General features: G+C 60.6%; 62 protein-coding genes (2 of these 62 only partly in view). 22 read left to right on the top strand and 40 right to left on the bottom strand.

Going from position 1 to position 54,175, the window contains the following annotated elements; all coding sequences use genetic code 11:
• Positions 1-449 carry the 5' portion of an RNA pyrophosphohydrolase gene (locus tag ACR0KJ_RS10025; protein ID WP_170453614.1) on the bottom strand. The gene continues 37 nt to the left of window position 1, outside the view, so the window shows 449 of its 486 coding nt (coding positions 1-449); its start codon is at positions 447-449; its stop codon lies beyond the left edge, outside the window.
• Positions 450-586: 137 nt separating this feature from the next.
• On the opposite strand from ACR0KJ_RS10025, the gene ACR0KJ_RS10020 reads away from it, so the two are divergent.
• On the top strand, positions 587-2,614 hold the full coding sequence (locus ACR0KJ_RS10020; protein WP_480626575.1) for an FAD-dependent oxidoreductase: 2,028 nt from the start codon (positions 587-589) through the stop codon (positions 2,612-2,614).
• A 6-nt stretch (positions 2,615-2,620) separates the two neighbouring features.
• On the opposite strand, the gene ACR0KJ_RS10015 is transcribed toward ACR0KJ_RS10020, so the two are convergent.
• Both ACR0KJ_RS10015 and ACR0KJ_RS10010 read right to left on the bottom strand, forming a co-directional pair.
• Positions 2,621-3,229, bottom strand: coding sequence for a LysE family translocator (locus tag ACR0KJ_RS10015; protein ID WP_480626574.1), 609 nt, complete (start codon positions 3,227-3,229; stop codon positions 2,621-2,623).
• A gap of 69 nt (positions 3,230-3,298) precedes the next feature.
• Positions 3,299-3,739, bottom strand: coding sequence for a DUF4399 domain-containing protein (locus tag ACR0KJ_RS10010; protein WP_480626573.1), 441 nt, complete (start codon positions 3,737-3,739; stop codon positions 3,299-3,301).
• Positions 3,740-3,965: 226 nt separating this feature from the next.
• Between ACR0KJ_RS10010 and ACR0KJ_RS10005 the strand changes: the two genes are divergently transcribed.
• Positions 3,966-4,871: a LysR family transcriptional regulator gene (locus tag ACR0KJ_RS10005; RefSeq protein WP_170453610.1), complete on the top strand. Its 906-nt coding sequence runs from the start codon at positions 3,966-3,968 to the stop codon at positions 4,869-4,871.
• A 57-nt stretch (positions 4,872-4,928) separates the two neighbouring features.
• Here ACR0KJ_RS10005 and ACR0KJ_RS10000 read toward each other — a convergent pair whose 3' ends face one another.
• From ACR0KJ_RS10000 to ACR0KJ_RS09985, 4 genes are read right to left on the bottom strand one after another with little or no spacing between them, the layout of a single operon-like run.
• Positions 4,929-5,831 carry an OmpA family protein gene (locus tag ACR0KJ_RS10000; RefSeq protein ID WP_480626572.1) on the bottom strand — a complete coding sequence of 301 codons (903 nt, stop codon included), beginning with the start codon at positions 5,829-5,831 and terminating at the stop codon, positions 4,929-4,931.
• Positions 5,828-6,385, bottom strand: coding sequence for a peroxidase-related enzyme (locus ACR0KJ_RS09995; protein ID WP_480626608.1), 558 nt, complete (start codon positions 6,383-6,385; stop codon positions 5,828-5,830). The genes ACR0KJ_RS10000 and ACR0KJ_RS09995 overlap by 4 nt, the downstream gene beginning before the upstream one ends.
• Positions 6,386-6,413: 28 nt before the next feature.
• A complete protein-coding gene (locus ACR0KJ_RS09990; RefSeq protein WP_480626571.1) occupies positions 6,414-7,124 on the bottom strand; it encodes a GNAT family N-acetyltransferase in 711 nt (236 codons plus the stop codon).
• Entirely contained in the window at positions 7,121-7,843 is a 723-nt protein-coding gene (locus ACR0KJ_RS09985; protein ID WP_170453606.1) for a molybdopterin-binding protein, read from the bottom strand. Before ACR0KJ_RS09985 ends, ACR0KJ_RS09990 begins: the two co-directional genes overlap by 4 nt.
• A gap of 49 nt (positions 7,844-7,892) precedes the next feature.
• On the opposite strand from ACR0KJ_RS09985, the gene sfsA reads away from it, so the two are divergent.
• On the top strand, positions 7,893-8,594 hold the full coding sequence (gene sfsA, locus ACR0KJ_RS09980; RefSeq protein WP_170453605.1) for a DNA/RNA nuclease SfsA: 702 nt from the start codon (positions 7,893-7,895) through the stop codon (positions 8,592-8,594).
• A 122-nt stretch (positions 8,595-8,716) separates the two neighbouring features.
• The gene (gene map, locus ACR0KJ_RS09975; protein WP_480626570.1) at positions 8,717-9,529 is read left to right on the top strand and encodes a type I methionyl aminopeptidase; all 813 of its coding nucleotides are present in this window, start codon (positions 8,717-8,719) and stop codon (positions 9,527-9,529) included.
• Here the strand turns inward: map and ACR0KJ_RS09970 are convergent.
• From ACR0KJ_RS09970 to ACR0KJ_RS09950, 5 genes are all read right to left on the bottom strand, one after another.
• Complete coding sequence (locus ACR0KJ_RS09970) at positions 9,517-9,696, bottom strand: hypothetical protein (protein WP_170453603.1); 180 nt, start codon at positions 9,694-9,696, stop codon at positions 9,517-9,519. The genes map and ACR0KJ_RS09970 overlap by 13 nt on opposite strands.
• Positions 9,697-9,720: 24 nt before the next feature.
• Entirely contained in the window at positions 9,721-10,356 is a 636-nt protein-coding gene (locus tag ACR0KJ_RS09965; RefSeq protein ID WP_480626569.1) for an HAD family hydrolase, read from the bottom strand.
• A 151-nt stretch (positions 10,357-10,507) separates the two neighbouring features.
• A complete protein-coding gene (locus ACR0KJ_RS09960) occupies positions 10,508-10,855 on the bottom strand; it encodes a hypothetical protein (protein ID WP_170521254.1) in 348 nt (115 codons plus the stop codon).
• 150 nt (positions 10,856-11,005) lie between these two features.
• Entirely contained in the window at positions 11,006-11,566 is a 561-nt protein-coding gene (gene rsmD, locus ACR0KJ_RS09955) for a 16S rRNA (guanine(966)-N(2))-methyltransferase RsmD (protein WP_170453600.1), read from the bottom strand.
• On the bottom strand, positions 11,563-12,774 hold the full coding sequence (locus ACR0KJ_RS09950; protein ID WP_480626568.1) for an NAD(P)/FAD-dependent oxidoreductase: 1,212 nt from the start codon (positions 12,772-12,774) through the stop codon (positions 11,563-11,565). The genes rsmD and ACR0KJ_RS09950 overlap by 4 nt, the downstream gene beginning before the upstream one ends.
• Before the next feature lie 100 nt (positions 12,775-12,874).
• Here ACR0KJ_RS09950 and ACR0KJ_RS09945 point away from each other — a divergent pair, with 100 nt between their 5' ends.
• From ACR0KJ_RS09945 to ACR0KJ_RS09930, 4 genes are all read left to right on the top strand, one after another.
• Positions 12,875-13,360, top strand: a complete 486-nt coding sequence (locus tag ACR0KJ_RS09945) for a peroxiredoxin family protein (protein WP_170453598.1) — start codon at positions 12,875-12,877, stop codon at positions 13,358-13,360.
• A gap of 103 nt (positions 13,361-13,463) precedes the next feature.
• Positions 13,464-13,709 (top strand): glycine zipper 2TM domain-containing protein, encoded by a 246-nt coding sequence (locus tag ACR0KJ_RS09940; RefSeq protein WP_170521249.1) that lies wholly within the window; start codon positions 13,464-13,466, stop codon positions 13,707-13,709.
• Positions 13,710-13,720: 11 nt separating this feature from the next.
• Positions 13,721-14,065: an EF-hand domain-containing protein gene (locus ACR0KJ_RS09935; protein ID WP_480626567.1), complete on the top strand. Its 345-nt coding sequence runs from the start codon at positions 13,721-13,723 to the stop codon at positions 14,063-14,065.
• A gap of 24 nt (positions 14,066-14,089) precedes the next feature.
• Positions 14,090-14,401, top strand: coding sequence for a hypothetical protein (locus ACR0KJ_RS09930; RefSeq protein ID WP_170453595.1), 312 nt, complete (start codon positions 14,090-14,092; stop codon positions 14,399-14,401).
• Here the strand turns inward: ACR0KJ_RS09930 and ACR0KJ_RS09925 are convergent.
• Genes ACR0KJ_RS09925 through ACR0KJ_RS09910 form a run of 4 tightly spaced genes read right to left on the bottom strand, consistent with a single transcriptional unit; the run spans position 14,398 to position 17,140 of the window.
• Positions 14,398-14,691, bottom strand: a complete 294-nt coding sequence (locus ACR0KJ_RS09925) for a 4a-hydroxytetrahydrobiopterin dehydratase (protein ID WP_170453594.1) — start codon at positions 14,689-14,691, stop codon at positions 14,398-14,400. The two genes, ACR0KJ_RS09930 and ACR0KJ_RS09925, sit on opposite strands and share 4 nt — an antisense overlap.
• On the bottom strand, positions 14,688-15,875 hold the full coding sequence (locus ACR0KJ_RS09920) for a GNAT family N-acetyltransferase (protein WP_480626566.1): 1,188 nt from the start codon (positions 15,873-15,875) through the stop codon (positions 14,688-14,690). Before ACR0KJ_RS09920 ends, ACR0KJ_RS09925 begins: the two co-directional genes overlap by 4 nt.
• Positions 15,876-15,920: 45 nt before the next feature.
• Positions 15,921-16,688 (bottom strand): glycerophosphodiester phosphodiesterase family protein, encoded by a 768-nt coding sequence (locus tag ACR0KJ_RS09915; RefSeq protein ID WP_480626565.1) that lies wholly within the window; start codon positions 16,686-16,688, stop codon positions 15,921-15,923.
• A complete protein-coding gene (locus ACR0KJ_RS09910) occupies positions 16,685-17,140 on the bottom strand; it encodes a RidA family protein (RefSeq protein ID WP_170453591.1) in 456 nt (151 codons plus the stop codon). The genes ACR0KJ_RS09915 and ACR0KJ_RS09910 overlap by 4 nt, the downstream gene beginning before the upstream one ends.
• 291 nt (positions 17,141-17,431) lie before the next feature.
• On the opposite strand from ACR0KJ_RS09910, the gene ACR0KJ_RS09905 reads away from it, so the two are divergent.
• Positions 17,432-18,247, top strand: a complete 816-nt coding sequence (locus tag ACR0KJ_RS09905) for an MlaA family lipoprotein (protein ID WP_170521239.1) — start codon at positions 17,432-17,434, stop codon at positions 18,245-18,247.
• Positions 18,237-18,845 carry an ABC transporter substrate-binding protein gene (locus tag ACR0KJ_RS09900; RefSeq protein ID WP_170453589.1) on the top strand — a complete coding sequence of 203 codons (609 nt, stop codon included), beginning with the start codon at positions 18,237-18,239 and terminating at the stop codon, positions 18,843-18,845. Before ACR0KJ_RS09905 ends, ACR0KJ_RS09900 begins: the two co-directional genes overlap by 11 nt.
• A gap of 106 nt (positions 18,846-18,951) precedes the next feature.
• Here ACR0KJ_RS09900 and fliP read toward each other — a convergent pair whose 3' ends face one another.
• Genes fliP through fliF form a run of 4 tightly spaced genes read right to left on the bottom strand, consistent with a single transcriptional unit; the run spans position 18,952 to position 22,142 of the window.
• Positions 18,952-19,680 carry a flagellar type III secretion system pore protein FliP gene (gene fliP, locus ACR0KJ_RS09895; RefSeq protein WP_480626564.1) on the bottom strand — a complete coding sequence of 243 codons (729 nt, stop codon included), beginning with the start codon at positions 19,678-19,680 and terminating at the stop codon, positions 18,952-18,954.
• Entirely contained in the window at positions 19,680-19,967 is a 288-nt protein-coding gene (locus ACR0KJ_RS09890; protein WP_170521233.1) for a FliM/FliN family flagellar motor C-terminal domain-containing protein, read from the bottom strand. Before ACR0KJ_RS09890 ends, fliP begins: the two co-directional genes overlap by 1 nt.
• A complete protein-coding gene (locus ACR0KJ_RS09885) occupies positions 19,960-20,556 on the bottom strand; it encodes an ABC transporter ATP-binding protein (RefSeq protein ID WP_480626563.1) in 597 nt (198 codons plus the stop codon). Before ACR0KJ_RS09885 ends, ACR0KJ_RS09890 begins: the two co-directional genes overlap by 8 nt.
• Positions 20,556-22,142 (bottom strand): flagellar basal-body MS-ring/collar protein FliF, encoded by a 1,587-nt coding sequence (gene fliF / locus ACR0KJ_RS09880; protein ID WP_480626562.1) that lies wholly within the window; start codon positions 22,140-22,142, stop codon positions 20,556-20,558. Before fliF ends, ACR0KJ_RS09885 begins: the two co-directional genes overlap by 1 nt.
• An 86-nt stretch (positions 22,143-22,228) precedes the next feature.
• On the opposite strand from fliF, the gene ACR0KJ_RS09875 reads away from it, so the two are divergent.
• The 5 genes from ACR0KJ_RS09875 to ACR0KJ_RS09855 are packed head-to-tail and all read left to right on the top strand — an operon-like array spanning position 22,229 to position 26,884.
• Positions 22,229-22,759 (top strand): flagellar basal body-associated FliL family protein, encoded by a 531-nt coding sequence (locus tag ACR0KJ_RS09875; RefSeq protein ID WP_480626561.1) that lies wholly within the window; start codon positions 22,229-22,231, stop codon positions 22,757-22,759.
• 9 nt (positions 22,760-22,768) lie between these two features.
• Complete coding sequence (locus ACR0KJ_RS09870) at positions 22,769-23,254, top strand: DUF6468 domain-containing protein (RefSeq protein ID WP_170623278.1); 486 nt, start codon at positions 22,769-22,771, stop codon at positions 23,252-23,254.
• Entirely contained in the window at positions 23,254-23,838 is a 585-nt protein-coding gene (locus ACR0KJ_RS09865; RefSeq protein WP_480626560.1) for a MotE family protein, read from the top strand. The genes ACR0KJ_RS09870 and ACR0KJ_RS09865 overlap by 1 nt, the downstream gene beginning before the upstream one ends.
• Before the next feature lie 47 nt (positions 23,839-23,885).
• Complete coding sequence (motA, locus tag ACR0KJ_RS09860; RefSeq protein ID WP_170453583.1) at positions 23,886-24,755, top strand: flagellar motor stator protein MotA; 870 nt, start codon at positions 23,886-23,888, stop codon at positions 24,753-24,755.
• Positions 24,752-26,884, top strand: coding sequence for a hypothetical protein (locus ACR0KJ_RS09855; protein ID WP_480626559.1), 2,133 nt, complete (start codon positions 24,752-24,754; stop codon positions 26,882-26,884). Before motA ends, ACR0KJ_RS09855 begins: the two co-directional genes overlap by 4 nt.
• Positions 26,885-27,028: 144 nt before the next feature.
• Here the strand turns inward: ACR0KJ_RS09855 and ACR0KJ_RS09850 are convergent, their stop codons facing one another.
• From ACR0KJ_RS09850 to betB, 3 genes are all read right to left on the bottom strand, one after another.
• Positions 27,029-28,384, bottom strand: coding sequence for an MmgE/PrpD family protein (locus ACR0KJ_RS09850; protein ID WP_480626558.1), 1,356 nt, complete (start codon positions 28,382-28,384; stop codon positions 27,029-27,031).
• A complete protein-coding gene (locus ACR0KJ_RS09845) occupies positions 28,381-30,822 on the bottom strand; it encodes a GcvT family protein (RefSeq protein WP_480626557.1) in 2,442 nt (813 codons plus the stop codon). The genes ACR0KJ_RS09850 and ACR0KJ_RS09845 overlap by 4 nt, the downstream gene beginning before the upstream one ends.
• 147 nt (positions 30,823-30,969) lie before the next feature.
• Positions 30,970-32,424, bottom strand: a complete 1,455-nt coding sequence (gene betB / locus ACR0KJ_RS09840; protein WP_480626556.1) for a betaine-aldehyde dehydrogenase — start codon at positions 32,422-32,424, stop codon at positions 30,970-30,972.
• A 188-nt stretch (positions 32,425-32,612) separates the two neighbouring features.
• Between betB and ACR0KJ_RS09835 the strand changes: the two genes are divergently transcribed.
• Entirely contained in the window at positions 32,613-32,942 is a 330-nt protein-coding gene (locus tag ACR0KJ_RS09835; protein ID WP_480626555.1) for a hypothetical protein, read from the top strand.
• A 3-nt stretch (positions 32,943-32,945) separates the two neighbouring features.
• Here ACR0KJ_RS09835 and ACR0KJ_RS09830 read toward each other — a convergent pair whose 3' ends face one another.
• Together ACR0KJ_RS09830 and trhO are read right to left on the bottom strand one after the other, a co-directional pair.
• Positions 32,946-33,458: a potassium channel family protein gene (locus tag ACR0KJ_RS09830; protein ID WP_170623288.1), complete on the bottom strand. Its 513-nt coding sequence runs from the start codon at positions 33,456-33,458 to the stop codon at positions 32,946-32,948.
• Between the two features lie 65 nt (positions 33,459-33,523).
• Positions 33,524-34,429 carry an oxygen-dependent tRNA uridine(34) hydroxylase TrhO gene (gene trhO / locus ACR0KJ_RS09825; protein ID WP_170453576.1) on the bottom strand — a complete coding sequence of 302 codons (906 nt, stop codon included), beginning with the start codon at positions 34,427-34,429 and terminating at the stop codon, positions 33,524-33,526.
• A gap of 92 nt (positions 34,430-34,521) precedes the next feature.
• On the opposite strand from trhO, the gene pncA reads away from it, so the two are divergent.
• Positions 34,522-35,115, top strand: a complete 594-nt coding sequence (pncA, locus tag ACR0KJ_RS09820) for a bifunctional nicotinamidase/pyrazinamidase (protein ID WP_170521212.1) — start codon at positions 34,522-34,524, stop codon at positions 35,113-35,115.
• Here the strand turns inward: pncA and ACR0KJ_RS09815 are convergent.
• A complete protein-coding gene (locus tag ACR0KJ_RS09815; RefSeq protein ID WP_170521210.1) occupies positions 35,112-35,642 on the bottom strand; it encodes a hypothetical protein in 531 nt (176 codons plus the stop codon). The two genes, pncA and ACR0KJ_RS09815, sit on opposite strands and share 4 nt — an antisense overlap.
• A 165-nt stretch (positions 35,643-35,807) precedes the next feature.
• Between ACR0KJ_RS09815 and pncB the strand changes: the two genes are divergently transcribed.
• A complete protein-coding gene (gene pncB, locus ACR0KJ_RS09810; RefSeq protein WP_170521208.1) occupies positions 35,808-37,100 on the top strand; it encodes a nicotinate phosphoribosyltransferase in 1,293 nt (430 codons plus the stop codon).
• Here pncB and ACR0KJ_RS09805 read toward each other — a convergent pair.
• The 5 genes from ACR0KJ_RS09805 to ACR0KJ_RS09785 form a co-directional block, all read right to left on the bottom strand.
• A complete protein-coding gene (locus ACR0KJ_RS09805) occupies positions 37,097-38,548 on the bottom strand; it encodes an aldehyde dehydrogenase family protein (protein ID WP_170521206.1) in 1,452 nt (483 codons plus the stop codon). The two genes, pncB and ACR0KJ_RS09805, sit on opposite strands and share 4 nt — an antisense overlap.
• Positions 38,549-38,583: 35 nt before the next feature.
• Entirely contained in the window at positions 38,584-40,182 is a 1,599-nt protein-coding gene (locus tag ACR0KJ_RS09800) for an ABC transporter ATP-binding protein (protein ID WP_480626554.1), read from the bottom strand.
• Positions 40,179-40,994, bottom strand: a complete 816-nt coding sequence (locus ACR0KJ_RS09795) for an ABC transporter permease (protein WP_480626553.1) — start codon at positions 40,992-40,994, stop codon at positions 40,179-40,181. The genes ACR0KJ_RS09800 and ACR0KJ_RS09795 overlap by 4 nt, the downstream gene beginning before the upstream one ends.
• Positions 40,991-41,938, bottom strand: coding sequence for an ABC transporter permease (locus ACR0KJ_RS09790; RefSeq protein ID WP_480626552.1), 948 nt, complete (start codon positions 41,936-41,938; stop codon positions 40,991-40,993). Before ACR0KJ_RS09790 ends, ACR0KJ_RS09795 begins: the two co-directional genes overlap by 4 nt.
• A gap of 69 nt (positions 41,939-42,007) precedes the next feature.
• Positions 42,008-43,495 carry an ABC transporter substrate-binding protein gene (locus ACR0KJ_RS09785; protein WP_480626551.1) on the bottom strand — a complete coding sequence of 496 codons (1,488 nt, stop codon included), beginning with the start codon at positions 43,493-43,495 and terminating at the stop codon, positions 42,008-42,010.
• A gap of 171 nt (positions 43,496-43,666) precedes the next feature.
• Here ACR0KJ_RS09785 and panB point away from each other — a divergent pair, with 171 nt between their 5' ends.
• From panB to ACR0KJ_RS09765, 4 genes are all read left to right on the top strand, one after another.
• Positions 43,667-44,506, top strand: coding sequence for a 3-methyl-2-oxobutanoate hydroxymethyltransferase (gene panB / locus ACR0KJ_RS09780; RefSeq protein WP_480626550.1), 840 nt, complete (start codon positions 43,667-43,669; stop codon positions 44,504-44,506).
• Entirely contained in the window at positions 44,503-45,345 is an 843-nt protein-coding gene (panC, locus tag ACR0KJ_RS09775; RefSeq protein ID WP_480626549.1) for a pantoate--beta-alanine ligase, read from the top strand. Before panB ends, panC begins: the two co-directional genes overlap by 4 nt.
• A 68-nt stretch (positions 45,346-45,413) precedes the next feature.
• On the top strand, positions 45,414-46,892 hold the full coding sequence (gene glpK / locus ACR0KJ_RS09770) for a glycerol kinase GlpK (protein ID WP_480626548.1): 1,479 nt from the start codon (positions 45,414-45,416) through the stop codon (positions 46,890-46,892).
• Positions 46,893-47,002: 110 nt separating this feature from the next.
• Positions 47,003-47,767 carry a caspase family protein gene (locus tag ACR0KJ_RS09765; protein ID WP_480626547.1) on the top strand — a complete coding sequence of 255 codons (765 nt, stop codon included), beginning with the start codon at positions 47,003-47,005 and terminating at the stop codon, positions 47,765-47,767.
• Between the two features lie 48 nt (positions 47,768-47,815).
• Here ACR0KJ_RS09765 and smpB read toward each other — a convergent pair whose 3' ends face one another.
• The 9 genes from smpB to mepA form a co-directional block, all read right to left on the bottom strand.
• A complete protein-coding gene (gene smpB, locus ACR0KJ_RS09760) occupies positions 47,816-48,292 on the bottom strand; it encodes an SsrA-binding protein SmpB (protein WP_170453563.1) in 477 nt (158 codons plus the stop codon).
• A gap of 58 nt (positions 48,293-48,350) precedes the next feature.
• Complete coding sequence (idi, locus tag ACR0KJ_RS09755) at positions 48,351-48,893, bottom strand: isopentenyl-diphosphate Delta-isomerase (RefSeq protein ID WP_170453562.1); 543 nt, start codon at positions 48,891-48,893, stop codon at positions 48,351-48,353.
• Between the two features lie 202 nt (positions 48,894-49,095).
• Positions 49,096-49,509, bottom strand: coding sequence for a cytochrome c family protein (locus ACR0KJ_RS09750; RefSeq protein WP_170453561.1), 414 nt, complete (start codon positions 49,507-49,509; stop codon positions 49,096-49,098).
• Positions 49,510-49,623: 114 nt separating this feature from the next.
• The gene (locus ACR0KJ_RS09745; protein WP_170453560.1) at positions 49,624-50,637 is read right to left on the bottom strand and encodes a P1 family peptidase; all 1,014 of its coding nucleotides are present in this window, start codon (positions 50,635-50,637) and stop codon (positions 49,624-49,626) included.
• Positions 50,638-50,718: 81 nt separating this feature from the next.
• Positions 50,719-51,465 carry an SDR family oxidoreductase gene (locus ACR0KJ_RS09740; protein WP_170453559.1) on the bottom strand — a complete coding sequence of 249 codons (747 nt, stop codon included), beginning with the start codon at positions 51,463-51,465 and terminating at the stop codon, positions 50,719-50,721.
• 57 nt (positions 51,466-51,522) lie between these two features.
• Entirely contained in the window at positions 51,523-51,942 is a 420-nt protein-coding gene (gene arfB, locus ACR0KJ_RS09735; protein WP_170453558.1) for an alternative ribosome rescue aminoacyl-tRNA hydrolase ArfB, read from the bottom strand.
• A gap of 262 nt (positions 51,943-52,204) precedes the next feature.
• Positions 52,205-52,849 carry a queuosine precursor transporter gene (locus ACR0KJ_RS09730; RefSeq protein ID WP_170453557.1) on the bottom strand — a complete coding sequence of 215 codons (645 nt, stop codon included), beginning with the start codon at positions 52,847-52,849 and terminating at the stop codon, positions 52,205-52,207.
• Between the two features lie 91 nt (positions 52,850-52,940).
• Positions 52,941-53,825: an esterase-like activity of phytase family protein gene (locus tag ACR0KJ_RS09725; RefSeq protein ID WP_170453556.1), complete on the bottom strand. Its 885-nt coding sequence runs from the start codon at positions 53,823-53,825 to the stop codon at positions 52,941-52,943.
• Positions 53,798-54,175: the 3' end of a penicillin-insensitive murein endopeptidase gene (gene mepA, locus ACR0KJ_RS09720; protein ID WP_170453555.1), read on the bottom strand. 486 nt of this gene lie beyond the right edge of the window; only the last 378 of its 864 coding nucleotides appear in the window; its start codon lies beyond the right edge, outside the window; it ends in the stop codon at positions 53,798-53,800. The genes ACR0KJ_RS09725 and mepA overlap by 28 nt, the downstream gene beginning before the upstream one ends.

Below are 54,175 nucleotides of genomic sequence, written 5' to 3'. Positions count from 1 at the left end.
TCATAGACGTCACGCTTGAAAGGCACAATTTCTTCAATCAGCCGATCCGGGTCCTGCCATTTCCACTTGGTGAACTCAGGATGTTCGGTTTCGATGTTGATCTGATCGTCGCGGCCCGTGAAGCGCAGCAGGAACCATTTCTGCTCTTGCCCGCGATAGCGGCCTTTCCAGATCTTGGGCACGATGTCATGCGGCAGATCATAGGGCAGCCAGCCATCGGTTGCGGCCACAACCTCGACCAGATCAGAGGTGACGCCGGTTTCCTCCCACAGCTCGCGTAGCGCCGCATCGCGGGGGTCTTCGCCCTTGTCCACACCCCCCTGCGGCATCTGCCAGGCGTCCTTGTGGCGATCGTTGCGCTGACCGACAAAGATCTGCCCATCGGCGTTCATCAGCATCAGACCAACGCAGGGGCGATAGGGCAGTTTGGCGATCTGATCAGGGGTCATGCACGGCCTCGCAAGGTTGTTTTGCCCACCTCTAACAAGCGCCGCCACGGTAGCATAGGGGGTGACGTTAGGTTTCGCGTGACAAAGTTGACGTGAACGTCAATTTAAAACCCGGAGACGGGAGGGAGAGTTTCACCATGACTGCGTACCCAAACATGCTGGCCCCGCTGGATCTGGGCTTTACCACGCTGAAAAACCGCGTGCTGATGGGCTCGATGCACACTGGACTGGAAGAGACCGGCGACTGGAACCGGGTGGCCGAGTTTTATGCCGACCGGGCGCGCGGTGGCGTGGCGCTGATGGTGACGGGCGGGATCGGTCCGAATCTGGAAGGCTCGGTTTTGTCGGGGGCGTCGATGATGACCAACGACAAAGAGGTGGCAAACCATTCCATCGTGACCGAACGTGTGCATCAGGCGGGCGGCAAGATCGCCATGCAGATCCTGCACGCGGGCCGCTATGCCTATGGCCCGAAATGCGTGGCCCCCAGCCCGGTGAAATCCCCAATCTCGCCCTTCCCGCCGCATGAGCTGGACGAAGAGGGTATCGAGAAACAGATCAGCGACATCGTGAATGCGGCCCGAATGGCCCAGAAGGCAGGCTATGACGGGGTCGAGATCATGGGGTCCGAGGGCTATTTCCTGAACCAGTTCCTTGTGACCCACACCAACAAGCGCACCGACCGCTGGGGTGGCTCGTATGAGAACCGCATGCGCCTGCCAATCGAGGTCGTGCGCCGCACGCGCGAGGCGGTGGGAACAGATTTCATCATCATCTATCGCCTGTCGATGATCGATTTGGTCCCCAACGGCTCGACCCATGACGAGGTTGTGCAACTGGCGCAAGAGATCGAGAAAGCGGGTGCGACGATCCTGAATACCGGCATCGGCTGGCACGAGGCGCGGATTCCGACCATTGCCACCAGCGTTCCCCGCGCGGCCTTTGCCTGGGTGACGAAAAAGCTGATGGGCAAGGTGTCGATCCCAGTTATCACCTCGAACCGGATCAACACGCCGGAAGTGGCGGAAGAAGTCCTGTCGACCGGCTGCGCTGATATGGTCTCGCTGGCGCGGCCGATGCTGGCGGATGCGGAATTCGTGAACAAGGCCATTGCCGGTCAGTCCGCGCAGATCGCGCCGTGCATCGCCTGTAATCAGGCCTGTCTGGACCACACGTTCAGCGGCAAGCTGACCACCTGTCTGGTCAACCCGCGCGCCTGTAACGAAACCGAACTGGTGATTGCTGCGACTGATACCGTGAAAAAGGTCGCCATCGTCGGCGCAGGTCCGGCTGGCCTGTCCACCGCAATGACCGCTGCCCAGCGCGGCCATGACGTGACCCTGTTCGACCGCGCGTCCGAGATCGGCGGGCAGTTGAACATGGCCAAACAGGTGCCGGGGAAAGAGGAGTTCTGGGGCCTCGTCGACTGGTACCGCACCATGATGGACGATCTGGGCGTGAACGTGGAACTGAACCGCGAGGTTGGTGCCGACGACCTGACCGGCTTTGACGAGGTGGTCATCGCAACCGGCGTCACTCCGCGTGATCCGCAGATTCCGGGACAGGATGGGGACAATGTCCTCAGCTATATCGACGTGCTGCGCGGCAAGGCCGAGGTTGGCAAATCCGTCGCCGTTGTCGGCGCGGGCGGCATCGGCTTCGACGTTTCGGAGTTTCTGCTGGAAGACGGCCACAGCGCCACCACCGATCTGCCGCTGTGGATGAAGGAATGGGGCGTGACAGACCCGGAAGACCACCGCGCGGGCCTTGCGCCCGAAGGCCCGCAGCCTGCGGCCCCAGCGCGTCAGGTCACCTTGTTGCAGCGCAAGAAACAGGCGCACGGCAAAGGGCTGGGCAAGACGACCGGCTGGATTCACCGCGCGACGCTGAAGATGAAAGATGTCAATTTCGTCGGCGGCGTGAACTACGAACGCATTGACGAAGACGGCCTGCATGTCAGCTTTGGCGAGGAACGCGCGGACCCGACCTTGATCGCAGCCGACAACATCGTGCTGTGTGCCGGTCAGGTCTCCGAGCGCAGTCTGGCAGACGCGCTGATCGAACGGGGCATCACTCCGCACGTGATCGGCGGCGCAGATGTCGCGGCGGAACTGGACGCCAAGCGGGCAATCAATCAGGGCACACGTCTGGCGGCCGGGCTTTAGGCCCGGTCAGTCAGACAGTGCAAGCTTCACCCCAAGCGCGCCAAAAGCCGTTGCAAAGCAGCGTTTGATCCAAGCCATCACAGATGGGCGATGAATGATGTAATCCCGCGCCAGCGCCGCGCAGGCCCCATAGGCGATGAACACAACAAAAGTCATCGCCATGAAGGCAAGCGCCAGTTGCACCAGCGCCAGACCCGCATGCGCCGTGTCCGTGGGCAGGAATTGCGGCAGGAACGCAAGAAAGAACAGCGAAAGCTTGGGGTTCAGCACGTTGATCAGCGTGCCGGTCGTCGCGATCTTCAGGTAGCTCTTGGTCGATTTCTCGGCACTTACTTCCATCGCGCCGCCCTCGCGGACGATGCCCCAGGCCATATAGAACAGATAAAGCACGCCGAGGTATTTGAGCACCAGAAACGCCAGCGCACTGGTGTGCAGCAGCGCGGCCAGCCCGATAATGCTGGCCACAGCGGCGGGCACGATCCCAAGTGTGCAGCCTGCCGCCGCCGCAACGCTGGCGCGAAACCCCCGGCCAAGCCCTATGGCCAGCGTGTAGATCACGCCTGTTCCCGGCAACAGCACGACGATCAGGGATGTAAGAAGAAACTCAAGCGACATGGAACCCTCCGATCACACGCCGGAGAGTTCCTTACATCAGCGTGAAAGTAAACAGGCGTATCTGGGCGTCTACTCGACCGTAATCGTAATTACCTCGGACACAATCGGCGGGTTATGCGGCACGTGGCCCGCATCGCCCAGCACCAATTGCAGAGTGTGCTGGCCTGCGGGCAGGTCCAGAGTCACCTCGGTCTGGCCGCCGCCGAAATGCATATGATTGTCGTCGGCGGGCAGGCCATAGGCCAGCTCATCCGCACCGCCCTCGCCTTCGCCTATCGGCGGGCGGTTGATCAGCAGATGGTGATGGCCGGTATTCTCGGCCTCGGTCCCGGCTGGCGCGACGCCCATACCGCTCAGGCCAAAGACCACCGTCACCGGCGATTGAACCGTGTCCCCATCCGCAAGGTTCACGAAATAGACCTTGGCGTCGGGGCTGGATGGGGTCTGCGCTTGGGCCAGTGCCAGACCAGCGGACAGACAAAACGCGACAATGGCAAATAGTGATTTCATAATCTCCTCCCAGGACACAAAAATGCCATTCTCAGCATAGCACAAATGAAAAAATGTCCAGAAATCACCGTTTGACCGGGGTGTTATTGGATCGGAAACCATTGTTTCAACGTTTCTGAACTGCAAACGATCCGATTCAAAACCCTGATATTATCCCATGTCTGCCCCGTTTCCGCCCAGATTGAGCGTCAAAACTGACGTCGAACGTAAGACCTGGGGAACGAGTATGGATCGATTGACCGAAATGGAAGCCTTCGCCAACGTGGTGGACCAGGGTGGCTTCACCGATGCGGCCAAGAAGATGGGCATCTCCAAATCGGCCGTGTCCAAGCACGTCTCGAGCCTTGAGGCGCGTCTGGGTGCGCGGCTGCTGAACCGCACAACGCGCCGGGTGTCCCCAACTGAAATCGGATTGGCCTATTACGACCGCGCGCGCCGCGTTCTGAATGACGCGGGCGAGGCGGATGCACTGGTTACCTCGATGCAATCGGCCCCGTCAGGCCTGTTGCGGATCAGCGTCGCGACGGATTTCGGGGTCAATCACCTGTCCCCCGTTCTGTCCGAGTTCCTGTCCGCTTACCCGGATATCACCGTCAACATGGTGCTGAACAACCGCTATGTTGAGTTGATTTCCGAAGGGTTTGACGTGGCCGTGCGCATTGGTGAGCTGGAAGACAGCACCCTGCGCGCGCGCAAACTCACGGAAACCGTCAAACGCATGGTTGCGGCCCCCAGCTATATCGAGAAATTCGGACGTCCGCAGAAGATCGACGACCTGAACGAACACAAGCTGCTGCATTATTCCAGCCAATCTTCGGGCAATGTCTGGAAACTGACCGCGCCATCGGGCGAAAAGCGTCAGGTGCGCACCGCCGGTTGGCTCAGCGTCAATGACGGGCAATCCCTGCTGAATGCTGCGATCTCGGGCCTCGGGATCGCTTATCTGCCCAGCTATCTGTATGCGGATGCGTTGAAATCCGGCCAGGTGCTGGACGCGATGCCGTCGCTGCCGGATGAGGTTCAGGGCGTTTACGCCGTCTACCCGCCCGGGCGTTTCACGCAGCCGAAAGTGCGGGCTTTCATTGATTTTCTGGTCGAGTCCTTCAACGAAAAGGGCCCGATGGATTGGTAATTTCTCCCGGTGAACTTTAGCGACCCGCGCTTTCTGGTGCGGGTCTTTTTTTGTGCGTCAGTTGACCAGCAACACTGCCTCGACCCGGCGATTGACATCGCGGCCCTCGGCGGTGGCGTTTGAGGTGATCGGGGCCAGATAGCCGACGCCCTGCGCCTCGATCCGGTCGGCGGCCACGCCATGCGCCTCGATCAGACGGGTTCGAACGGCCTCGGCCCGGCGCTTGCTGACTGCGATATTGGCCTGCAAGGCTCCGGTATCGTCGGTATGCCCCACAAGCGCCAGCCGCGTGTCCGGCTTATCCGCCAGGAACCCGGCCAGCAACGCGAGCGAGGCAAAGGGCCCTTCGCCCAGCGCAACCTCGCCGGTGCGAAAGTGCAGGTCGTCCAGAATGACATGACCGGTTTGCTGGAATTCGGCCAGCAACCCCCCGGCCCCATCCACACTCTGATCGATCACGACAGGTGCAGGGGCCGGCGCATCGACAGGAGTCACCCGGATCATCTGCACATAACCATCGGGCGGGTTCCGGCTGACCAGCAGGCTCAGCACCTCGGACCCCTTCTGCGCGGACAGAAACCGATAGTCCTGAATGGCGACATACATATCCGGCGTTGGCACCACTTCGGTCCCGAACCGAAAATCGAAGCCGCCGCAAATGCGGGCCTCGCATTCGAACAGAATGTCATACCCCTGCGCTTCGATCTGGTCGCGCAACGGGGCAAGCAATTGCAGCGTCGTGCTGGACCCGGCCTGCAACCGCCATGTGACCCTTTCAACCTGCCCCTCGACCGTTCGGGCCGGAACCGCTCCATCTGCGAATGGCCCGGTTGGCAGATCATAGCTGTCCAGCGGAGAAACCCGCTGACTGATCTGCTGTGCGGATTGCGGCAGCGTCAGTTCCTGAGCAACCAGCGGGCTGGCCAGGATCACGGTCAAAAGGCTTAGCGTTCGGATCATCTGTACTGTGCGTGATACTCGGGGTTTGGAACCATCGCCGTGGCGCTGGCCACGCGATTGGACATGTTGAAGAACCCGGTCACATTGGCAATGTCCCAGATATCCCGGTCAGAGAACCCGACATCGCGCAGGCGCTGGCGGTCGGGCTCTTCAATTTCGGTACTGGCTTTGGTCATCCGGGCAGCGAAATCCAGCATGGCGCGCTGGCGGTCGTCCAGCGGCGCGACGCGGTAATTCATCACCAGCATCTCACCCAGCTTTGGATCGCCTGACAACTGCCGCACGGCAGCCCCGTGGGCCACAAGGCAATAGAAGCACTTGTTGATGGATGAGACGACCACCGCAATCATCTCGCGTTCCAGCTTTGACAACCCGCTATCTGCCAGCATCAGGTCGTTATACATGGTGGTAAAGGCGTTCAGCTTGTCGATGTCAAAGGCATAAGCCTTCAGCACATTTGGCACCATGCCCAGTTTCTCGACGCAGATATCAAAGTATTTCTGCGTCTCGGGCGGCAGCGGGTCGACCATGGGCAGGTCCAGCGCGATGGGCATGTCTTGATGTGTCACGAAAACCTCTGTGTTAGATAAGCTGACGGTAATGGTATTCGCCCGCGATCTCCATCCCGAGCGCTTGGTACAGGCCATTTGCCCCGTCGTTCACCTTGGTGCAGATCACGCTGAAGGTTTCGGCACCATGGTCGCGCGCCCAGATCGCGGCACCCCGCACCGCCCACTGGCCCATGCCCTGACGGCGGTGATCGGGCAGAATTTCCAGCGCATGAAGCATGGCAACACCTTCATGTATCGCAACAAAAGTAACCCCGCAGGGCTGATCGCGATGGCGCAGCAGCAAGCCGATCTTGGGGCCTTTGGCGCGCTCCATCACGGCGATGCGTTCCGGCCCGATGCCCCCGGTTGCCCAAAGATCCCGCATGATCGCAAGCGGCTCCCATACGGTGAACACCATGACACGCGGGATCGGCTGGTCGGTCAGATGGGATACCGGACAGGAATAGATGTTGACCGGATCCAGCACCTCGTACCCCCGTGCGGCAAGCTGCGCGTCCAGCGCCTCGTCCCCCGGACGCAGGCAAAAGATACGCTTTTGCCCCATCGCCAGCATCGCCTGTTCGGCTGCTTCAATATCCGTGTCGCTGAAAGGGCCAAACGCATTGGCCGCCGACACCCGCGAGCCACCGCCCTGCCCTTCGCGCAATTGAAACGGGCCCAGCCGTTCATAGCGGGCCGCAGGCCAGGTTCCGTCGACAATGTCGGCCCAATTGACGCTCACAACTCCAGCTCTTTCGCCAGTTGGGTCATGGCGGCGTCGATCCGGGTGCCCTCGGTACCGCGAATGACGACATTTGCGCCAAAGACACCGTTGATCTGGAACGGGTAGCACCCGATGGTCAGGTCATCATAGGTTTCGGCCAGCGCAGAGAGGGTCGCTGCGATATCGCCCTCGCCCCGATCCACCCGCAGGGTCTGCGACAATAACGGGCTGCCGCCGGTCAGTTTGGGCAAAACGCTGGCCACCATGGCCTGAAACACCGAAGGCACCCCAGCCATCACATGCACGTTTTCGATGGTAAATCCCGGCGCGGTCGACACCGGGTTGTCGATCAAAATCGCCCCGTCCGGGATGCGCGCCATGCGCAGGCGGGCCTCGTTCAGTTCGAGGCCGGATTTGTCGTAATGCGCCTGCAACAGCGCCCGCGCATCATCGCGAATGTCGATATGCGCCCCAAAGGCCCGCGCGATGCAATCGGCGGTAATATCGTCATGGGTCGGGCCAATGCCACCGCTGGTGAACACATGATCGTACCGGTCGGACAGCGCCTTTGCGGCCCCTTCGATCTCGGGCGCGTCGTCGCTGACGATGCGGACCTCTTTCAGGTCGATGCCCTGTTTGGTCAACTCTCCGGCGAGATAGTGCATATTCGCGTCGCGGGTCCGGCCCGAGAGAATCTCATCCCCGATCACCAGCATTGCGGCGGTTGGATTGGCCATGGCGCTCTTCCTCTTGATCGACCCCTGGGGCAGGTATAGGCCGTGGGGCATGCGATTTGAAACCCCTCTTGTCCCCGCCCGCCTGATCCGCCGCTACAAACGCTTTCTGGCCGATTGCACGCTGGAGGACGGGCGCCAGGTTACAGCCCATTGCGCCAATCCCGGTTCGATGATGGGGCTGGCCGAGCCGGGCCAGAAAATTTGGCTGGAGCCCAATGACGATCCGAAGAAAAAGCTGAAATATGGCTGGCGGCTGGTCGATCACGAAAACGGGCATTTCACCGGGGTCGATACATCGGTCCCGAACAAGGCCCTGCGCGCAGCGCTAAAGGCGCGTGAAATCCCCGAACTGGCCGCCTATGAAACCGTCCGCGCCGAGGTAAAATACGGCGAAAACAGCCGCATCGACTTTCTGCTAAGCGCACCGGGCCTGCCCGACGCCTATGTCGAGGTCAAAAGCGTCACCCTGTCCCGCCAACCCGGTCTGGCCGAGTTCCCCGACAGCGTAACCGCGCGCGGCACTAAACATCTGGGCGAACTGTCGGCGATGGCGGCACAGGGGCACCGGGCAATCATGCTGTATCTGGTGCAACGCACCGATTGCGACCGCTTCACGCTGGCCTCCGATATCGACCCGGCATACGCGGCGGCGTTTGAGGCAGCCGCAGGTGTTGAACGCCTGATTGTCGGCTCTCGCATTACACCCGACGGAGTTTGGGTCGACCCGGACCGACGCTGGCAGATCAGCTAATACACAATGTTAGAACTTTCTTCTTTCGACTCTATCTACTGAGTTAAAGCCGCACCCTCTGGAACTTTCTGCGCAAGCAGCGTAAGTAAGGGGCTGCGCGAAACATTTGGAGCTTAGCGTCGATGAAAGACCATCGTGGCCGTCTGACAAAAGACGGTATCCGCATCTATGAACAGGGTGACTTTGCCGGCATGCATGCGGCAGGGGCCTTGGCTGCGCGGATACTCGACGATATTGCCCAGCATGTGTTTCCCGGTCAGACGACCGGCGCTATTGACGGGCTGATCACGCAGATGGTCGAAGATGCGGGCGCGACCTCGGCGACCATCGGCTACAAGGGCTATCAGCACGCCAGCTGTATCAGCGTGAACCACGTGGTTTGTCACGGCATTCCGGGTGAGAAAAAGCTCAAGGATGGTGACATCCTGAACATCGACGTGACCGTCATCGTTGACGGCTGGTTCGGTGATACCTCGCGCATGTATGTGGCGGGCAAGCTGCCACGCAAGGCTGAACGTCTGATCCAGGTCACTCATGATGCGCTGTTCAAGGGCATCGAGATGGTCAAGCCGGGCAACACCTTTGGCGATATCGGCCACGCGATTCAGGCCTATGTCGAGGCGCACCGGATGAGCGTTGTCCGCGATTTCTGTGGTCACGGGCTGGGCCGGGTGTTCCACGCCCCGCCCAACGTCCTGCACTATGGCCGCCCGGGCACCGGGGCTGTGTTGGAAGAGGGTATGTTCTTCACCATCGAGCCGATGGTCAATCTGGGCCGTCCCGAGACCAAGACGCTAGCCGATGACTGGACCGCCGTGACCCGCGACAAGTCGCTGTCGGCGCAGTTCGAGCATTCGGTGGGTGTAACGGCGGATGGGGTCGAAATCTTTACCCTGTCACCCGGCGACAAGTTCCACCCGACCTATTCTTCGTGATCGGCGGCCTGGTCGCGCAGCAGTTTCAGCAGCAGGGTTTCGTGACCCCAGGGCGTTAGCGCGTCGTTGATAAAAACCGGCGCGCGCATCGGCCTGCGCTCGGGGGCCGGGGTGGCGTCGGCATCCTGTGAGAATGCCCAGATCGAAGGGGTCAGTGCGCGGTCCATGCCCGCGACCCTAGCACGGATGGATCAAATTCCCAAAAGGCGCGGCACTTCCGCCATGTCGGTGAAGACCTCTGCGCCAATCTCTGCCAGTTTGGCGCCACCCCCTTCGGGCGCAAAGCCAAGACACCGCATGCCCGCGCGCATCGCGGCGGTAACGCCGTTATGGCTGTCTTCGATTACAACCGGAGCGGATGCGTCAAAATGCTGCGCGGCCAGCAGAAACATCTCGGGGTCCGGTTTTGCCGTTCCCAGTTGGTGGGCCGAGAACATGGCACCCTGAAACCGGTCCCAAAGCCCGTTCTGGCCCAGCGTGATCGCCATTTTGTCCGGGCTGCCGTTCGAGGCCACGCAGAACGGGATGCCGTGATGATCAAGCCAATCCAACAGGTCCCGGATACCGGGCATCAATGCCACGCCCTGACGCAAACGCTCGTAGGTTTCCGCATAGACCTCATTGATCCAGTCATCCGGCAAATCGGCCCCCAACGCACGCGCCTTGTCCCGCACGCCAGCCATTGTCCCACCGAGGAAAAACCCGACGCTGTCTTCCAGTGTCAGGTCCAGGCCGTACCGGCCCAGATTGTCCACCAGAACCTTATTGGACAGCGGCTCGCTATCGACCAGAACGCCGTCGCAATCGAAGATGACCAGATCGTGCATGAAGCCTCCGCGGATTTTGCGCCCGGCTTAACCCAGTGCAGGCCCCTGCGCAAATCCACGCTCAGCAGCAATCCGCGCGCGCCGTTTCAATCTGAAACAGTCCGCCTTGTCAGAGTGTTGGGTCAAGTGCACCGAACCGGTCACAACCCGTTCAGGATGCCGAGCATGTGCCCCTGTCAAATTGCTGCCCCGCCCCTTTGACCATCATGTCATATTCCATGCTGTGATAATCGACGACAAAGGTGATCACTCCGGTCTCCTGCATCAGCAGGAATGTCATGCTGTCCAGGCCGGGGTAAATATCCGCCTCGCCCTGCACGTCAGTTGTCATGATGTAGCCCTTGTCGGATCCACCCGAACGCACCAGCGTCACACCCTCGCTGTTGACGTCTGAGATGCAGTTGACGAAGAAATCATCCATGTCGATCTGGGTTTCGGCCACACTGGCCGAGGCGGCGGCACAGCCGATCAGCAGGGCTGGAAGGGTCTTGGAAAACATTCAGGTACTCACTGTCCGGGTTGCTAAACTCAATTTCGGCTACCGGCGATTCTGGCCCAAAATGTGTCCCCAACCTCCGCAAAATAGGGCATTAACCATTCGGCAGAGTCGATCACGGGAATGTGAATCCAGCCTTGCTGCGGATCAGCGTCAGTTTTCCGGGCTGCGCCACATCAGCGAGATATGCGTGTCGCCATACTTGCGGGCGCTGTGCAGATCGAACCCGTCCGGCGCGGCCATGGGGGCGTTTTCCTCCCACACGATCAGCGCGTCCGGGGCGATCCAATTGCCCTCGACCGCCCTGGCGAGGGCCTTTTGACCCATGCCCTTGCCGTATGGCGGGTCCAGAAAGATCAGATCGTAAGGGGCATCCGGGTTGTCGCCCAGCCGCGTTGCATCGCGGCGGATCAGATCGGTACGGTCCGTGCTGCGGGTCAGGTCGATATTCTTGCGGATCAATCCCTGCGCCACCCGCCCGTCATCGACAAAGCTGACATGGGCCGCTCCGCGCGACAGCGCCTCAAGCCCCAGCGCGCCGGTGCCTGCGAACAGGTCCAGCACGCGCAGGCCGTCGAAATCGATCTGATGGGTCAGGACGTTGAACAGGCTCTCGCGCACCCTGTCCGTGGTGGGACGCAGATGCGCGCCTGCGTCCCCCTTGCCGACCGAGGCCAAAGCCCGGCCCCGGAATTCTCCGGCAATGATCCTCACGCCTTGAGCAGCGGTTTCAGGTTCGCATCCGGGTCGGCCACAATGGCCGGATCGGCGGTTTTTCCCATTTCGATCAGCCGTTTGGCGACCATATAGGCGCGCGGATCGTTCATCGCGTCCACGGCAATCAACCGGTCTCCGTCATAATACCAGAAGGACACACTCTGGCCTTCGCCCTGCCGGGTCACCACGCGGTCATAGCCGGTGTTCAGGCCCGCGATCTGCAGTTTGACGTCGAATTGATCCGACCAGAACCACGGTGTTGCCACATAATCCCTGGCCGCGCCCATCATGTTCTGGGCTACGATCTCGGCCTGATCGATCGCGTTGGGCACGCTTTCCAGACGGATACGCGTGTCGCCATGCGGGAAGGACGCGCAATCCCCGGCGGCCCAGATCGACGGGTCCGAGGTGCGGCCATGGGCATCGGTCTTGATCCCGTTGTCCAGCTCCAGCCCTGCCATCTCGGCCAGTTGGGTCGAGGGGGCGATACCAACGCCCACCACCACAAAATCCACCTCAAGCTCGGTTCCGTCGGTCAGAACAGCGCCAACCACCTTGCCATTGTCACCAACCAGACGATCCAGCCCGACGCCTTCGCGGATATCGGCACCGTATTCCGTATGCAGCGCGCGGAAATAATCGCTGGTCTCGGGGGCTGCGACCCGTTGCAGGATGCGGTCGGCCATCTCGACCAAGGTCACTTTCACACCGCGCTTGGCGCAGACGGCTGCGGCCTCAAGCCCGATATAACCGCCGCCCACGATCAGGGCACGCGCGCCGTCCGTGACGCGGGGCTCCATCTCATCGATATGAGCCAGATCGCGCACCACATGAACGCCCTGCAAGTCGCCACCGATGGCAGCGGGCAGGCGGCGCGGGTCCGATCCGGTGGTCAGCGCCAGTTCGTCATACGAGATGACATCATCACCCACGGTCACGGTTCTGGCCTGCGGATCAATCGCCGTCACAGGCTGGCCAAGACGCAGGGTGATGTTGTTGTCGGCATAGAAGCTTTCGGGCCGCAGGAACAGGCGCTCCAGCTCCATCTCACCCAGCAGATAGGCCTTGGACAAGGGCGGGCGCTGATAGGGCAGATGCGGCTCGGCCCCGATCAGGGTGATGTCCCCGTCAAACCCATCATTGCGCAAACGCGCAACCAAAGATGCCCCGGCCTGCCCGGCACCGATCACGACAATATGGCTCATGTTCCTCCCACCCTGTCGAATTCCCGTGGTCTCATCCACGTGGTCACCTATATTGCGGCTGAACCCGACTCTGCAAATCCAATCAACAGGAGTGCTATAAATGATTTCGACAGGTGACCAGCTACCAGATGCGACTCTCACTCAACTGGGTGCGAACGGCCCGGAAGAGGTGCGGATTTCAGACAAAACCAAAGGCCGCAAAGTTGTGATCTTTGCCGTGCCCGGCGCGTTCACACCGACATGCCATTCAGCGCATGTGCCCAGCTTCATGCGCACCAAAGACCAGTTCGACGCCAAGGGCGTGGATGAGATCATCTGCGTGTCCGTCAACGACCCCTTCGTGATGAAAGCCTGGGGCGAAGCCACCGGCGCAACCGAGGCGGGCCTGACCCTGCTGGGCGACGCAGCGTCCGAGTTCACCAAGGCGATCGGGATGGATTTCGACGCCCCGCCTGCCGGGCTGATCGCACGCTCCAAACGCTATGCCATGCTGGTCGAAGACGGCACCGTCACAGCCCTGAATCTGGAAGACAACCCCGGCGCGTGCGAGGTTTCCGCGGGCGAAGGCCTGCTGGACGTGATCTGAACCCTGACGGCCCCGGCATGGTCGGGGCCAGATGAACCCAATTTAACTTGATACAACGCCCCGTTGCGCAAATACTTGGCGCATAGAACACGGGAGTTGATTTATGAGCCTCAGATTTATTTCCCTAATTGCGGTCAGCGCAGGCGTTTTGGCCGCCTGCGGTCCGGCCCCCACCCCGCAACAACAAGCCGCGCGCCAGCACGAGATTGCCTGCCTCAGCGGAACCTTGGGCGGTGCGTTGATCGGCGGCGCAATCGGCAACCAGTTCGGAGGCGGGTCTGGCAAGGCAATCCTGACAGCGGCGGGCGCTGCTGCGGGCGGTTTTGAAGGGCAGAGATTCGCATGTTGAGGGGATTGAGAATGAAACCACTTATTCTTGCCGCGACTGTCGCCCTGGCGGGTGCAGCCAGCGCGGAAACCGTGGCCGAGTTGCATGAAAAAGAACTGAACAACATTGACACCAACAATGACGGGTTTCTGTCCAAGGACGAGTTCAACGCCTTTTCCGATTACGCCTTTCAAACGATGGACGAGGACAAGAACGGCACGCTTGGTCTGGACGAAGCCAAACCGTTTCTGGACATCAATCAGATCCGGGACGTTGACCACAACGGCGACGGCTTTATCTCAAGATCAGAATACGACGCGCAGATGGGTCGCGATTTCACCTCTGCCGATCAGGACGGAAACGAACGACTGGACTAGTCCAACTCTGAACAGGAGCGTGCTATGAACAAATGGATCGCCTTTGGGGCGCTTGTTGCACTTGCGGCCTGTGATGTACCGCAAGCCCCTGTTGTCACGGGGCCGGACGGACAACCCCGCATTCAGATCAATCTCAGCGGGCTGACATGCTACAACACCAAATGCCTTGATATTAATCCGGCTGCACGCAGCGTGCGGCAGGTGGGCAACCGCACAACCCGCATCCCCGGAAATATCAATGTCAGCGACGGCACCGTCACCCCGGCCGAGTTCCAGCAGATGGGCGTTGCCGCCTCATTGGCCGGCGGAATGGGATCGCGCGGGGATCGGGGCTAGATCAGGCTGTCCATCTTGCGCGCCAGTTTGGCGTCCAGCGCGGACAACCCGCCGACGTCATGGGTGGACAGGGTCACCTCGACCGTGCGGTAGACGTTGGACCATTCGGGGTGGTGATTCCATTTCTCGGCCCAGATCGCCACCTGTGTCATCCAGCCAAAGGCGGCAACGAAATTGTCGAAAATGAAGGTCTTGGTGATCGCGTCCCGGCCTTCGACCATGGTCCAGCCATTGTTGAACAGCGGGTCCAGAAGGGGGCCACGGGTCTCGGTCGACAAAAGCTCGGTCATTGCTGTTCCTCCGGGTTCGATTTTCTGAACGGGCCGTAATCCGTCAGAATCTCAATCTCTTCTCCCACCGCGCGGCCTTCGGCGTCCAGATATTTTTTGACGGCATCGGCAAATCCCGGATCGCCGACCCAATGCAGGCTGTAGGTGCGCGTCGGAAGATACCCGCGCGCCAGCTTGTGTTCCCCCTGCGCGCCCGCCTCGACCCGCTTCAAGCCCTGAGCGATGGCAAAGTCGATGGCCCTATAATAGCACAGTTCGAAATGCAGGCAGGCGTGATGTTCGACACAGCCCCAGTAACGACCGAACAGCGTTTCGCGCCCGATAAAGTTCAACGCCCCTGCAATCGGATACCCGCCCCGCTCGGCCAGCACCAAGGCCATATCATCGGCCATTGTAACCTGAGCGATATCGAAGAATTGCCGCGTCAGGTAGGGTGAGCCCCATTTCCGCGCGCCGGTGTCCTGATAGAACCGCCAGAACGCATCCCAATGCTCGGGGCGCAGATCATCGCCGGTCAGCGTGCGTATCTCACCGCCAAACCCGTTTGCCTGCGCCCGTTCCTTGCGGATATTCTTGCGCTTGCGCGAGGACAGGGCGTTCAGAAACCCGTCGAAATCGGCATAAGTGTCGTTCAACCAGTGGAACTGTTGCGATTGGCGCAACATCAGGCCCATCTGTTCGCCCGCCAACGCCTCATCCTCGGTACAAAAAGTCGCGTGGATTGACGAGACCCGATTGTCTGCCGCCAGTTGCACCGCACCCTGCACCAGCGCCGACATGCCAATCGCTTCATAGCCCGGACGCACCAGAAACCGCCGCCCGGTTGCGGGGGTAAAGGGCACGGCAATCTGCAACTTGGGATAATAGCGCCCGCCCGCGTTTTCATAGGCATGTGCCCAGCTATGGTCGAAGATATATTCGCCCTGACTGTGCGACTTGGCATACATCGGTGCCGCCGCAATCAGCATCCCGTCCAGATAGCAGGTCAGATATTGCGGCTGCCAGCCAGTGCCCCGCCCGACCGAGCCGCTGTTTTCCAGCGCCAGCAGAAACCGATGGGTGGTGAACGGGTCCAGCGGGCGCCCGCCATCGGCAGCTTCGGGACACGCGCAGGCATCCCACTCGACCGCAGAAATCTGCGAAAGCGTGCCTACGACCTGAACCTCGATTTGCGCCTGATCCATGTGCCCTCCGCGTCTGACCTTTATCTGTGACGGTCGGGGGTGGGTTCAACCCGGATGCGGGGCCAAATACCCTTCGAAAGTCACATTGTCGGCAACCGCGCGGGCCTGTGCCTCTTGCTCGGGCGAGCGCACGGTCCAGCACAGAATCGGAACCCCTTGCGTCTTCAACTCGGCGACACGCGGGCGGTCCAGATCCGTGACCTCATGACTGATGAAACTGGCATTGACCCTGTCGAAATCCGGAATGCCGCGCAAGTGGTCGCAGATTTTGTCAGACAGCGGCCAGTCCTGCGGATCATAACTGCTGGTTACGATCCCGCGCGGCAGATGCGGGGCCAACCGGGCCAGTTCGGCCACGCTGTTTGGGTTGAAGGACATCAGCGCCACCGGACCTTCGTAACCTTGCAAGGCCCGCACGGCATCCGCCTCAAGCAGGCCGATATCGGTGCCCATCGCGCCATCCTGATCCTTGAACTCGATCAGCAGCGGCACTTTTCCGGCGACCATCGCAAGAACCTCGTCCAGCGCGGGGATACCGTCATCGCCGTGCAGCAATGGGGTGTCCGCCGCCTGCGCCGAGGTGATCCGCCGGATCGGGCCGGGCTGGCCGGTCAGACGCGCCATGTCGTAGTCGTGAAAGACCATCGCACGATTGTCCGCAGTCAATTGCAGATCGATCTCGATCCCGTACCCGGCATCAATCGCCGCCTGAATCGCCGCCCGGCTGTTTTCCGGGCGGTTGTCCGACGTGTCATGCAGGGCCCGATGCGCAATCGGGACCTGCAGGAATTCCGGTGGCAGTCTCGGGGTCATTGGACCTCGAATATTCCTTCGATCTCAACCGCGACACCCAGCGGCAGGGATGCGGCACTGACGGCTGATCGTGAATGACGCCCGGCATCGCCCAGCGCCTCGACCAGAAAATCGGACGCGCCGTTGATCACCTGCGGCTGGGCGGTGAAATCAGCGGTCGAGTTCACAAAACCGGTCAGCTTGATCACGCGCACCAGCTTTTCGATATCGCCGCCACAGGCCGCTTTGACTTGTGCCAACAGGTTGATGGCGCAGACCTTTGCCGCCGCTGCACCGGCCTCGACATCCATGTCTTCGCCCAGCTTGCCGGTGATCAGATCATCCGCTTTCGAAATCTGGCCCGAGACGTAAACGATGTTGCCCATACGCACGAACGGCACATAGTTTGCCGCAGGCGCGGGGGCGTCGGGCAGGCTGACGCCCAGACTTTCCAGTTTTGCTGTGATACTCATGGGATCGTCCTCACCAATTGTCGACTCGGCCGGACGCTACCCGGTCAGGCGCGGCGGGGAAAGCGATAAACCGGCATTTTGCCGATCGGCTGCGATCTGGGCGTAACTTCTCTTATTCCGAAGTGTTGAAGCTATGTCACTTTACCGCGCAGTAGCAGACGCGCTAAACGCTAGATGTTTCATTTGAGACGCGAAACAACTATGTGACAACGACTTGTGCCAACGCGGCACTATATTATCGATTGAAAGCCCGACCCGCCCGGGTCAGGTCACTTTGGAGTAGCTAAGACCGTGTTGAGCAGATTGCGCCTGAAACACCTTATTGTGCTGTCCCTGTTGCCGATCCTGTCGGCCTGCGCCACCCAGCCGCCCGAGCAGGCCGCCCGGGGTGAGGTGTTTGACCCCTACGAAAACACCAACCGCGGCATCCACAGATTCAATCTGGGCGTTGACCGGTTCCTGTTCCGCCCAGCCTCGAAAGGGTACGTGAAGATCGTGCCCGATCCGATGGTGACCAGTTTCAGCACCTTTGCCGAAAACATCTCGTTGCCCGGACAGGCGGTCGACTACCTTTTGCAGGGCAACCCCAAGCAGATGGGCAACGCGTTGCTGCGCTTTGTGGTCAACATGACCGTCGGCGGGTTTGGCCTGTCGGCCCCTGCGGACGAACTGAATCTGCCGCCGGTCGATACGGATTTCGGCGAAACACTGCATGTCTGGGGATTTGGTGAGGGGGCTTATGTCGAACTGCCCTTCTACGGCCCCTCGACAACGCGCGACGCGGTCGGCGTTGTGGTCAACCTGTTCTCGAACCCGATCAATTTCACTCCGACCCGGCCCGCCGACAACCTTGGCGTCTATGCCGAGGTTGTGCGCCGCATGGGCGACCGGGGACGATTTTCGGACACGGTTGACTCGATCCTCTATGAAAGCGCCGACAGCTATGCCCAGGCCCGCCTGATCTATCTGCAAAATCGCCGGTTCGAACTGGCGCGCGATGATGAGGACGCCTATCTGGACCTGTACTCCGATCCCTACGCCGAAATCGGAACCGACCCTGTCAGGGACCCCTACCTAGACCCTTACGAGGACCCCTATGCCGAGTAATTCTTTGAACCGTCGTCATTTTCTTTCTGCCGGTCTGGCCGGATTGGCACTGACCGCCCTGCCTTTGCCCGCGCTGGCCCAGACCGAAGCCAGCGCCAAAGCGCTGGTGAACAGCGTCGTGGCCGAGATCAACCGCGTCATCGCCTCGGGCAAGTCCGAGAACGCCATGCTGCGCGATTTCGAGAAGATCTTTGTGCAATACGCCGATGTGCCGATCATGGCGCGCTATGCGTTGGGGGCCGATGCCCGCTCGGCCAGCCCGGCACAGTTGAGGCAGTTTACCAAGGCCTTCCAACACTACATCTCGCGCAAATATGGCCGCCGCTTCCGCGAGTTTATCGGCGGTGAGGTCAACGTACGTAACGCCCGCAAAATCCGCGCCGGTTTTGAGGTCCGGACCATGGTCAAACTGCAGGGCTCATCCCCGTTCGAAGTGACGTTTCTGGTCTCTGACAAATCTGGGCGCGACAAGTTTTACAACATGTTCATCGAAGGCGTGAACCTTCTGTTGACCGAACGCACCGAGATCGGAGCGATGCTGGACGCCCGTGGCGGCGACCTGAACCGGTTGATCAAGGATCTGAACCGCACAGCCTGACCGGCTATTCAGAAACATCTGGGCCGCGTTGTCGAACACAACGCGGCCCTTTTCGTTCAGACAAGCGCTTTGAAGCCGTGATTGACTGTCTGAAAGAGGGGCAGCCCTAAGGCAAGTAACTGCGCACCAACGCACTGGCGATCAGGGCCCAGCCATCGGCGATGACGAAAAACGCCAGCTTGAAGGGCAAAGACACAATTGCAGGCGGCACCATCATCATGCCCATCGACATCAGCACCGCCGCGACCACCAGATCGATGATCAGAAACGGCAAGAAGATCAGAAACCCGATCTGAAACGCGCGCGCGATCTCGGACAACATGAAGGACGGCATCAGAACGGACAGCGGGGCATCTGGCGACAGTTCCATCGCCTCCCCCCCCGGGCGCAGTGCGGCCATGGCCTGAAACGTATCGCCATCCAACCGCGCAGCCATAAAGGCGCGAAACGGCTGCAGCGCGCGCTCCAGCGCTGGTTCCACCTCCATCGTTTCGTCGATCATCGGGCGGATTCCGGTCGTCCAGGCCTCTGTAAAGACCGGGTCCATGATGAAATAGGTCAGAAACAGTGCCAGGCTGACGATCAGCATATTCGGCGGCGATTGCTGCAGGCCGATCCCTTGACGCAGGATCGACAGAACCGTGATCAGGAACGGAAAACAGGTGATCATGATCGCCAGCCCCGGCGCGAGGCTGAGGACCGTGATCAGAAGGATCAACTGGATCGTACGCGCCGAGAGTGATCCACCCTCACCCAAAGATCCCGAGACCTCCTGCGCGGCCACAAGCGACGGCATCAGAACCGCCGCCAAGACCAGCCCGATCAGCAGGCGCATCAACCGATCCCATTTTGCAGATCGGCAATTTCCGTCAGTCGGACCGCCAGTTGACCCGCCCGGTCGCCCTCCATTTCTTCCAGCAGGCCGCGGGCAACCAACTGATCCCCGACATACAGATCCACCGGGTCCTCGATCCTTTTGTCCAAGGTCAGCACAGCGTTTTCGCCCATGTTCAGCAAATCCCGGATCAGGGGGCGCGCGCGACCGACGGATACGGTCACTTCGATGGGCACCGCGTCAAAAGGGTTCGGTTTTTCAACGTTTTGGGTCTGGGGGTCACTCATTTGACAATGCCTCTTTTGCCTCAAATACATATGCGTCGAAGGCCCGCGTGACCGAGGCCAGCAGCGCGCTGCAATCCACCTCGCTGCGGGCTATACCGACCTGCAACCGGGCCTGTCCCTGCTCGAGCGCGGGGTCTTCGATCACTTTCGGCTTCGGTGACAGGGTGGCGGGGATCAGGGCGTCCACCTCGGCCATACATCCGACCGGCACAATGACCTGCATCGGCTGCCCGATCTGTTCACGCGACATCTCGGACAGATGTTCGACCATTTGCGCGGCAAAGCCCCGGTCGATCATGTCCGGTAAGACCAGATTGGTCAGGCTCTGGAACATCGGCTCCAGCGACAGCGACATGCGGGTGATCGCCTCGGTATAGGTAAAGGACATATCCTCAAGCGATTTGCCCAGCTCGGACGAGATTTGCCCCCGGCTTTGTTCCTGCGCCTGCAACGCGTCTTCCCACCCCGCCCCATAGCCTTGCTCAAAGGCGGCCAGGCGCTGTTCCTCCAGGGCGTCTTCGTCCAGCAGGTGAACCTGCCCGCCGTTGGCCTGAACAGTGAAATCTTCAAGAAGATGAGCAATTGTCATCACACGCGCTCCTCACCTTCTTCCAGCCAACTGCGCAGGATTTCGACCGTCTCCTCCTGCTTGTCGCCAATCATCGCGCGCAACCGGTCAACCGGATCCTGTGACGGGGCCACACCAAGCGCGGGCACTTCGGCCTGCGCGGTCAGCGGCGTGAAGTCCGAACTGCCATCCGGTGCGATTTCGCCGGTCAGCACCGGTGCGCCTTCGGCGACATCTCCGGCGCTTGCGGGCAACAAGGCCGGTGCTGTGGCGGGTTTCATCAGGATCGGGCGGATGACGAACATGGCCAGAACCAGCGAGACCGCCGCCAATACAGCCATCTGAATCAGCGACATCGCGTCCAGATGAATGGACTGCCACATCGATGCCGACACCAACGTCCCCTGCGGGTCAACCGGCGGCAAATCCAGCGATTTCAGGGTGATCACATCCCCGCGGTCCGCGTCAAATCCAACGGCCGAGGCAACCAGCTCCTCTAATGCATCCAATTCGGTCTGCGGCAAAGGCGCGAAACTTTCGGCCCCACTGGCGTCAACCGTGCGCGTTCCATTGACCAGAACTGCAACAGTCAGACGTTTGATGGCACCCGGTGCTGTGTGAACCTCCAACTCGGTTTCGGAGACTTCGTAATTTATCCGTTCGCGCGTCTGCGTTGCGGTCGAATTCGATTCATCACCGCCTGCCCCATCGCCATCGGGCAGGTTCGAGGCGACCGTCACATCCGCAGATTGGTTGCGGGCGCTGTCCGAACGCTCTTCGACATCTGTACTGATCGCGACGCGCCCTTTGGGATCAAAGCGCCGCTCGCGGATCGATTCGGTTTTGGTCACCGTGTCCACGCTGACCTCGACCACAGCGTTGCCGGCCCCGACACGCGCCTCGACCAGACGCAGAACACGCTCGCGCAGTTGGCGGGATTTGTCATCCGCCGTCTCGGCCGCAACCGCAGTGTCCTGCGCGCCAATCACGGCCCCGTTCGAATCGACAACCGTCACGTTTTCCGGCGCCAGGCCACTGACGGCAGAGGCGATCAGAAACCGGATCGCCTTGGCCTGATCGCCGGTCACATCCGCGCCGGACGGCACCAGATAGATCGACGCCGTTGGCGCCACGCTGCGCTGAAACGGATTGGCCGAGCCATTTGCGATATGCACCCGCGCCTGACTGACATGAGGGCTGCCGACGATCGTCCGGGCAAGCTCGCCTTCTTTCGCGCGCCAATAGGCGGCATCGAACATCTGAGATGTGGTGCCAAACCCGCTGAGGGAATCCAGCAGCTCGTACCCGCGATTGCCGTTCGCGGGCAGGCCTTCGCTGGCCAGCGTCATCCGCAGCTCATCCCGCTGCCCGCCGGGCACATAAATCGATCCGCCCCTGATTTCGTAGGGCACACCGCGCTGATCCAGTGAACGGACGATGTCACCAGCGGCACCGCTTTCCAGCCCCGCATACAGCAAGGTCATCGACGGCGCGGTCGCCAGCCGCGACATGCCAAGGATCCCGAGAAACACCAGCACAACCGCACCGGCAACGATGATTTGTTTTCGCCTGTCCAAACTTGCCCAGACAGTTCCGATCTGCTGCACGCTCACCTCCGACTCGCCGACATTCTGCCCGGCGCATCCCCTGTTTGGACGATTGCCCTTAACAATCGGTTAGTCCCTGAGGGGATATGACGGATTCACAGCAGATGGATGAGGACGTCATGGCCGACGCAACAGCAGAACAGGCGGAAACCCCTGAGAAAAAAGGGAAAAAGGGTTTGATGGTCGGGTTGATTCTGGCCGTGGCCGGGGCGGCAGGCGGCTATTTTCTGACGACATCAGGTCTGTTGCCGATTGGCGGCGGGGCTGAAAAATCGGCAACAGATGACCAAACGAAAGAGAGCAAGGCCAAACCCCTTGCGGATGTTGGATTCGTCGATTTGCCGCCGGTGATCATTTCTCTGATCGAAGGCCAGTCGCGCCATCTGAAATTTCACGCACAGCTCGAAGTTAACGCTCCGTACATCGCTGATGTGGAAAAAATACAACCGCGAATCATGGATGTGCTGAACGGCTATCTGCGGGCGGTCGAGGTGTCAGATCTGGAAGACCCGCTGGCATTGACGCGGATCCGGGGACATCTGCTGCGGCGGATCGGGATTGTTACGGGCGAAGGCCGGGTGCGCGACGTGCTGGTCATGGAATTTGTACTGAATTAGGAGGCGGGATTGGAGCTTATTGCGGATATTTTGCTGGTTGCGGGCGCTTTGGGCGCGGGTCTGTATTGCTTTGTCCTGTCGCGCAGGTTGCGGCGATTCACCGACCTTGAAAAAGGTGTGGGCGGCGCGGTGGCTGTGTTGTCGTCACAAGCGGATGAGCTGAAAAAGTCCCTCGACAACGCGCGCGCTGCCTCGGATCAGTCGGGCGATGTGTTGAAAGAGCTGACGCAACGCGCAGAAAGCGTGGCACAGCGGTTGGAATTGATGATGGCGTCCATGCATGACGTGATTCCAGCCGAAGAAGAAAAGGTTGAAAAAGCGGGTCCTAAGGCACCAAAGGTCGAGGCTTCAGAATCACCTGAGGCCGCGGATGAGACCACGCCTGAAGAGCAGCCGAACCAAGACTCCGAAGATATGGCGGAGGAGACCACGGCCAAGGCCCCGGAAGGCCTGATGTTCTTTCGGCACGGCCGCAAGATGAATGAGGCCACCTGATGGGCATCCGACGGGCGACCAAAAGACGAGACCGCCCTCGCGCCGGGGTGCTGACGGTGATCTCACTTCTGATGATCGGGTCTGCGGCCATCCGCGTCGGGTTAGAGGCGGGGCCTGCCCTTGCCAAATCTGCCGAGCCTGAACAGGCCAAAGCCACCCAAACCCCAACCGATACGCGCGACGTTCAGGTCGTTCTGACGGAACTGCTGCGCCGCGAAAAGCGGGTGAAACAGCGTGAAGATGTGGTGTTGGACAAGGAAAAGGCGCTCCAGATCGCAAGCGAGGCCATCGAAACCCGCTTGGCGGCGTTGCAGGAGGCTGAAGAGTCTCTGCGTGCGACCCTGGCGGTTGCGGACAAGGCGGCAGAGACCGACCTGACGCAGCTGACGGATGTCTACCAGAACATGAAACCCAAAGACGCAGCCGCCTTGTTCGAAACCATGGACCCGACATTTGCATCCGGATTTCTGTCCCGCATGCCGCCGGAAGTCGCCGCGAACATCCTGGCCGGTCTCAGCCCCGATGCGGCCTATACGGTCAGCGTCGTCATGGCGGGCCGTAACGCCACCGCACCGCAAGAGTAGACGGCCATGCAAACCAAACCTGTCCTGAACACATCTGGGGATCGCAAATGATTGGAATTGTTGGAATTGTCGTCATTTTCGTGATGGTGTTCGGCGGCTATCTGGCCGCCGGGGGCAAGATGACCATCATCCTGAAATCGCTCCCGTTCGAGATGATGATGATCGGCGGTGCGGCGGTTGGGGCCTTTCTGATCAGCAACGATATCGGCGGTGTCAAACACACGATCAAAGACATGGGAAAGGTCTTCAAGGGACCGAAATGGAAGCCCGAAGACTATCGCGATCTTTTGTGCCTGCTGTTCTCGCTGATCCGCATCGCGCGGGCCAATCCGGTCGAGGTTGAACAACATATCGAAGACCCCGAAAACTCCAGCCTGTTTTCCGCCTATCCCAAGATTCAGTCCGACAAAGAAGCCGTCGATCTGATCTGCGACACGATGCGTTCAGCCGCAATGAACTATGACGACCCACATCAGGTCGAGGAGGTGTTGGAAAAACGGATGGAGGCGAATTTCCATCACGCCATGCACTCGAGCCACGCGTTGCAAACCGTCGCGGACGGGCTTCCGGCACTTGGGATTGTTGCTGCCGTTCTGGGTGTGATCAAAACCATGGGCTCGATCGACCAGCCGCCCGAGGTGTTGGGCAAGCTGATCGGCGGGGCGTTGGTGGGGACATTTCTGGGTGTTTTTCTGGCCTACGGGCTGGTCGGCCCCTTCGCGGGTAAGCTCAAGACCGTTGTGGAAGAGGACAACCATTTCTATCAACTCATAAAAGAGGTGCTGGTCGCCAACCTGCACAACCATAACGCGGCCATGTGCATCGAAGTCGGCCGCCAAAACACCCCTACGCATAACCGCCCCGGTTTTTCCGAACTTGAAGAGGCGTTGAAAGAGCTCAAGCAGGCGGCGGCATGACCCGACTTTTAAAGCTGATTGCTGCCCTGATCGCGCTTGCGTCACCTGCATTCGCGCAAGAGGTGACGGTTCGGTCGGGTGAACACGCGGGCTTCACACGACTGGTGTTCAACGTGCCGCCCGACACGGGTTGGGTTTTGACCCATCGCAAGAACGGGGCGCGATTGTCGGTCGATCTGGAGGCTGCGACCTTCCAAACCAACGCGGTCTTTGGACGGTTGACCACAAATCGTCTGGCCGCAGTGTCGCAAAAGAAACCCGGGGACGGGCTGGATCTGGAATTCGGCTGCGACTGTGTTGCCTCGGCTTTCCTGTATCGGAAGTCGATGATTGTTCTGGACATCGCGCCGGGTACAGCGTTGCCTTCTTTGTTGGCCGATATCCCCCCGCCCCGGCCTGAACCACAGAAGAAACGCGCACGTCAAGACCCCGTGACATCGTTCGAATTGCCTTTACTGTCGATGAGCGGTCAAGCGTTCAAAGATCAGTTGTCGACCAGACTATTGCAGGGCGCGGACCGAGAGGTGCTGGACCTGAACCTGGCCGGAATCCGCCCAAGGCGGTCCTCCGATTTACCGGCTTTGCCCATGATCGACGGCTTGCAGTCGAATGTGCAGCTGTCGACCGTTCTGGACGACCTGAATGCCATTCTTGGTGCTGAATTCCCGCAAATCGATGCAAAACCGGCGTGTTTCACGACGGTCGAGCTTGGGTTTGAAACATGGTCGGATTCGCGACCGTTTCAGGAGCAGGTCGCGCAGCTGCGCGCTGGCTTGTTCAAAGAGTTTGATGATCTGGATGAGGACCGGGCAATGGCTTTGGCCAGGCTGTATGCGTTCCATGGTTTCGGTGCTGAGGCGGTTCAAATGCTAAAAATGCTGGCGGATCAAAACTCTGACGCGGACCGTGTCCAGGCAATCGCCCATATCGTGGACAATCGGCCGCTGTCGGCAACATCTCCGTTTCAAGGGCTGCAACGCTGCGACAGCGATGCGGCCCTGTGGGCGGCGTTGGCTGAACAGGAATTGGCGCCGGAGGCAAGGGTTGAGGCGATCGAGCAGGGCTTTGCGCGGCTGCCTGATCACCTGAGACGCAGTCTCGGGCCTCGGTTGTCTTCGATTTTGGTCAACGCAGAAGAATTGGAAGCCGCCCGGCGGATCTTGCGGTCGGTGGACCGGGTTGAGGATGCAACCACCCCGGCACTCTCACACGCCAGGGCAAAAGTCGCCGAAGCCGAAGGCGATATGGCGGCTGAGGAGGAACATCTGTCCCAGGTCATCACCGCACCGGACGCGCCGGATGAGGCCGCATTGGCTCTGGCCCGGCTGGTCGAGAAGCGATGGACCGACCGGGGGGCCGTTTCCCCGCAGGAACTGGAATTGGCGGCGGCTTATGCGACGGAACTCCGCCAGTCAGAGATGGGGCCGATGATGACCAGAACGCATGCGGTTGCTTTGGCACTGACCCAGGAATTCGACGCTGCGTTTGACCTGATCGATACGCTGCCGGACGGTTCTGACGCGCCTGCGGTTTTGGACCGGCATCTGCAATTGCTGGCTGAGCGTGCTGATGACGTCACCTTTTTGCGGCAGGTTTTGACTTTGTCGGGTGATCAAGCCGACGGTGTATCAACGCCGACGGCGATAGCTCTGTCTGAACGGTTGATGGGGCTTGGCTTTAGGTCCCGGGCTTTTGCATTTGCCAACCGGGACCAAGACCGCGCACGACGATCCGAACGGGCGCGGTTGCGGGCGCGGGCAGTGTTACAGAATAACCGCCCACATCAGGCGATGCTGGAGCTTGCGGATGACTCCTCGGACGAGGCCAGTGCTTTGAGGGCCCGCGCGCTGGAGGCCAGCCAAGAATTCGCAAAGGCCGCAGAAGTGTTGAGCGAACTGGGTGATCTACAAGCGGCCAATAGGTATTTCTGGCTCGCGGACCTGCTGGAGAAGACAGACGCGAACGCAGTAGGTAAATACGTAAAGCTGAGCGAAACCACGCAAGCCTTGAGAAACCCGCCCGAGAGGTTGGCGGATAAACCCCTTGCGGATGCGGCCAACCTGTTGAACGACAGCATCGAAGCGCGGCAGCAGATCAGCACGTTATTAAACGCCGTGGAGTCTGAGTGATCCAGTGCCGATCCACGCATCCTTGATCTGAGTGTCGCAGCCTATCGCTTTTTGGGCCTGATCCGTTCGTGACAAGGAACTGGTTCGAACAGCAAGGGGTCAGTATTCAGTGAATAAATTGTGCCCCGAGCAGGCCAACCTGCCTTATCCTCCGAGCGGTGGCTGATACAGCAACTCGGCCAGATCCGCGTAGCGAGAATGTGGATTGGTCCAGCCCAGTATTGCCGTGCGGATTTGCTCGGCGCGGGTTGGGCCGATGACCGGAGCGGCAAATTGCGTGTACTTCTCGATCACCTCTTGCCGCGAGATTGGCGATTCCGGCCCGCCTCGGGCATGGGTGTCTCCGGAGTGCAGAACGCGCCCGTCGGTGGTTTCGATCTCGACATCCGCCCAGCGCCCTTCGGGAAAACGGGCAGAATGCCGATTACGTTCCGTGACCTTTATGCGCGACATGAACCGAGCGACGACCGGCTCAGACAGTCCGGTGCCCGAGATATGTTCGACGCCGATACGGCCATAAATCGCGTGAACAGCGGCCGCAAATGGCAGAGAGTATTGGGCTTGCGACGTTGTTTGCGGGACACCTGCAAACAGGCAGGCCGCCTGATGGAAACTGTTGATCTGCACCGATTTGATCTGATCATGGGTCAAATCGTGGTCGATCATGACAGCCCTAAGCGCGTCGATAGCAGCATGCGCCCACCGACAAATCGGATAGGGTTTAACATATTGATGCTCGACCTGCCAGAACCTGCCCAAATCGTCCCAATGCGGGGCCGCACTGTCCGCCTCAATCGTGATCGCGGGGGCCCCGGTAAATCCACGCTCGGCCAGAACAGCGGCTGAAACACCGACCATTGCCCCCCAGCCCGAGCCGTCATGCAGCATGGTAGGGTTCGCAATCTCGCGCATCATCTGGCTGCGCGGCCCGTGGTATTCGGCAATGCCCAGCGCCTGCCGCAACTGGTCGTCATCATGCCCGCGCAAACGTGCGGCCATGGCGACCACACCCAAGGCATTCCAGGCGCCGGACGTGTGGTAATCACTGACGCTGTCATGCAGCGAAAGCCCCGCGCGGCCTGCGATTTCGTAACCGGTGATCACCGCAGCCAGGGCCTCGGGGCCCGTTAGATTGGGGCAATGTTCAGCCAAAGCCGCCAGCGCGGGCAGAACCACAACACCGATATGCCCCTTGGTCGGGTTATAGCCGTCATGCCCGTCCAGATTGTCGGTCTGCGTTGCCGCCGCATAAGCCGCGCCCGCCATGCTGACCGAACGGCCATCGAACATCATGCGCGCGCTGAAGGACGGATCGGAACTGGCATACAGCAGCGCTGCGGTGTCGCGCGCGATCACGCCCGCCTCCATCGGTCCCGCGGCGATCAGGATGCCCATCGTGTCCAGCATCATCAGCGCCGCAGCCTCCTGCGCGCTGGTCGGCATGTCGGCAGCCGCCCGCGTCAGCGCAAAATCGGCAACACGGGCGAAGCTGTTGGTCACGCCGCGCCCTCCATCACCGGTTTCACGTCACGCAAACGGTGGCCTGCCGGATCGAACGGGGGGTCTGACAGGATCTTGGCCTTGTGGGGTTTGCCAAGAATGTAAATCTCGACCGTATCGCCGGGTTTGGCCACCTTAGGGTCGGCATAGCCGATGGCCAGCGATTTTCCGACCGAATAGCCGTATGCGCCCGAGGTCACGCGGCCCACCGGCGTGCCATCCGGGGCAAAGATCGGCTCACCCCCGCTGGCGTCGGCATCTGCGGCGTCAACCTCGAAGTTCGACAGGACCTCACGCGCGGCATTGTCCTTGATGGACAGATACGCGTCTTTGTGCAGGAAGTCCTTGTCCAGTTTGATCAGGCCCGCAAGGCCAACCTCTTGCGGCCAGTATTCCTGAGAATATTCGCGCCCCCAGGAACCATAGCCCTTTTCGATCCGCAGCGACCCCAGCGCGCGGCCGCCAACCGGGCCGCCGCCATGGTCCTTCGCGGCCTCCAAAAGCGCTGAATAGAGCCTGATTTGGTCGGATTCAGCACAATGCAGCTCCCACCCCAGATCGCCCGTAAAGCTGACACGGATCGCCAGGCAGGTAACGCCTGCGACTTCGATGGTTTGCGAGCGCATGAAGCGGAACGCCTCGTTCGACAGGTCCGCGTTGGTCAGGCGTTGCAGGACATCGCGGGATTTCGGACCGGCCACGTTGAATCCGGCGATCCGGTCGGTCGCGACGTCCAGCGTGGTACCGTCGGGCAGGTCGACCATGTTGAAGAAACGCTGGTGATAGCGCTCGGCCATGCCCGAGCCGATCATCATATATTCGTCTTCGGCAACCTTGGTGATGGTGAAATCCCCGGCCACACCACCGCGCACCGAGATCAAAGGGGTCAGGCAGGACCGCCCGACCTCGGTCGGGACACGATTGGCGACCAGACGATCCAGCCAATCATCGGCGCCGGGGCCCTTGATCACGTAATTGGCAAAGTTCGAGATATCGATCACGCCGACCGCGTCCCGCAACATCTGAACTTCACGCCCGACCGGCTCCCACCAGTTCTGGCGGGTGAAGCCGTTGGTTTCGACCGTGCCGGGCTGGTCGGCAAACCACAGCGGATGTTCCCAGCCGCAGTTCAGGCCGAACACGCAGCCCATATCCTTTTGCATCTCATAGGCCGGGCGCACGCGGGCGGGACGACCGGCGCTGCGTTCCTCGTTCGGGAAGTGGATGGCGAAGCGATGCGAATACTGATCTTCGACCCGCGCCCTGGTGAATTTTTTGTCGGCCCAATCACCAAAGCGGGCCAGATCCCAGGCGAACATGTCGTATTGCGGCTCGCCCTCGATCATCCATTGCGCCGCCAACAGGCCCAGCCCGCCGGATTGCGAAAAGCCTGGGATGATACCGGTGCAGCAGAAATAGTTCTGTAGCTCGGGTACCGGGCCCCAGATCGCGTTGGAATCCGGCGACCAGATCATCGGGCCGTTGATGACGCGTTTGACGCCCGCGGTGGCGGCAACCGGAACACGTTCGGTGGCGCGGATCACGTTTTCCATGATCCGATCCAGATCGTCAGGGAACAGATCATGCGCGAAATCCAGCGGCGTGCCGTTTTCGGCCCAGAACCGCATGTCTTTCTCATAGGCCCCGATCAGCAGGCCGTTGCCTTCCTGACGGAAGTAATACTCGCCATCCCGGTCCGCGATCGACGGCAGACGGCGGCCCAAATTGGCCACTTCGTCGATGGCCTCGGTCACGAAATACTGATGCTCGGTTGGCTGCAACGGCAGTTCGATCCCGGCCAGCGCCGCAACCTCGCGCCCCCAGAGGCCCCCGGCATTGACCACCCATTGCGCGTGGATGTCACCCTTTTCGGTCCGCACGATCCAAGAACCATCTGGCTGTTGTTCAGTCCCTATTACAGGGCAAAAGCGCTCAATCGTGGCACCCATAGCCCGCGCGCCAGCGGCATAGGCCATGGTTACGCCGGACGGATCGACATTGCCGCCATCGGGTTCGTACATGATGCAACGGATATCATCGAACTGCGCCAGCGGGTGCAGTTCCTTGGCCTGCTCGCGGCTGATCTCATAGAAGTTCAGGCCGTAGAACCGCGCCTTGGCCTCTTGCAACCGCAACTGATGCTCGCGGTCTTCGGTTTGAGCCAGATAAAGCGAGCCCGGCTGGAACACACCGCAGCCCTGACCGGTTTCCTTTTCCAGCTCTTTATACAGGTTCATCGTGTAGTGCTGGATCCGCGTGACATTGTTGTTGTCATGCAGCCCGTGGATGTTGGCCGCCGCGTGCCAGGTCGAGCCTGACGTCAGCTCATCCCGTTCCAGCAGAACAACGTCAGTCCAGCCGAGCTTGGCCAGATGGTAAAGGATTGAACAACCAACAAGGCCCCCTCCGATAACGACGGCCTGTGCGTGGGTTTTCATGGGGTCTCTCCTGTAAAGCGGGCGCGGTCAGAGCGGCACGGTTACAGGTAAGTCAGCCATAGGTTGGAAGGGGCATGTGTTCTGTTCCCGACGCGAAATGTCGGGAACAGAATTTATTGGCATGAGCCTATCTCATGCGAAATTCACTCAGTACGGCGCCTCGACGTCGTTCATGGACACGTAGACCGTCTTCATTTCGCTGAAATGGTTGATCGCCTGCTTTGAATTTTCGCGCCCGACACCCGACATTTTCGATCCGCCAAAGGGCGCTTCGACCGGGGCCAGATTATATGTATTAATGTAGCAGGTCCCCGCCTCGAACCCGGCGACGATGCGGTGGGCGCGGGTCAGGTCATTGGTAAAGACCCCGGCGGCCAGACCAAACTCGGTGTCATTGGCGCGGTCCAGAACCTCGGCCTCGGTGTCGAAATCCAGAACCGACATGACCGGGCCAAAGATCTCCTCGCGCGCGATGGTCATGTCGTCGGTGACGTCGGCAAAAACGGTGGGCTGCATGTAGAACCCGTCGCCCTCGATCCGCTCACCGCCATAGACCAGACGCGCGCCTTCGGCCTTGCCCTTTTCGATATAGCCTAGCGCGATGTTCATCTGGTTTTCGCTGACCATGGGGCCGAAATTGACCTCTTCATCCAGCGGGTCGCCAATTTTGGCAGTGGCCAGACGTTCGGACAGGCGGGTCAGGAACGCCTCTTTGATGCCCTTTTGCACAAATACACGCGTGCCGTTGGAACAAACCTGCCCCGAGGAATAGAAGTTGCCCAGAATCGCGCCCGAGACAGCGTTTTCGATATCGGCGTCGTCGAACACGATCATCGGGGATTTGCCGCCCAGTTCCATGGTCACGTGCTTCATCCCATCCGCTGCAGCGGCATAGACCTTACGGCCCGTCGGCACCGACCCGGTCAGCGAGACTTTAGCGACACGCGGATCGGTCACCAGCGAGGCACCCACATCGCCATAGCCCTGCACCACGTTGTAGACCCCCTTGGGCGCCCCTGCTTCGATCAGAATCTCGGCCACTTGCAGCGCCGACAGGGGCGTGGTTTCCGAAGGTTTGAAGATCATCGTATTGCCGCAAGCCAGCGCCGGGGCCCCTTTCCAGCAGGCGATCTGGGTCGGATAGTTCCACGCACCGATGCCAACGCAAACGCCCAGCGCCTCGCGGATAGCATAAACGAAATCGCCCCCACCCAGCGGGATATGCTCGCCGGTCAGCGAGGCCGTCAGACCCCCGAAATACTCCAAAGCGTCAGCGCCGCTGGTTGCGTCTGCCACCAGCGTTTCCTGCAGGGGCTTGCCGGTGTCATGCGTTTCCAGGACTGACAATTCGCGGTTCCGCTCGCGCATGATGTCCGCAGCGCGGCGCAGAATGCGGCCCCGCTCGGTTCCGGACATCGCGGCCCAAGACGCCTGAGCGGCTTTTGCGCTTGTCAGAGCCTGTTCAACAATCTCGGGCGTGGCCGAGTGCAGGCGCGCGATGACCTCTCCGGTCGCCGGGTAGATGACGTCAATCGGCGCGCCGTTGGTGTCTTCGACATAGGCACCGTTGATGAAATGACTGGCCTTGGGTTGAAACTTCATACCGGGTTCCTCTTGGTCTGATGCGCCAATGCACGGCGCGAGGGGCAGTTTACCCCGGCCTATCGGTTGTTGATTGACCAGTCAATAAAAACCAACCGACGGCAGGATGACGCCTGCGTGCCCGGGGCTCCCCTTGAATTTTTTGGTTAATGTTCTATTTATGTTCTACATAGTCAGAGGACGAACCGATGGCCCAACAGATGCGCAATTCTGCCCTTGGCGGCCCGAACAACGATTATCACCTGCTTCCGGTCACGGACCGGCAAATGCGCTATGCCCAAGCGATTGCTGAACGGTCGGCATTGGAAATCCCAGTCGACGTGCAGCGTGACCGAAAAATGCTGTCAGACTGGATATCGGCGCACAAACCCCGTGCGACCTCGCAATTCGACAACTACCCGACCGGCAAACAGGTCGCCTTTGCCGAACGTATTTCGCGCAGCAAGCGACGCCCGATCCCGTCTGAGTGCTTTCGTGACAAGCGAATGATGTCGCGTTGGATTGATCAGAACAAATAGGCTCTAATTCGGGTCATTTTGACCGTGATTGCGCGCGTAAAGCGCAACCGCAGCAGCAACGAACATTCCCAGCAGAATGTATCCGGTCACCGCTTCGGCCACGGCAAGACCACGGCACAACCCCGTCGGGGACATGTCACCGTATCCGACGGTGGTGAAGGTCACGTAGGAGAAATACAGAATATCCGCCGGACCCTGCGCGCCAATCACGCAGTTGTCGTTGTATCCAAACGCACCATACACAGCGGCGAACAAGAACGGCACGACCTGAATGAACGAAACGCCCATCAGGAACAGCAGCCGACGCGGCGATTTCACCTGTGTCATGTAGTACCAGGATTGCGAAACGATCCAGAGCAGCAGACCGACCGAGGCAATCGAGCCGATGGTATCCCCGGCTGTTGCTTCACTCAGGCGCGACAACCCGAACCAGGCCAGAAAGCTAGCCAGCACCAGCCCCAGCGCGGCCAGAAGGGTGGATTTCCATTCAGCAAGGGTTGTGGGTTCGCGGTGCATGGACACTCCGTCAGGCTGGTCTGCCTGCGATCATCCGGTCTAAGCCGCGGGCCTGCAAGCCGAATTTAATCGGAACCCAAGTGTTCAACACCACGTTTGCGCGCCAGCAGGATCTGCTTTTGCCGTTCGCGAAAGCGCGCCTTGTCGGCCTCTGAAGTCTCATCGATACAGCGATGACAGGTCACGCCGTGTTCGTATTCGGGTCGCTTCATATCTTCGGGCAGGATCGGGCGGCGGCAGCCATGGCACAGCTTATGAGGGCCTTCGACCAGCCCATGCCCCACCGAGACGCGATTGTCGAACACAAAGCATTCACCCTGCCAGGTGCTGTCCTGCTTTGGCATCTCTTCCAAATAGCGCAGGATGCCGCCTTTCAGGTGATAGACATCCTCGACCCCCTGCCCCAGCAGGTAGTTGGTCGATTTCTCGCAGCGGATACCGCCGGTGCAGAACATGGCTACGCGCTTGTTGTGGAAGCGGTCCTTGTTTTCTTCCCACCAGGCGGGAAATTCGCGGAAACTGGCGGTTTCAGGGTCTATTGCGCCCTCAAACGTGCCAATCGCCACCTCGTAATCGTTACGCGTGTCGATCACCACCACATCGTCGGACCGGATCAGGTCGTTCCAGTCCTCCGGCTCGACATAGTTGCCGACGCGCGCGCGCGGATCGACATCTGGCTGGCCCATGGTCACGATCTCTTTTTTCAGGCGCACTTTCATCTTGCCGAATGGCGGATGGTCTGCGGTCGCCTCTTTCCACTCAAGGTCCGCACATCCGGGCAGTGCCTTGATATGCGCCAGCACAGCATCGATCCCGGCGCGCGGGCCTGCGATGGTGCCGTTGATCCCCTCTTGCGCCAGCAGCAAGGTGCCTTTGACCGACTGGGCGCGGCAAAGCTCCAACAGCGGGTCGCGCAGGGCGGCATGATCCGAAAAGCGGGTGAAGTGATAGAGGGCAGCGATCGTATACATGCGCGCGGTCTAAACCCGCGCGCGCAGAGTCGCAAGTGACCGGATTGACGCCCCCCGCAGCACGCCGTACCGATAGATCAAAGGAGACCGCGATGACCCACGCCCTGATCGTAATCGACGTCCAGAACGATTTCTGCCCCGGTGGCGCGCTGGCCGTCGCAGGCGGGGATGAGGTCGTGGCCCCGATCAACGCCATGATGGGTGATTTCGACGCCGTCATCCTGACGCAGGACTGGCATCCGGCGGGTCATTCCAGCTTTGCCAGCTCACACACCGGCAAATCCCCGTTCGAGGTGATCGAAATGCCCTATGGCCCGCAGGTCCTGTGGCCCGATCACTGTGTTCAGGGCAGTCAGGGCGCCGCGTTTCACCCCGACCTGCGCACCGATGCGGACCTGATCATCCGCAAAGGGTTTCGCAGTGCCATCGACAGCTATTCAGCCTTTTTTGAAAACGATCAGACAACGCCGACGGGCCTGAAAGGGTATCTGGAAACGCGGGGCCTGTCGCGCGTGACTCTGGTTGGGTTGGCCACGGATTTCTGCGTGCATTACTCGGCCGTGGATGCGGCGCGACTGGGTCTGGATGTCACCGTCCGGCTGGATGCCTGCCGGGGCATCGATATGGACGGGTCGATGGCGGCAGCCGAACAGGCGATGCGTCAGGCCGGGGTCAAACTGGTTTAACTCCCGGCACCCGCCGCTTCGAGGAATTTGAACAGCACAAACAGGATTACGGCCAGACCAAGGGCGAAGCCGATCCGCCCCGGAATCGCGCGCCGTTTGGACCGGCTGACCGGGGTTGGCATCGGGGGCTGAGCAACAGGCTCGGATCGCACAACGCCCTGCACCGGGCGCGCCCGCTGGACGTGATCCAGAAACTGCATGAAATCGAACTCGCCGCTGTATTCGCCCTGAACGCCCTGACTTTTGATACTGGCGAACAGCGCCGACAGGATGCGTTCGCGCTCGGGCTGGTCCGCAGGTGGGTAGACGTCAGGCGCAATTCCACTGTCATGCGCCGCCAACCCGAAGCCCGCATCCTCAAACATCTTGCGGATCTTGGGCGACGCCCCGCGCAGCGCATCAGACGTCTTAACATCCCGAAACAGCGCAATCACCTGACCCCCGTCCAGACCAGAGGTCGGCGGCGCGTCAGGCGTTTGTTCGTCCAGTGCTTTCCTTACAATATCAAAGTCGTACCGAAGACTCATACACCACTAACAGCCTTATTCTTCCATCCCACACCTTCACTAATCGGTGATAAGACCAAACAATATGCCCGCTTTGTGACGTCAAGCGGGCATTGTCACCAGATCAGCGACTCTTGCCATTCCCCGTGCTGATTGATCTAACAACGGAAATCGCAGGAGTTCCCCATGGTCGATATCGCGACCCGTGTCTACAACCACAAATGGAAGATCGACCCGATTGTTCGGTCTTTGATCGACACAGATTTCTACAAACTGCTGATGTGCCAGTCAGTGTTTCGAAATAAGCCTCAAACAAATGTCGAATTTTCACTGATCAACCGGTCGAATCACGTGCCTTTGGCCAATTTGATCGATGAAGGAGAGTTGCGGGAACAGCTGGATCACATCCGTTCGCTCAGCCTCAGCCGGGGGGAAAGCACCTGGCTGCGGGGCAATATGTTTTACGGCAAACGGCAGATGTTCCGGTCGGATTTCATGGAGTGGTTCGAGAACACACGCCTGCCGCCCTATCATCTTGAGCGGAAGGGTGATCAGTACGAGCTGACGTTTGAAGGCAAATGGCATGAGGTCATGCTGTGGGAAATCCCCGCTTTGGCCGTGTTGATGGAACTGCGCTCGCGCGCCGTGCTGAACCAGATGCGCCGGTTTGAATTGCAGGTGCTTTACGCTCAGGCCATGACGCGGTTGTGGGAGAAGATCGCGCAGCTTGGCTCGATCGAAGGGCTGGGGATTGCGGATTTCGGGACAAGGCGGCGGCATTCCTTCCTGTGGCAGGATTGGTGCGTTCAGGCGATGATCGAAGGCTTGGGATCGTCCTTCACCGGCACCTCGAACTGCCTGATCGCCATGCGGCGCGAGGTTGAAGCCATTGGCACCAACGCCCACGAACTGCCCATGGTTTATTCCGCGCTGGCCGACACGGATGAGGAATTGGCGCAGGCCCCCTACGATGTCCTCAGCGACTGGCATGATGAGCATGACGGCAACCTGAGAATTATCCTGCCCGACACCTACGGCACCAAAGGGTTTCTGGATCGCGCACCCGATTGGCTGGCCGGCTGGACCGGGATCCGGGTCGATAGCGGCGATCCCGCTGCCGGGGCCGAAGTGGCCATCGACTGGTGGAAATCCCGCGGTGAGGATCCGACGCAAAAGCGGATCATCTTCTCGGACGGGTTGGACGTGGACAAGATCAAGGAATTGCACAGCCAGTTTGCGGACCGCGCCAATATCTCTTTCGGTTGGGGCACTCTGCTGACAAATGACTTTCGCGGTCTGGTACCGGGCGACGCGCTTGCGCCGTTTTCACTGGTGTGCAAGGCGATCTCGGCCAACGGGCGACCGACGGTCAAATTGTCGGACAACCCGGAAAAGGCGATGGGACCGGCGGATCAGATCGACCGCTACAAGCGGGTGTTCGGGGTTGGCGCGCAGAAGGCGATCGAGGTAATCGTCTAGCCGTGATAGGCCGCAACGGTCTTGAGTTGCGAAAAGCCATAGAGCGCCTCGAACCCTTTTTCGCGACCGTGACCGGATTTACCGACCCCACCAAATGGCAATTCGACGCCGCCCCCGGCCCCATAGTTGTTGATAAACACCTGACCCGAGCGCAGGCGTTTCGCCAACCGCATCTGCCGCGCGCCATCGCGGGTCCAGATGCTGGCGACAAGGCCATAGTCGGTGCTGTTGGCAATGGTTAGAGCCTCATCTTCCGTGTCGAACGGGATCAGAACCTGAACCGGGCCGAATATCTCATCCTGCGCCAAAACGTGATCGGCGGGCACGTCCGCGAACAGGGTTGGTCGGACATAGGCCCCGGTCTCAGGCGCAGCTGCGGTGATCTGCCCCTGCGCGGCGATGGTCAGATCGCCCCCGTTCGCCAGAAAACCCGAGACGATGGTTTTTTGCCGGTCCGAGATCAGGGGGCCCACCCGCAGATCATCCATCGCCGGACCCACGGTCAGTTGGCCATAGGCTTCGGCCATCCGTGCCCTGACTTGCTCATAAACGCCACGCTGCACCAAAATGCGGGACGAGGCCGAACAGGTCTGCCCGGCGTTCTGAATGCCTGCATTGACCAGAAACGGCAGAGCCGCATCCAGATCGGCGTCGTCAAAGACCAGTTGCGGGGATTTCCCGCCCAATTCCAGCGTCACGGGGATCACATTCCGCCCCGCCGCCTGCTGCACCAAAGCGCCCGTCGCGACCGACCCGGTGAACGAGATATGATCGACGCCCGGATGCCCGGACAGCGCGGCCCCGGCCTCGGCCCCCAATCCGGGCACGACATTCAGCGCCCCGACAGGCAGCCCGGCCTCGGTCGCCAGATGGGCAAAGGCCAGCGCGGTCAGGCAAGCCTCTTCCGCCGGTTTCAGGACACAGGCATTGCCCATGGCCAGCGCCGCCCCGACCGAGCGGCCTATGATTTGCATCGGATAGTTCCAGGGCACGATATGACCGGTCACGCCATGCGATTCTCGCAGAGTGTAAACCGTATAGCCGTCCAGATACGGGATCGTCTCGCCCATCACCTTATCCGCCGCGCCACCGTAGAACTCACAATACCGCGCCAGAGCGACAGCATCCGCGCGCGCCTGAGTCAGCGGTTTACCAACATCCATCGCCTCCAAGGCAGCCATATCCTCGACCCGTTCCTGAACCAACCGCCCCAGGCGGCTCAGGATGCGCCCCCGCTCGAACGCGGGCATTTGGCCCCAGTCGCCGTCCGATGCAGATCGGGCCGCCGTGACTGCCGCATCCATATCTGCGGCACCGCTCCGCGCGATGCGGCAGATTTCCGATCCATCGGACGGGTTGACCAAGGGCAGCGATTGTCCCCCGTCCGGCGACTGCCATATGCCTCCGATCAGACAGAGGCTGGGATCAAACCAAATCGGGTCGGTCATCGGAAGCTCCTATTTCGGCTCTAATACGGGAAAACTCATGAGGCACCCTTCCCGATCTCAGGCAATTGCGGCGCGGCCGAGATCAGTTTTTGGGTGTAGGGATGGCGCGGGTGGGTGAAGACCTGCTCGGTCTCGCCCTGTTCAACGATCTTCCCGGCCTGCATGACCATCACCCTGTCCGTAATTGTGCGCACGACGCTCAGGTCGTGACTGATGAACAGGTAGGTCAAATCATAGGCCGAGCAAAGTTCGGCCAGCAGGTCCAGAATCTGCGCCCGGACCGAAACGTCCAAGGCCGAAACCGCCTCATCAAACAGGATCAGTTCTGGGCGGATGATCAGTGCACGGGCGATGGCAACCCGCTGCCGCTGCCCACCCGAGAATTCGTGGATGTACTTGTCGGCGTCCTCAGGACGCAGCCCCACGGCGGTCAGCATTTCGGCAATCCGATCCTGCCGCTCTGCCCCTTTGGGAGGGGTTTCGAGCAGGTGAAAAGGTTCCGTAATCAGCCGCGCAACGCGGTGGCGCGGGTTGAAACTGCCATAGGGGTCCTGAAACACCACCTGCATCTTGCGGCGCACCGCCGGGTTGGGTTTGTGGCCTGAAAAAACCGGCTGACCGTCCAGCCGGATGTCACCGGATTGAACCTCTTCCAACCCCAAAATAGCCCGTGTTAGGGTCGATTTCCCGCATCCGGACTCTCCGACCAGCCCCAGCCGCTCGCCCCGGTTGAGGGTGAAGCTGACGCCATCCACAGCGCGGGTATGGCCCGGCGCGTCGAACAGGCCTTTGCGGGGCAGGCGATAGTCGCGGATCACCTGCGTGACCTCCAGCAGCGGCTGCGGCTGCTGGGCGTCGGGCAGTGTCACCTGATGGTTCGACGCCTCGAACAGCATCCGCGTATACGGGTGCTGCATATTGCGCAGCAGATGATCCGTCGCACCGCTTTCGACCACCGCGCCATGGCGCATGACCACGATCTGATCCGCCATATCGGCGACAACGGCCAGATCATGGGTAATCATCAGCAGACCCATACCATATTCGGTCACCAACCCCTTGAGCAGCTCCAGAATCTGGGCCTGAGTGGTCACATCCAGCGCCGTTGTCGGCTCATCCGCAATCAGCAGTTTGGGGCGCAGGGCTATGGCCATGGCGATGACCACGCGCTGACGTTGCCCGCCCGACAGCTCGTGCGGATATCGGGACAAGGGGAAGCGATCCGGTGGCAGGCCGACGCGCGTCAGCACGTCCTCTGCCCGCTCCCGCGCCTGCGCGGGGGGCATCGCTTTGTGGATCAGAATGGTCTCCATCACCTGATCACCAATGGTCTTGACCGGGTTCAACGCGGTCATCGGTTCCTGAAACACCATCCCGATCGAGGCGCCGCGCAGGGCACACATCTCAGCCTCGGGCCGGTTCAGAATCTCTTGCCCGTCCAGCAATATCGAACCGTCACTGTCCGCCCCGTTTGGCAACAACTGCATCACGGCCAGCGCCGTCATCGACTTGCCCGAGCCGCTTTCCCCGGTCACCGCCACGATCTGACCGGGCGCAATCATCAGGCTGACCTGTTTCAGAATCTCGACCCCGTGGATGCCAAGGGACAGGTTTTCGATCCGTAACAAACTCATGCCCGCGCCACCCGGATTCTGGGGTCTAGCCAGTCGCGCAGACCATCGCCCAGCAGGTTCAGCCCCAGCACGGTGACGATGATCGCCAGACCCGGAATCAGGGCCAAATGCGGGGTGAAACTGACCATTGTCTGCGCGTCGGCCAGCATCCGACCCCAGCTTGGCGTGGGCGGTTGCGCGCCAAGACCAACGTAGCTCAAGCCCGCCTCTGCCAGAATGCCAAGGCTGAACTGAATCGTGCCTTGGACGATCAGCAGATTGGCCACATTGGGCAGGATATGCTCCACCGATATCCGCGCCGCGCCCTTGCCCGAGACACGAGCGGCGAGAATGAACTCGCGCTCCCACAGTGACAGCGCGGCCCCTCGGGTGATGCGCGCGAAGACAGGGATGTTGAAGATGCCGATGGCGATGATGGCATTGATGGCTCCGACCCCGAAAACGGCGGTGATCAGGATGGCGATGACGAGCGAGGGGAAGGCAAAGACCAGATCATTGCCGCGCATAATGACCTCATCCAGCCACAACCCTTTGCGCGCCGCCGCTGTCAGACCCAGCGGCACGCCCAAGCCGATGCCAATCCCCACGGCGACCAGTGCCACCGCAATCGACGTCCGCGCACCGACCATAATCATCGAGAACATGTCGCGCCCGAAATGATCGGTGCCGAACCAGTGTTGTGTGCTTGGCGGCTGCAATTTCTGCGGAATGTTCAGAGCCGCAAAATCATACGGCGTCCAGACAAAAGACACCAACGCCGCCAGCAGGACCAGCGAGGACAGCACCGCGCCAAGGAACAGGTTGCGGCTCATGTCCGGCTCCTTAGCCTTGGGTCAACGGCGGCATAGGCCAGATCGACCAGAAAGTTCACGGTGATGACGGCGAAGACCAGCAACATGACCACCGATTCCACCACGATCAGGTCACGGGCCGAGATTGCCTGAAACACCAGCCGCCCGAGGCCGGGCAGGTAGAAGACCTGTTCGATGATGATCGACCCGGCCAGCAGGAAAGAGAATTGCAGCCCTATAATGGTCAGCACCGGGATCAGCGCATTTCGAACCCCATGTCGCCACAGCGCCTGACGGCGGGACAGACCTTTGGCGCGTGCGGTGCGCATGAAATCCTCGCCCAGAATGTCCAGCAAGGACGACCGCATCACACGCGCCAGAATGGCCGCCTGCGGCAGGGCCAGGGCAATCGCGGGCAGGGTCAGGGAATGCATACCGGTCCAGAACCCTTTGTCCCAGCCTGCAAACCCGCCCGCATTGAACCAGCGTAGGTTGATGGCGAAGATCAGCACCAGCATCATCGCGAACCAAAAATTCGGTACGGCGATGCCCAGTTGCGTTGCCCCCATCACCGTCAGATCGCCGGGTTTGCCCCGGCGCGCGGCGGCGTAGATGCCTGCCGGAAAGGCGATCAGGGTCGACAGGGTCAGCGCATACAAAGCCAGCGGCAGGGATACCCAAAGCCGATCCGCAATCATCTGCGAGACCGGCGTGCGGTAGGTGTAGGAGGTGCCGAAATCCCCCACCAGCATCCCACCGACCCAGTTGAAATACCGCTGTACTTTGGACCCGTCCAAGCCCAACTCGGCTCGCAGCGCGGCCAGCGTGTCTTCTTGCGCGTTCACACCCAGCATGAACGAGGCCGGATCGCCCGGCGCGACCTCGATCACCGCAAAGATCACCACTGAGGCGACAGCAAGGCTGATCATCAAAGAGATCAGTCGTTTTAGAGCGTATCGGAGCATTTCCGGCCTGTATTAAGGTCATATGTCTGGCAGGCCGATACGATGAGCCTGCCAGTCAGAAACACCGGTTTACTCGGCCCAACTGATCGCCGTCAGATCAATCGCCGCCGTGGGCGCGTTCTGCCACAGCCCCTGCACGCCAGCCTTGGCCACGCCCAGCTTGGCCAGTTGGAACAGGTATCCGTTGACATAGTCGCTGGCGATCAGGCGTTGTGCTTCGCCCATCAACCGGGTGCGTTCGTCCGGGTCGGTTGTGGTGTTCAGCAGATCCATCAGCGCCTGAAAATCGGTGCTGTCATACTGGAAGTAATAGTCAGGCCGGGCATAGATACCGATATCCATCGGCTCGGTATGGCTGACGATGGTCAGGCCGAAATCCTTGCCTTTGAACACCGATTCCAGCCATTGCGCCCATTCGACATTGATGATCTCGGCGGTAATCCCAACCTCGGCCAGTTGTGCTGCGATGATCTCTCCACCCCGACGGGCATATGACGGAGGCGGCAGGTGCAAAGTGGTCTCGAACCCCTCCGCATATCCGGCCTCGGCCAGCATCGCTTTGGCCTTTTCCGGGTCATAGGCCGACTGACCCGTCAGATCGACATAGGCCGGGTGATGCGGCGCGAAATGAGTACCGATGGGCGTGCCATAGCCAAACATCGCCCCGTCGATGATCGCCTGACGGTCAATTGCATGGGCCAGCGCCTGCCGGACAAGAATATCGTCAAACGGGGCCTGCTTGTTGTTGGTGGACAGGATCGTTTCCCCCTCGGTCGAGCCGACAAGGACCTGAAAGCGCGGATCAGCCTCGAACTGAGGCAGATTCTCGGGCGCGGGGAAATTGTCGAACACATCCACATCCTCGGCCATCATGGCGGCAAAGGCGGCAGTGGGGTCAGAGATGAACTTGAACGTAGCAGTTTCTAACGCGGGCTGATCGCCCCAATAGTCAGGATTGCGGTTCAGCGTGATGCTGTCGCCCTGCACCCATTCGCCAAAGGTAAAGGCTCCGGTGCCGACGGGGTTGGTCTTGATGTCGTCGATGCTTTCGGATGCGACAATCACCGCATCGCCCCAGGCCATGTTGAACAGGAAATTGCCGTTCGGCTCGGACAGGGTGACCTTGACGGTCAGCGGGTCCACCGCCTCGACGCTTTCGATCCCGGCAAACAGCGCTTTCTGCGCGTTGGCGCTGTCTTCGGCATTGGCGCGGTCCAGACTGAACTTGACGTCCTCGGCGTCCATCGTGCTGCCGTCATGGAAGGTCACACCCTCACGCAGCTTGAACGTATAGACGGTGCCGTCATCCGAGATTTCCCAGCTTTCCGCCAGCCCCGGCACGACCGAGCCGTCGCCCATGAACCGGGTCAGCCCTTCGAAGATATTGGTGTAAACCACCGAATCGATTGCCTGCGCGGCAGCACTGGTTGGATCCAGATGCGGCGGTTCCAACTGCATCGCAATCGTAATGTCGGACTTGGCCATCGCGCCCGTTGCCAGCAATCCGGCGCTCAGCGCAAGCACCGAGCCAAAGGTTCGAAACACCTGCTTTGTCATGAAAATCTCTCCCCGTTGAAGTCAACGTAACCGCGTTTGTGCGGGTTATTCCTGGGCCAGTGTTCCTTTAAACCTTGGGTCATTCAAGGAAATGTTCGCGCAACCGGGGTTTCTATGGACCTGCCTGATCTGTTATGCCGCGCTGCAACATGAACCCCGCGAGGAGCGAGCATGAGCGCCACCGCCCGCAAGAAAGCCCCGAACGCCCAGGATATTCGCGCCCGAAAAGGCGGCGAGCCCCTGGTCAGCCTGACCGCCTATACCACGCCGATGGCCCGGCTGATGGACGCCCATTGCGACTTTGTTCTGGTCGGTGACAGTGTCGGCATGGTGCTGCACGGGCTGGAATCGACCCTTGGCGTGACGATGGAGATGATGATCCTGCACGGTCAGGCCGTCGCGCGCGGCTTGAACAGCGCGATGATGGTCATCGACATGCCCTTTGGCAGCTACGAGGAAAGCCCGGCGCAAGCGTTCCGCAACGCCGCCCGCCTGATGGCCGAAACCGGCGCGGGTGCGGTCAAGCTGGAAGGCGGCGTTGAAATGGCCGAGACCATCCGCTTTCTGGTCAAGCGCGGTATCCCGGTGATGGCGCATATCGGCCTGACGCCGCAGTCGATCAACACGCTGGGTGGCTACAAGGTGCAGGGCCGCGACGAACAGGCACAGGCCGTTTTGGCCGATGCCCATGCGGTGGCGACCGCGGGCGCATTTTCCGTCGTGTTAGAGAAGGTGCCTCAAGGTCTGGCTGATCAGATCACGGCCGAGGTCGCGATCCCGACCATCGGCATCGGTGCATCTGCCGGGTGTGACGGGCAGATTCTGGTGGTGGACGACATGGTGGGCTTTTTCGCAGCGTTCAAACCGAAATTCGTCAAACGCTATGCCGAACTGGGTCCACTGGCCGAGGCTGCAATCGCCGAATACGCCGCCGAGGTCCGCGCGCGCAGCTTCCCGGCAGCCGAGCATGTCTTTGCCGATCAGGCCCCCGCCAAAGGCCCCAAATCATGACCGCACCGATCCTGCGCCGTCTGGCCGACCTGCGCGCGCTGACCAGCGAATGGCACCGCAAGGGTGAAACCATCGGCGTTGTGCCCACCATGGGCGCGCTGCATCAGGGCCACCTGTCTCTGGCCGAGGCCGCGCGGGCGGGCACCGACCGGGTGATCGTCACCATCTTTGTGAACCCCAAACAGTTCAACAACCCCGAGGATCTGGCCAATTACCCGCGCACCGAACTTGAGGACGCGGAAAAGCTGGTCCCCTACGGCGTCGATGCAATCTATGTGCCCGAGCCCGACGAGATCTATCCGCAGGGCTTTGCCACCAATGTCTCGGTCACCGGCCTGACCGACGTGCTTGAGGGCGAATTCCGCCCCGGCCACTTTGACGGGGTGGCCACCGTGGTCTCCAAGCTGTTCCTGCAAACGCAGGCAGATCGGGCGTATTTCGGGGAAAAAGATTATCAGCAATTGCTGGTCGTACGCCGCATGGCGCGCGATCTGGACATCCCAATCGAAGTGATCGGCTGCCCTACGGTGCGCGAGCCTTCGGGGCTGGCTATGTCCTCGCGCAACTTACGCCTGTCGCCCGAGGCGCTTGAGGTGGCCGCGCATCTGAACAGGGCTATGAGGGACGTGGCGGCGGCGGTCAAAACCGGCGCAGAGTTTGATCCGCTGGTGCAACAGGCGCAGGCCGATCTGCTGGCCGCGGGGTTTTCGCAGGTCGAGTACCTCAAGCTGCATTGCGCCGAAACGCTTGAACCCCTGCCCCATCCGGATCGCCCCGCCCGGCTGCTGGCTGCCGCCTGGTTGAATGGAATCCGCCTGATCGACAATATTCCCGTCTGAACGCTCTGGCCCGAGCGTCATTGTTTGCGCTAAAGTCCCGCAAAACAGTTTGGGAGAGGCGCGCAGGCATGACCTATATTTTGGCAATCGATCAGGGCACCACGTCCTCACGCGCGATATTGTTCGATGAGCAGATGAACCGTGTCGGAACGGCGCAGCGTGAATTTCCACAGCATTTCCCGCAAGAAGGCTGGGTCGAGCATGATGTCGAGGATATTTGGGACAGCGTCCTGACCGTCTGCCGCGAGGTGATGGAGACCAGCAAGGTCTCAGCCGACCAGATCGCCGGGATCGGCATCACCAACCAGCGCGAAACCACCGTGGTCTGGGACAAGACCACCGGTAAGGCGACCCACAACGCCATCGTCTGGCAAGACCGTCGCACCGCCGAGATCTGCGCCCGCTACAAACAGGCTGGGTGCGAGGATGACGTGACCGCCCAGACCGGCCTGCTGCTGGATCCCTATTTCTCGGGCACCAAGGTCAAATGGCTGCTGGACACCGTCGATGGCGCGCGCGCGCGGGCCGACGCCGGAGATCTGCTGTTCGGCACCATCGACAGCTTTCTGATCTGGCGTCTGACCGAAGGGCGCAGCCACGTGACCGACGCCACAAACGCCGCCCGCACCCTTTTGTTCGACATCCACAAGGGCGCGTGGAGTGCAGAAATTTGCGAGCTTCTGGATGTGCCGTTGGCGATGCTGCCGCAAGTGCTGGATTGCGCGGCGGATTTCGGCAGCACGTCGCTGCTGGGCGGCAATATCCCGATCCTGGGCGTTGCTGGGGATCAGCAGGCCGCCACCATCGGGCAGGCCTGTTTCCAGCCCGGCATGATGAAATCGACCTATGGAACGGGATGTTTCGCGCTGCTGAATACCGGCACGCAGCCTGTCGCGTCGAAAAACCGCCTGCTGACAACCATTGGCTATCAATTGGACGGGCAGAGGACCTATGCGCTGGAAGGGTCAATCTTCATCGCGGGGGCTGCGGTGCAGTGGTTGCGGGACGCGCTGAAAATCATAGATGCCGCCCCACAAAGCGGCGATCTGGCAGCGCAGGCCGATCCGACCCAGCATGTAGTGCTGGTACCTGCCTTCACCGGGCTGGGCGCGCCCTATTGGAAACCCGACTGCCGGGGCGCGATGTTCGGACTGACCCGCAACTCGGGCCGTGCCGAAATTGCCCGCGCCACACTGGACAGCATCGCCTTTCAAACTCGCGATCTGTGGCACGCCATGCAAGGCGACTGGGGCGCCGAGGCCGATGTGATCCTGCGCGTCGATGGCGGGATGAGCGCATCGGACTGGACCATGCAAGGGCTGTCAAACTGTCTGGGCGCGCCGGTGGATCGCCCGGTGATGCAGGAAACAACCGCTCTGGGCGCGGCGTGGCTGGCCGGGATGAGAGCCGGCGTTTACCCCGATCAAGCCGGATTTGCCGAGACATGGCAACTGGACAAACGCTTTGAACCGGAGATGGCGCAAGAAGCCCGCGACGCCGCCTATGCCCGCTGGCAACGCGCGGTACAGGCAGCGATGGCATTTTAATGGGATGAGCAAGGGTGGCGGTTGGTTTCTGCGGCTCTATCCTTGTGCTTCGGGCGATACCGGTGAAGCAAAACCTGAATGACGTTTACCCATAAAACCTGGAGGCCGAATTGACGCGTATTTTTGCAGCATTTTATATCGTGACCGCCCTGTTAGCAGGGCCGTCAGCGGCGCATGAACGGTTTGCTTTGGTGATTGGGAATGCCGGATACACAAATGTCCCGGCGCTCGACAACCCCGTGAACGACGCGCAATTGATGAGCGATGAACTGCGCGACGCCGGTTTCTCGGTCACAACGCTGACAGATGCGAACCGCGCAGAGATGATGCGCGAAGTCGAAACCTTTTCCAGCAAAGTACGCGCGGCGGGGTCCGAGGCGTTGGCCGTATTCTATTTCGCGGGACACGGGGTGCGCAGTGATGGTTTCAACTATCTTCTTCCGCTGGGTGTGAACATTCAGTCCGAGGCTGACATAGCGGGCGAAGCTGTCCCGGCAGAATGGGTTTTGGATCGCTTTCACTCGCCACAGGCTGTAAGCGTTATGATCCTTGACGCCTGCCGCGACAATCCGTTCAGCAGCCAATCGGATGTGGTTCTGGATGTGGGCGACGGGCTGGCGCGTATGACCGCACGCACGAACAACCTGATCGCCTATGCCACAGGCCCCGGTGACGTTGCACTTGATGGGACCGGAACCAACAGCCCTTATACAGCAGCGATTGCGCGCGGGATCAGGACCTCGGGCCTGTCGCTTGATCAGATGTTTGATCAGGTGCGCTCGGATGTTATCAGCGAAACGGATGGCGTCCAGTCCCCCTGGGCGCGGTCGTCGCTGAACCTTAGGATCGGTATGAGAGACCCGACGTCCAACTGATTTAGGCTTTCAGACCAAGGCTTTGCAGTGGTCGGGGTGTCACCCACCCTAGCTGTGATCTTTCATCAAACGCTGCTTTTGCCGTGACCAGTCGCGCTTGGCCTGCGTTTCTCGCTTGTCGTGCAGCTTTTTACCCTTGGCGATGCCGATCTTCAGCTTGGCCCGGCCCTTATGGTTAAAATACAGAACCAGCGGCACCAGCGTCATACCCTTGCGCTGGGTCGCATTCCACAGGTTGGACAACTCCTTGCGTGAGACCAGCAGTTTGCGGCGGCGGCGTTCTTCGTGTTTGAACACCTTGGCCTGCTCATACGGTGCAATGTAGCTGTTGATCAGCCACAGCTCTCCATCATCGACCGAGGCATAGCTTTCGGCAATGTTCGAACCACCGGCCCGCAGGGATTTGACCTCGGAGCCTTCCAGCACGATGCCGCACTCGATATCCTCTTCGATTGCGTAATCGAAGCGGGCGCGCCGGTTTTCGGCGATCACTTTGTAATTCGGGTCGGTCTTCTGCTTGGCCATGACGCGTTGATTTAGGCCGCTTGCAGCAGCCATGCAAGACAAGGATATGCCCTGCGCCTCAGGATTTTGCGGAAATGATCAGGTCGGGGCCAAAAATCGTGTCGGCATGGTTGTGCAGATAGATCTTCAGCCAGGGCGTGAACCGGTCCGGGTGGCGCTGCACCTCGGCCAGCAGGTCGTGATAGTCGATCCAGCGGATCTCCATCACCTCGTCCGGGTTCGGCTCGATCTTCAGCGGGCCGCGCACATGGGCCAGAAAGACATCCACCACCTCATGCTCGACCATGTCGTTGCCGACATCGGCGTGATATTCCAGCCGGTGGCGGTATTCCGGGTAAAGACCGGTGATCCCAAGCTCTTCCCGCAAGCGGCGCACGGCACACGTCGAGGCGTTTTCGCCCCAGTCGGGATGGGTGCAGCAGGTATTCGCCCACAGGCCGGGCGTGTGATATTTGCCCAGCGCGCGCCGCTGCAGCAAAATCTCGGTCCCGCGAATAACGAAAACCGACACCGCCTTGTGCCTGAGGCCTTTCTGATGTGCCTCCAGCTTGTCTACTGGGGTCAGTTCGCCATCAACCCAGGCCGGGATCATGATTCCCATCGGTCGTCTCCTGCTGCCGATCCGTAGGACGGGGGAAGTAAAAAGAAAAGCTAAGGCCGGATCGGCTTGGCGTCGCGGCCCCGTCGGAGTGTTGTTTCGCCACGTGAGGTCAAACTGGCAACGTTAAGGCCAGTTATCAAGCGCACGAAAGGCCGCAGGGGCTGCGGCCTTTCGTCATGTCACCCGTTATGAACGTGTGAATTTATTCGCCAGAGACGCTGACGATATAGGCAAAAACGTCCTCGGCCCCGGATTTCAGCTTGAAGGTCATTTTCGACTTGGCCGCGGTGTCATCCAGATAGTCTTTCAGGAACGCCTTGGGGTCCTGCGAATAGGCGACAAAGGTTTCCTCGTCCCAGACCAGCCCGTTTTCACCGGCGGCGACGATGCTGTCGCCATATTTGAACCCTTCATAGGTGCCAGCGGTCCGGCCTGCGACGCCGTAGAGGTTGGGTCCGGTCTTGCCGCCTTTCACGATCACTTCGCCGGCAGGGTCAGCGATCAGGTGGCAGGATTTACACTTGTTGAAGGCTTTCTTGCCGGCCTCGGCATCACCTTCTGCATACGCTGGCAGGGCCAGCAGGCCGACAATTGCGGTAGCGAGGATACGATTCATTGTCTTAGCTCCGATACGAAATTGGCTGCACCGAATGGACCGTCGGTACAAAAAAGAGTCAACCGGCAGATTGCCGCGTGACGACACTCTGCCACTGCGACATAGAGGCTGTCCTTAACTTAAGTCATGTAACACGGACCAACAGGGCAACAGATCGCCTTGTGCCGGGGTCGCCAGATAAACCGCGCGCGCAATGGCACGTGCAAGGCAGATCGAAGCCGCGTGGCCGATCATCCCAAGCTCGGCGTCAGAGGACAGTGTCCTTGCCCCGGTGCCGACCCCAAAGACCAGATCCCCGTCGCCCGGCGTATGCGCCGGCAGCACAGCGCGGGCGATGCCGTCATGGGCCGCCACGGCAACGCGCTGGCACTGAGGTTTCGACAAAGCGGCATCGGTGGCGACAATCGCGATCGTGGTGTTTGTTTTCTCGGGATCGCCGCGCATCGCCTGTGCCTTGCGACTGGGGGGCGGACGGCCCAGACCGGCATTGGGATCAGGGCCTAAACCGCCGTATTCATCCCCGATTTCAAACGGCGCCGCCCAGAAATGACGCTCACCCGGTGTGGTGACGCTGCCCAGCGGGTTGGCCGCAACCAGCGCGCCAACGGTGATACCGCTTTCCAGCACCAGCGAGGCGGAGCCCAGCCCGCCCTTGTGCATCGCCGCCAGAGCACCCGTGCCTGCGCCCGCCGTACCCAGCGCGAAGTCTTCGCTGGCGTTTTCGAACGCGCTGCGCCCCAATGCGCGATAGGGGTTTTCCTCCCACTCCTTGTCGCCGCCATTCAGCAGATCGAACAGGATCGCGCCCGGCACGATCGGAACCACAGTGTCCCCGACCGGAAACCCCCGGCCCTGCGCCCGCAGCGCATCGGAGACGCCCGAACACGCATCCAGCCCGAAGGCCGAACCACCGGACAGCGCAATCGCATCAACCCGTGTAACCGATTTGTCCGGCGCAAGCAGATCGGTTTCGCGCGTTCCCGGCGCGCCGCCCATCACATGGACCGAAGCTGTGAAGGCCGCATCCGCCGTCAGGACGGTTGTGCCGGATTTCAGCGTGCCATCCTGCGCGTTGCCGACCCGCAGGCCAGGGACATCGGTGATCAGGTTTCTGGGTCCAGGGGTCATTGATTTTGTCGAGGTTGGGGCCGGGAAGCGCGCAGGCGCGCTGCCTCCGGCGGGGATATTTTTAGCCAGATGAAGAGCGGATCAGATGCAACGGCCACCGTCGACCTCCAATGCGGTTCCGGTGATCATGCTGGCTTCGTCCGAGCACAAGAACAGAGCGGCGTTGGCCATGTCCTCGGGGGTCGAGAAGCGGCCGAGCGGGATTGTTGAGAGAAACTTGGCGCGAATCTCGGGCGTGTCTTCGCCCATGAAGGATTTCAATAGCGGGGTTTCACCCGCCACCGGGCAGATCGCGTTCACCCGCACACCAGAGGGGGCGAGTTCAACGGCCATGGTCTTGGTTGCGGTGATCATCCAGCCCTTGGAGGCGTTATACCAGTTCAGGTTAGGGCGCGGCGACAGGCCTGCTGTGGAGGCGACGTTGAGGATAGCCCCCGCGCCGCGGGCCTTCATCGCGGGGACAAAGGCGCGGGCGGTCAGGTAGACGGATTTCATGTTCACATTGAAGACGCGTTCAAAGTCATCCTCGCTGACATCTTCCAGCGGTGTGGGCAGATGCGTGACGCCCGCATTGTTGACCAGAATGTCGAGATGTTCGTATGTGGCATAGGCTGCATCGGCCATGGCCTGGACCGAGACACGGTCACCCACATCCACCTGCTGCGCCAAGGCGTTTGGTCCAAGTTGCGCGGCCATGTCCTGCGCTGCGTCGCCGTTTATATCGGCGATCATCACACGGGCCCCTTCGGCCAGAAACTTCTGTGCGATCCCTGCCCCGAACCCGGACGCCGCGCCGGTCACGATTGCGGTTTTTCCGTCCAGCCTCATGATGTTGCCCTCCTGCCTGTCAGGGGCAGAGTAGCAACGCATCGCAAAGATGCCAGATCATTCTTCCGACACTTTGCCACGCAGCGCCTTGACGTCACCACGCGCCTTTTTCGCTGCCAACCGCCGTTTGACCGACCCATAGGTCGGTTTCGTCGCGACCCGCCGTTTGGGTTTGACCAGCGCGCGGGCGATCAGTTCGGCCAGTCGGGCGCGGGCAAGTTCGCGGTTGCGGGCCTGAGATCGGGTTTCTTCGCATTGGATGATGATCGCGCCATCCTTGGTCCAGCGCCGCCCGGCCAGCCGTTTCAGCCTGTTCTTCACCGGGTCGGGCAGTGAAGGCGAGCGCGCGGCTTCGAACCGCAACTCGACGGCGGTGGACACCTTGTTGACGTTCTGCCCGCCGGGGCCAGAGGACCGCACGAAGCTTTCCGTCATTTCCCAGTCCTGCAGGGTGATCTCGTCGGTGATGCGCAACATGAGGCGGACCTTACAGGGACCGCACAGAAACAGAAAGGGCCGCCCCGGCGGGACGGCCCTTCGAAAGTTCAGGAGGTCGGGTCGGTTAGATCAATCGACCAGCCGGAGCGAGCGCTCCGCCAAGGGCTGCCCTAGCAGGCGATCCCCCCGGTTGTTCCGACACCTCTCTCCAATCTCTTTCTCGACACTGGATCACCTCCTTTTCTATCTGTTGCGGTTGAAAAGGATGGTGGCACAAGTTGTGCCATTCTCCAAACGTTTTTTACGCGGGCTGCGCAGTCAGGCGGGAAACAATCACCTTGAACGGAATCAGCGCGATCAGCGCCAGGGACAGTTTCACCAGCCAATCGGCAAAGGCCAGTGTGACCCACAGGGGGGCCATCGGGCCGGACAGCATGAAGGGCACAGGCTCCCACGCCCAGCTGATGGCTGCGTCTGCGCCAGCACCGAAGACCGTAACCGAGGCCGAGAAGGCGAGGGTAAAGAAGATCGCAGTGTCCAAAGCCGAGCCCACAAGGGTTGAGACTAGCGGCGCGCGCCACCAGCGACCGCCGCGCATCGCATTGAAGATGGTCACATCGGTCAGCTGTGCGATCAGGAAGGCGGTACCCGACGCGACTGCGATCCGCAGCGGTACGGCGGTATAGGTGAAGCCGTCCCCTTGCAGCACGATCTGGCTGCCGATCAGCGAGCAGATGATACCGGTGACAAACCCGGCAAACACGACCTTGCGGGCCGGGCCCACGCCATAGACGCGGTTCATGATGTCAGTGACCAGAAAGGCCAGCGGATAGGTGAAGGCGCCCCAGGTCAACAGCCCGTCAAGGATCAGGAACTGGACCAGGATGTTCGAGGCCACGACAATGGCGGCCATGGCAAGAATGCCGGGAATAAAGCTGCGTTGCATATTTTGATGCCCGTTTTGACAAGGTAGCGGCGACTTGGCCAAGGGCTCATCCCAAGGCAAGCCGTGCGTTTAGACCTTTGCCTGCGGCCTGTCAATCGGGCAGCAGGTATTCCACCAACTCGGTCCGTTGCAGCGCCAGAAAGTTGTCATCCGAGATCATGGTGGCGCGCAATCGGCCCTGTTCATCGCGCCAGACCGACAGCCCTTCGAGGTTGTCATGCGCGCCTTTGCCTGTCTCAATCAGGGTTTCTTCGGCCTTTGGCGTGTCATCAGAGACATCCCACCGCCGCAGGCGCGACCGAAAGCCGGTTATGGAAGCGGTGCGTTCCAACACATAAAACCGCCCATCCGGGCCGAAATCGCCAGCCACAGGCCGGAAATCCCCGCGTTGCAGCAGGACAAAGGGCGTAGACCACGCGCGCCCATTCCAGCGATAGACAGGGATGTCCCCCTGCGCCGTGCGGCTTTTCTCGGTCAGGGTATAAAGGCGACCCTGATCGTCGATTGCCAGCCCTTCGAACGAGCCGTTGCGATCCAGACCGTCAAACGCCTTGGGCCGGGGCAAGACCTGGGCCCTTGTTCCCGGCGCCGGGTAATAGGCCACGCGATGCACGCCTTCGAACGAAATATAGAACCCGCCATCCGGCGCCATTGCGATGCCTTCGGAATCCCCCGCATAGCCCAGCATGATGCGGCCCGCGCTGGACAGAACAGGCCATTGGCCCAGAATTCGGATGTCGGTGATCTGATCCCCGTCACGGGCGATGCGGGCCGTGACCAGCGTTGCCCGGTCGCTGAGCACCGTGATGTGAGTGCCGTTTTCCGACATATGGATGGCCGAAAACCCGCCGAACCATTCGGCGTTATGCCTCCAGACATAGCTGCCAAGTTGCGTGGCGGTTTTGACCTCAACGGCCCCGACCGATCCCGCAATAGCCGCCGCTGCTATCAGTTGGACGACAAAACGGCGGCGCATTGCTGGGGTAAATCAGCCAGAACATACTCCCGGCGTTTCTTGGGGGCTGGGGCGTTCGGGTCGGGTGGCGGAGGGTTGAGGATGTTGTTCACCCATTCCTGCGCCTGAGCGCACCCGTCGCCCCGGGGCGGCGGATCCTGATTGACGCAACCACGCGATCCGCGCGGGCATTTCAGACGGACGTGGAAGTGATAGTGATGCCCCCACCACGGCCTGATCTTGCGCAGATAGGCGCGGTTGCCTGTCTCGTTGTTGCACATCTGAACCTTGGCACCGGGAAAGACAAAGATCCGCGCCACGCGTTTGTCTTTGGCAGCTTCACGCAGGATCGCGTGGTGCTGAGGGGTCCA

It is taken from the genome of Ruegeria sp. AD6, from assembly GCF_056542325.1.
The sequence above is the reverse complement of the archived record's forward strand: the minus strand, read 5'-3'. Positions and strand labels throughout refer to the sequence as shown.

Coding starts and splice junctions, on each gene's coding strand:
- ACR0KJ_RS10020 (WP_480626575.1), top strand. CDS start 587: ATGACTGCGTACCCAAACATGCTGGCCCCGCTGGATCTGGGCTTTACC.
- ACR0KJ_RS10015 (WP_480626574.1), bottom strand. CDS start 3,229: ATGTCGCTTGAGTTTCTTCTTACATCCCTGATCGTCGTGCTGTTGCCG.
- ACR0KJ_RS10010 (WP_480626573.1), bottom strand. CDS start 3,739: ATGAAATCACTATTTGCCATTGTCGCGTTTTGTCTGTCCGCTGGTCTG.
- ACR0KJ_RS10005 (WP_170453610.1), top strand. CDS start 3,966: ATGGATCGATTGACCGAAATGGAAGCCTTCGCCAACGTGGTGGACCAG.
- ACR0KJ_RS10000 (WP_480626572.1), bottom strand. CDS start 5,831: ATGATCCGAACGCTAAGCCTTTTGACCGTGATCCTGGCCAGCCCGCTG.
- ACR0KJ_RS09995 (WP_480626608.1), bottom strand. CDS start 6,385: ATGCCCATCGCGCTGGACCTGCCCATGGTCGACCCGCTGCCGCCCGAG.
- ACR0KJ_RS09985 (WP_170453606.1), bottom strand. CDS start 7,843: ATGGCCAATCCAACCGCCGCAATGCTGGTGATCGGGGATGAGATTCTC.
- sfsA (WP_170453605.1), top strand. CDS start 7,893: ATGCGATTTGAAACCCCTCTTGTCCCCGCCCGCCTGATCCGCCGCTAC.
- map (WP_480626570.1), top strand. CDS start 8,717: ATGAAAGACCATCGTGGCCGTCTGACAAAAGACGGTATCCGCATCTAT.
- ACR0KJ_RS09970 (WP_170453603.1), bottom strand. CDS start 9,696: ATGGACCGCGCACTGACCCCTTCGATCTGGGCATTCTCACAGGATGCC.
- ACR0KJ_RS09965 (WP_480626569.1), bottom strand. CDS start 10,356: ATGCACGATCTGGTCATCTTCGATTGCGACGGCGTTCTGGTCGATAGC.
- ACR0KJ_RS09960 (WP_170521254.1), bottom strand. CDS start 10,855: ATGTTTTCCAAGACCCTTCCAGCCCTGCTGATCGGCTGTGCCGCCGCC.
- ACR0KJ_RS09950 (WP_480626568.1), bottom strand. CDS start 12,774: ATGAGCCATATTGTCGTGATCGGTGCCGGGCAGGCCGGGGCATCTTTG.
- ACR0KJ_RS09945 (WP_170453598.1), top strand. CDS start 12,875: ATGATTTCGACAGGTGACCAGCTACCAGATGCGACTCTCACTCAACTG.
- ACR0KJ_RS09940 (WP_170521249.1), top strand. CDS start 13,464: ATGAGCCTCAGATTTATTTCCCTAATTGCGGTCAGCGCAGGCGTTTTG.
- ACR0KJ_RS09935 (WP_480626567.1), top strand. CDS start 13,721: ATGAAACCACTTATTCTTGCCGCGACTGTCGCCCTGGCGGGTGCAGCC.
- ACR0KJ_RS09930 (WP_170453595.1), top strand. CDS start 14,090: ATGAACAAATGGATCGCCTTTGGGGCGCTTGTTGCACTTGCGGCCTGT.
- ACR0KJ_RS09925 (WP_170453594.1), bottom strand. CDS start 14,691: ATGACCGAGCTTTTGTCGACCGAGACCCGTGGCCCCCTTCTGGACCCG.
- ACR0KJ_RS09920 (WP_480626566.1), bottom strand. CDS start 15,875: ATGGATCAGGCGCAAATCGAGGTTCAGGTCGTAGGCACGCTTTCGCAG.
- ACR0KJ_RS09915 (WP_480626565.1), bottom strand. CDS start 16,688: ATGACCCCGAGACTGCCACCGGAATTCCTGCAGGTCCCGATTGCGCAT.
- ACR0KJ_RS09910 (WP_170453591.1), bottom strand. CDS start 17,140: ATGAGTATCACAGCAAAACTGGAAAGTCTGGGCGTCAGCCTGCCCGAC.
- ACR0KJ_RS09900 (WP_170453589.1), top strand. CDS start 18,237: ATGCCGAGTAATTCTTTGAACCGTCGTCATTTTCTTTCTGCCGGTCTG.
- fliP (WP_480626564.1), bottom strand. CDS start 19,680: ATGCGCCTGCTGATCGGGCTGGTCTTGGCGGCGGTTCTGATGCCGTCG.
- ACR0KJ_RS09890 (WP_170521233.1), bottom strand. CDS start 19,967: ATGAGTGACCCCCAGACCCAAAACGTTGAAAAACCGAACCCTTTTGAC.
- ACR0KJ_RS09885 (WP_480626563.1), bottom strand. CDS start 20,556: ATGACAATTGCTCATCTTCTTGAAGATTTCACTGTTCAGGCCAACGGC.
- ACR0KJ_RS09875 (WP_480626561.1), top strand. CDS start 22,229: ATGACGGATTCACAGCAGATGGATGAGGACGTCATGGCCGACGCAACA.
- ACR0KJ_RS09865 (WP_480626560.1), top strand. CDS start 23,254: ATGGGCATCCGACGGGCGACCAAAAGACGAGACCGCCCTCGCGCCGGG.
- motA (WP_170453583.1), top strand. CDS start 23,886: ATGATTGGAATTGTTGGAATTGTCGTCATTTTCGTGATGGTGTTCGGC.
- ACR0KJ_RS09855 (WP_480626559.1), top strand. CDS start 24,752: ATGACCCGACTTTTAAAGCTGATTGCTGCCCTGATCGCGCTTGCGTCA.
- ACR0KJ_RS09845 (WP_480626557.1), bottom strand. CDS start 30,822: ATGAAAACCCACGCACAGGCCGTCGTTATCGGAGGGGGCCTTGTTGGT.
- betB (WP_480626556.1), bottom strand. CDS start 32,424: ATGAAGTTTCAACCCAAGGCCAGTCATTTCATCAACGGTGCCTATGTC.
- ACR0KJ_RS09835 (WP_480626555.1), top strand. CDS start 32,613: ATGGCCCAACAGATGCGCAATTCTGCCCTTGGCGGCCCGAACAACGAT.
- ACR0KJ_RS09830 (WP_170623288.1), bottom strand. CDS start 33,458: ATGCACCGCGAACCCACAACCCTTGCTGAATGGAAATCCACCCTTCTG.
- trhO (WP_170453576.1), bottom strand. CDS start 34,429: ATGTATACGATCGCTGCCCTCTATCACTTCACCCGCTTTTCGGATCAT.
- pncA (WP_170521212.1), top strand. CDS start 34,522: ATGACCCACGCCCTGATCGTAATCGACGTCCAGAACGATTTCTGCCCC.
- ACR0KJ_RS09815 (WP_170521210.1), bottom strand. CDS start 35,642: ATGAGTCTTCGGTACGACTTTGATATTGTAAGGAAAGCACTGGACGAA.
- pncB (WP_170521208.1), top strand. CDS start 35,808: ATGGTCGATATCGCGACCCGTGTCTACAACCACAAATGGAAGATCGAC.
- ACR0KJ_RS09805 (WP_170521206.1), bottom strand. CDS start 38,548: ATGACCGACCCGATTTGGTTTGATCCCAGCCTCTGTCTGATCGGAGGC.
- ACR0KJ_RS09800 (WP_480626554.1), bottom strand. CDS start 40,182: ATGAGTTTGTTACGGATCGAAAACCTGTCCCTTGGCATCCACGGGGTC.
- ACR0KJ_RS09795 (WP_480626553.1), bottom strand. CDS start 40,994: ATGAGCCGCAACCTGTTCCTTGGCGCGGTGCTGTCCTCGCTGGTCCTG.
- ACR0KJ_RS09790 (WP_480626552.1), bottom strand. CDS start 41,938: ATGCTCCGATACGCTCTAAAACGACTGATCTCTTTGATGATCAGCCTT.
- ACR0KJ_RS09785 (WP_480626551.1), bottom strand. CDS start 43,495: ATGACAAAGCAGGTGTTTCGAACCTTTGGCTCGGTGCTTGCGCTGAGC.
- panB (WP_480626550.1), top strand. CDS start 43,667: ATGAGCGCCACCGCCCGCAAGAAAGCCCCGAACGCCCAGGATATTCGC.
- panC (WP_480626549.1), top strand. CDS start 44,503: ATGACCGCACCGATCCTGCGCCGTCTGGCCGACCTGCGCGCGCTGACC.
- glpK (WP_480626548.1), top strand. CDS start 45,414: ATGACCTATATTTTGGCAATCGATCAGGGCACCACGTCCTCACGCGCG.
- smpB (WP_170453563.1), bottom strand. CDS start 48,292: ATGGCCAAGCAGAAGACCGACCCGAATTACAAAGTGATCGCCGAAAAC.
- idi (WP_170453562.1), bottom strand. CDS start 48,893: ATGGGAATCATGATCCCGGCCTGGGTTGATGGCGAACTGACCCCAGTA.
- ACR0KJ_RS09750 (WP_170453561.1), bottom strand. CDS start 49,509: ATGAATCGTATCCTCGCTACCGCAATTGTCGGCCTGCTGGCCCTGCCA.
- ACR0KJ_RS09745 (WP_170453560.1), bottom strand. CDS start 50,637: ATGACCCCTGGACCCAGAAACCTGATCACCGATGTCCCTGGCCTGCGG.
- ACR0KJ_RS09740 (WP_170453559.1), bottom strand. CDS start 51,465: ATGAGGCTGGACGGAAAAACCGCAATCGTGACCGGCGCGGCGTCCGGG.
- arfB (WP_170453558.1), bottom strand. CDS start 51,942: ATGTTGCGCATCACCGACGAGATCACCCTGCAGGACTGGGAAATGACG.
- ACR0KJ_RS09730 (WP_170453557.1), bottom strand. CDS start 52,849: ATGCAACGCAGCTTTATTCCCGGCATTCTTGCCATGGCCGCCATTGTC.
- ACR0KJ_RS09725 (WP_170453556.1), bottom strand. CDS start 53,825: ATGCGCCGCCGTTTTGTCGTCCAACTGATAGCAGCGGCGGCTATTGCG.